This window comes from Pseudomonas sp. GW821-FHT09C10 (genome assembly GCF_059418085.1).
Map to the genome: position 1 here is coordinate 115,343 of NZ_JBWKPE010000013.1, position 55,931 is coordinate 171,273.

The window sequence follows — 55,931 nt, forward strand, 5'->3', positions numbered from 1 at the left end:
CCGCACCGCCGAGCAACGCCGTGACCAGCAGCGCCGACGCCTGGCCCATCAGCCAGCGTGCCAGGCACGCCAGCAGGATCATCATCAGGCCCAGGGCGATGCCACGCCGCTCACCCAGGCGGGCTTCCACGCGCACGCCCACCAGCGCCACCAGCCCCATGCATACCACCGGCAGGCTGGTCAGCAGGGCGCTGCTCTGGAAACTCAGGCCGGTGGCCTGGCGAATCTCGCCAAGCAACGGGCTGATGGAGCTGAGGATCGGCCGCAGGTTCAGGCCGAGCACCACCAGCAGGCCCCAGCCGGCGAGGGATTTATTCAGGGTCATGCAACGCTCTTGCAGTCGGCAAATGAGGCGTGAGTATGGCCAGCACCCAAGGTATTCTGAAATTAAATATAACCATGCCAACCAGTGGCAAAGAGAATGGTGATGCTGATGTTCGATCCCGTGTTGTTGCGCAGCTTTGTCGCCGTGGTGGACTGCGGCAACTTCACCCGCGCCGCCGAGCGCCTGCACGTGACCCAGTCCACCGTGAGCCAGCAGATCCGCCGCCTGGAAGAGGCGGTGGCGTGCCAGTTGCTGGACCGCGACCAGCGCCGCGTGGTCGCCACCGCCGAGGGCGAACGCTTGCTGGCCTATGCGCGACGCATCCTCGCGCTGCATGAAGAAGCCACCGATGTGTTGATCAACCAACAGAGCGACGGCGTACTGCGCCTGGGGGTGCCGGAAGACTTTGCCGCCGAGCGCCTGATGCCGTTGCTGTCGGCATTTGTGCTGGCCTATCCACGGGTGCGCCTGGAGGTCACCAGCGGCCTGGGCCCCGAGTTGCAGCGTCAGTACCGCAGTGGTGAATTCGACGTGTTGCTGGTCAAGCAGATGGGCAGCAGCGATGACTGCCTGGCCTCGTGGCCCGAGCCGCTGTGTTGGGTCGACAGCCGCAGCACCCCGTGCCTGGGGCGCGACCCTCTGCCGTTGGTGGCATTCCCGGTGGGCGGCCTGTACCGAAATGAAATGCTGCACCACCTGGAAGTGGGCGGCTGGCGCTGGCGTATCGGTTATTCCAGCGCCAGCCTGGCCAGCGTGTGTTCGGCGGTGGCGGCGGGGTTGGGGGTGAGTCTGTTGCCGCGACGGGTCGTGCAGCCAGGGCATGTGGAACTGGGACCGGACAGCGCTTTGCCCGTGGTGCAAGGCGTGCGCCTGGCGTTGTATGCCCGTCATGGCCTCAGTGCTGCGGGGCAGTGCTTGCAGGCTGAACTGTTCGATTTGTGTGCAAACAGCCCCGTTGAGCCATGCCTTAACTGAATATTTTGTATGCCTGAAAAGCATCAAAAAAAACCACCTCGGCGCCAGGCCACGCCGGCCGGGGCTTTGGTGTTTTCAGAACATTCGTTTATTCAGATTTGATCTATCTATAACTTAAAAGATTACTTTAAGAGATAAGCGTCTGGCCCCGATGATTCAGCCCTCGACGGCCTTCCACGCAGGCCCGTCGGTTTTTTGGTTTCGAAACCGTAGGGAGTGAATCAATGGGCAATGTCCAGACCGCCGCCAGTGCACCCGAGGCGCAATGGCGCCAGGCACCGAGTGGTGAGTTGGTCGACCTTGGCCGGCCGCACCGCGCGCCGTTGGGGCAATTGCGGACGCAGCAAACCCCGAAGCGCTTCTCCAGCCGCCGCGAAGGGATCCTGCTCGGTTTGTTGGTACTGGCCCTGCACGGTGCAGTGATTTATTGGGTCAGCCAGAAACCCACGCCGGTGCTGCCGATTGTGCCGCCGGAAATTCCGCCGATGACCATCGAATTTTCCCAGCCGGCACCGCCCGTGGTGGAACCGCCACCGCCTGTGCCGCCACCACCGCCACCGCCTGTTGTCGAGCCACCGCCGCCGGTGGTGGATGAGCTGGCCGCCAAGCCGGCGCCGCCCAAGCCGATTCCAAAACCCAAGCCGAAGCCGGTGCCAAAGCCTGAGCCCAAGCCCGCACCGAAACCGGTCGAGCAGGCGCCCACGCCACCGCAACCCGCGCCACCGGCACCCGCGCCCGCTCCGCCCGCGCCAGCCCCGGTGACACCGGCTTCGGCCAACGCCGCGTACCTCAAGAACCCGGCGCCGGAGTACCCGTCACTGGCGCAGCGTCGCGGTTGGGAAGGCACGGTGTTGTTGCGGGTGCATGTATTGGCCAGCGGTAAGCCGGGGGAGATCCAGATCCAGAAAAGCAGCGGTCGCCAGCAACTCGACGACGCCGCACTGACCGCCGTGAAGCGGTGGAGCTTCGTGCCGGCCAAGCAGGGCGATGTGGCCCAGGACGGCTGGGTCAGCGTACCGATCGACTTCAAGATTCACTAACTATTGCGCTGCGGTGTGCAGCACACACCGCGACTTGTACAGAGGGAAAACATCATGGCATTAGCATCTCCACTTGAATCCATCGAAAGCGCGGTGATCTGGCTGCTGGTAGTCTTTTCGGTCGCCACCTGGGGCCTGGCCCTGCTCAAGGGCGTGCAGTTCGGTCGCCTTAAAGCGCAGGATCGCAAGTTCCACAAACAGTTCTGGGCGGCGTCGAGCCTCGACTCGGCCGCCGAGCTGGCCGAAACCCAGCCCGGCGCCGCTGCGCGTGTGGCCCAGGCCGGTTACGCCGCGATCCAGATCGGGGAAGCGCCGCATGCGGCCGACCTGAGCCAGGCGATCAACCACCAGGACCGCCTCGAGCGTGCCCTGCGCCAGCAGATCGTACGTGAGCGCCGCTCCCTGGAAACCGGCCTGGCCGTGGTCGCCAGTATCGGTAGCACCTCGCCGTTTATCGGCCTGTTCGGCACCGTGTGGGGGATCATGGAAGCGCTCAAGGGCATCAGCGCCGCCGGCTCCGCCAGCCTTGAAACCGTGGCCGGCCCCATCGGTGCCGCCCTGGTTGCCACTGGCGTGGGGATCGCCGTCGCGGTGCCGGCGGTGCTGGTCTACAACTACTTCCTGCGTCGCCTGAAGCTCACGGCGGCGGACCTGGATGACTTTGCCCACGACTTCTACAGCCTGGCGCAGAAAAACGCCTTCCGTGTGCTGCTGCATCCTGCCCTGACTAAACATGCGCCGGGCAACCCGCAAAAAGTGAAGGAGGCATCCTGATATGGCCTTCTCCACGCAAGACAGTGATGAGGTACTGAGCGAGATCAACGTCACGCCGCTGGTGGACGTGATGCTGGTGCTGCTGGTGGTGTTTATCGTCACCGCGCCGCTGTTGACCAACGCGATCCCGATCAACCTGCCCAAGACCGAGGCCGTAGCCCCGGTGGAGCAGAAGGACCCGCTGGTGGTGAGCATTGATGGCGCCGGCAAACTGTTTATCAACAAGGACGAAATCCAGCCGGACCTGCTGGAATTCAACCTGCAGGCGGCCAAGGCCAAGGACCCCGATGTGCGGGTGCAACTGCAGGCTGACGATGGTGTGAACTACGGCGAAGTGGCGCGAGCCATGGCGTCTATCGAGCGCGCGGGGATTACCAAGCTGTCGGTGATTACCGCACGTTAGTTGCAAAAGCCTCGACAATTTTTTGGCCGTTTCCTTGGCAGGGTGCGGCCTTTTTTTTGCATTCGTTTCAGTAACATCACTCGATCAAAGTGCGCCAACCCCAGCGATTTGCGGATACCGGATTTCAACTTCTTGCTGAAACTTTCTAGCGCTCTCTTTAAGCCAGTCAATCAACCGAGCGATATCAGGTTCCGACTGCCGCCCATTCCTACAAATAACGTAGTACGCCGCCGGCGACATCATCAGCGGGCCGCCTAGTGTGACTAATGCACCCTCTTCCAACTGGTCATACACCAACGCTGTCCTGGCCAGCGCAATCCCGCCACCCTTCACCGCCAGACTGATTGCCAGGCTTGAGTCCGGAAAGCGCGGCCCATGGTGATAAGGCGCAGCTGCCAGGCCCTGGAACGCAAACCAGCTCTCCCACCCTGGACACACTTGATCGTCCACACGGTGAATGAGTGGATACCGCGCGATATCCGTCAGCGAAATATCGCCATTCATGCGTTGAAACTCCGGTGAGCAAACCGGGAACACGGCATCGCGCATCAGAAGCTCGGCATGATGATCCGGGTAGTCGCCGTACCCCATCACAATCGCAACATCGAATTGATGGGCACCGAGATTGGCGCTATTCATATCCGCACTGGTCAATACCAGGTCGAGATTGAATGAAGTGTCGGTGTGGGAACCATGCATTCTGGGGATTAGCCAGGTCGAACACAGGGACGAAGTGCACGAAAGATAAAGGGGCTGAGATTTGCGCGGATTCAGCGAGTGCAACACCGTCTCAAGGGTTTTGAAAAAATCATCGGTCACCGGCAACAAAGCCTGCCCGGCGGTTGTGAGGTTGACGCCCCGCGAATGGCGCTCGAACAACTGAACGCCCCACCACTCTTCCAGACCTGCGATCTGATGACTGATGGCACTGGCGGTGAGGCTCAACTCTGATGCTGCGCGGGCGAAACTGCCTGTTCGTGCAGCACTGACAAAGGCTTGCAGCATGGGTGTAGGTGGCGGACGTTGGCCCATCAGGTGCTCACTTTGATCAGGATGATCCCGCAAACAATGACGAACGCCGAAAGCATCCGCCGCCAGCCGAACCGCTCGTGAAAAAACAGCGCGGCAATAATGGCGCCGATAATAACACTGGTTTCCCGCAACGCTGAGACCTTGGCCACCGCATCCAGCGACAGCGCGAACAGCACCAGGCCGTAGGAAGCGAGGTAAAAAACGCCGCCCATTACGCCGACTTTCCAATGGTTGCGAATGGCCTCTGCGAATTCCAGACGTTTCTTGAAAAACGCCAGCGCCGGAATCGGAATGCTCTGGAATACCGTCAGATAGATGATGTATTGCAGCACCGTCTCACTGGCTCTGACACCTTTGGCATCCACCACTGTGTAGGACGCGATGAAAGCACCTGCGCACACCGCCATCAGAATTGGTTTGAACATACGCGCGGACATCCTGCGCACGAATGTCAGGCTGATAATGCCTACGCAAATCAGCAACACCCCCGCCATGGCATGAAACGATAGCTGCTCGTGCAGCAGGAAATAGGAAAACAGCGCGACTAAAACCGGTGGCACCCCGCGCATGACCGGGTAGACCTGCCCAAAGTCGCCGGTTTCATACGCTTTGATCAGAAACAATCGATAGGCCGTGTTGAGCACCACGGAAACCAGCACGTAGCCCCACACCTGCAGGCTTGGCGTATTCACCAGCGGCAGCGCCGCCAGGCAGATCAGCAACGCCGTACCATCGACCATGGCCAAGGTCATGAAGCGACTGCTCCCCGCCCGGACGACCGCGTTCCAGGTGGCGTGCATGAAGGCGGAGATCAAAACAAGGGTGATTGCGATGTTGGAGTTGTCCATGGGGCTCGGCTTGTGATGGGAATATGAAGTTGTGCCTTATGGCCAGCGAGGGATCATCGTTTGCGCAACCACATTCGTAACATGTATCGATTGAGATCTTTCAAAGAGACTGCGTCATCAATCTCTAACTCTAAGCGCGGAGCGCTCTTATCGATGAAATGCGTTCGGGTATGGAGAAACTTGTTGTCAGCTGAAATAAGAACCTGCCCTGGTTCAAGCAGCACTCGATGTTGAACTGAAGATTGATCAAGGACTGTATATAGAAAATCCAATGCATGTATTTGCGCCAGGGTTAATGGCGCTCCCGCTTTGATGTGGGCCGATTCGATATAGACGCGGAAGTACCTACACCTCAATAACCCTATGGCCAAGATGGTTCTGCACCATTGGCGCTCCCAGCAAAGAGCCGAACGTCCATATCAAAGATTTGAAACCTGCAAGATCATCGACTTTAAATCCATCTAGGATAAGGACGTGTTTTTCGTGATCAACGATTTTTCGTATATTGCGCAGTTCTGCGCTGAGGGTCTGCGAGTGATGGGGGGCGATGTAAGCAGGCTTTGCATCGAATCGATTAGTTTGATCATCCGGTTCGGAGCTGGCTTTTGCGCTCAGTAGTTCGTTGAATGCGGTTTTAGAAAGCCTGACTCTAGAGATTTCGTGGTGGAAAGTACTTACATTTATATTCATTGCGATTCTTTACGGGGGTGGTTGGAGTCAATATTTAACTAACCTCACCACTCTCCGGAAAAGCGAAAAGTCGTCAGCGGAGCCATAAAAAACCGTCATGGAAGATATTTCCTACAAGAAAGTTCATCAGGTGATCGATGCTGGCATTTCGTCGTGATTTGTAAAGGGCCAGCAAGCCGTGTCCCTTTAAATTGCAGGACGTTTCCGAGACAATCCCCGCCGCCTTGTGACTGTTGGAATGGATGGCTAGTCTTCGGCCCGTCGCTGGTTTTCAGCGATCGGGTTTAGCAGCCTGAGTTCAATAGGCACACGGTTCACATCCGCGTTTATGGTGGCTGTGCGTGGGGCACCCTCGGGTGCGCTGGTGTTCCTATTGGCCAGTCTGCTAACCCGCGTACAGCTGCCACCTATCGTTTAGCAGCGTTAGTGGTCGCTCCCGTGTTCAATAGGAGTTACACCATGACCAAAGCACTTCCCGACCCACCCGTTGACTGCCTTGTCGCCAACGAAAACCTCAGTTTCGAAGACGCTCAACTTTATATCGCTCACCTGATCCACAGCGCATCGGCCACCGTATGGGACTGTTGTGAGCACCTGCAGCCGCACGACCGCGCGAAAGTCCATGCGGTGTGGCATTTGCTGGAAATGGCCAAGACCGTGGTGGATCGCACCATCGACTGCATGCCTCGTACCAATCACGTCATCTAAAACCACTGCAAATTGAATGTGAAATCGAGTCAATGTGGGAGGGGGCTTGCCCCCGATAGCGGTCCGTCAGCTAAAAATAGGTGGCTGACCCATCGCCATCGGGGGCAAGCCCCTCCCACATTTTGATCTCATGTGGGTTTGAGTTTTTGGTTATTAATAAATAGCTTCTTATTCCTTAACGAATATAACCCTCGTCCCTATACTGTCCTACAACGTTAAACGCTGCAGGAGGGCACACCCATGCACAGCGAGTTGATTCGTTATCTGATCGTGCCGGGCTGGCAAGGATCGCCAGAAGATCATTGGCAAAGTCACTGGCAGAACAGCCTGCCCAACAGCGCACGCGTGGAGCAGGCCGATTGGCTCACACCGCGCCGTGAAGATTGGGTCGCCGCGCTGGCCGAGGCGATCGCCGCCGACAGCACGCCGGTGATCCTGATCGCCCATAGCCTGGGCTGCATCACCGTGGCCCATTGGGCGGCCACTGCCCCGGTGCAGTTCCTGCGGCAGGTGCGCGGTGCCTTGCTGGTGGCTCCGGCGGACGTCGAACGTCCGGCGTGCTCGCCTGCCCTGCGCAACTTTGCGCCGATCCCGACCGACCTGCTGCCGTTTCCCAGCCAGGTGGTCAGTTCCGATAACGACAGCGCCGTCAGCGCCCCCCGGGCCCTGGAGCTGGCGCGTAATTGGGGGGCCGAAGCCGGCATCCTGTCGGGGGCCGGGCATATCAATGTGAAGTCCGGTCACCAGCGCTGGGAGCAGGGGTTCGCCTACCTGTATCGCCTGCAAAGCCGCCTGGAGCATCACGCCCGGCGCACCGCCTGATATTTTTTCAACGCCCCGTCCCTGAGTGGATTTGGGGCGGGAGCCTGCCATGAGTTTGCATGAAACCTTCGGTCAGCCACTGCTGACCTTCCCCGACGCCGAAAAAAGCCCGCTGAGCATCCGCGCCAAGGCGCTGGTGTTTGTCGACCCGCGCTCGCGCAAGCTGCGCGAAGACCTTGAAAATCTTGCCCCGCGCGCCTTGCCCGTATTGATTCGAGGCGAGACCGGCAGCGGTAAAGAATTGCTGGCGCGGCATATTCACCGGGGCAGCGACCGCTCCGGTTTGTTTGTCTCGGTCAATTGCGGCGCCATCAGCCCAACCTACGCCGACGCCGAGTTGTTTGGCTATGCCGCCGGCGCCCACAGCGGCGCGGCCAGCAGCCGGGCCGGGTGGTTTGGCTCGGCCAATGGCGGCACGTTGTATCTGGATGAGATCGGCGACTTGCCGCTGCCGATCCAGGTGAAACTGCTGGCGGCCCTGGAAAACCATGAAGTCACCCGCGTGGGCGCCCACCAGCCGAGTCCGGTGGACGTGCGCCTGGTAGCCGCCACCAGCATCGACCTGGCCCAGGCCGTGGCCGCCGGCAAGTTTCATGAGCGGCTGTTCCATTACCTGAGCGAAGGCCAGTTGGATCTGCCGGCATTGCGTGAGCGGGTGGGGGACATCCTGTCGTTGGCCGAATACTTCCTCGGCATCTACAGCCAGCGCCTGGACCTGCCGGTGCCGCTGATCAGCGATGCGGCCCAGCGCGTCCTCGAACACCACAGCTGGCCGGGTAATACCCGCGAGCTGGAGAACGTCATCCACTTCGCCTTGCTGGTGAGCAGCGGCGACGAAATTCTGCCCGAACACCTGAACCTGCCGGTGGCGGGGTCGCCCTTGGAGCAAGTGCAGCGCATCTTCGCCAATGCCAGCCTGGCTGAGCGGGAAACCTTGCGCAGCTTTTTACAGGAACAAGCCGCTACATGAGCAAAATGGAATATCAACGTGAATAAAAGATATTGTTCGGGAATAAAAAATCTAGGTATTGTCCATTCCACGCCGCGATAGCACTTCGCTGGCACACCACCAAAAAAACGGTCGTCAGAGACGCCCCGGATTTCCGATAAGGACACTGCATGAAAAAGGTTCTGTTGTTTACCGCACTGGCGGCTGCCCTGACTGCAAGCTTCGCCCAGGCCAACGAGAAACTGGTGGTGGCCGCCACCCCGATCCCGCACGCCGAGATCCTCGAACTGGTCAAGCCAACCCTCGCCAAAGAAGGCGTGGACCTGGAAATCAAAGTCTTCACCGACTACGTACAGCCAAACGTACAGGTTGCCGAGAAGCGCCTGGACGCCAACTACTTCCAGACCCTGCCGTACCTGGAAAACTTCAACAAGGGCAAGGGCACCAACCTGGTCACCGTGGTTGGCGTGCACGTTGAACCCTTCGGCGGTTATTCGAAAAAGATCAAGAACATTTCCGAGCTCAAGGATGGCGCCACCGTGGCCATCCCGAACGAAGGCTCCAACAGCGGCCGCGCCCTGTTGCTGCTGCAGAAAGCCGGTGTGATCACCCTGAAAGACCCGACCAACGCCCTGGCCACGCCGAAAGACATCGCCAGCAACCCGAAGAACCTGAAGTTCAAAGAGCTGGAATCGGCCCTGCTGCCACGGGTGCTGGACCAGGTTGACCTGGACTTGATCAACACCAACTACGCCCTGGAAGCTGGCTTGAACCCAGCCAAGGACGCGCTGATCATCGAAGATGCCAAGTCGCCGTACGTGAACTTCCTGGTGGCGCGCCCGGACAACAAGGACAGCGACGCTATCCAGAAACTGTCCAAGGCCCTGACCAGCCCGGAAGTCAAAGCCTTCATCGAGAAGAAGTACAACGGCGCAGTCGTGCCCGCGTTCTGATGTAAGCCAAAACCCCCTTCAAGGTTTCAACGCCGGCGGCTACTACAGCGTCGGCGTTTTTTATGCCTGGAATTTGGAAGGCAATAAAAATGTGGGAGGGGGCAAGCCCCCTCCCACATTTGATCTTCATCTCACAGTGGATCTTCAGCGTTTCAGAGCGCGCGGCTATTGATCGCCCTGCGCAACGCCACCAACCATTTCACCAGCTCCTGCGGATCAATCGGTTTCGCTTTGTTCATTGTTCATTCCCTCGAAACACAGACCCCTCAACCATAGCTGCCACCCGCCAACCCCGCGAATCCCGAGGTTATCTTTTTGGGTGATATCAATATGCTATTTCGGTATTTAAATTTTACTTTTTATACCTTTAAAGTTCGCGCTACCCGGCGTTACCCACGCCGGATCGGACGGCGCTCGCCGCATTACCCCTGCGGCGTCATGGACTCACAATGACCTTCGATTTCGCTTTTATCCTCAGCACCCTGCCGGCGTTTTTGAACGCCGTGGGCGTCACGCTGCAAGTGGGCCTGATCGCCATTGCCACCTCGTTGCTGGTGGCGCTGATCAACGCCGCACTGCTGGTGTTTCGTACGCCGTACCTGTCGCGCCTGGTGGCGCTCTATGTGGAACTGGCGCGCAATACACCGCTGCTGATCCAGCTGTTCTTCGTGTACTTCGCCTTGCCGGCGCTGGGTTTGAATATCTCCGGGTTCTGGGCGGCGATCATCACCATGACGTTCCTCGGCGGTGCCTACCTCACCGAAGTGCTGCGCGCCGGTGTGGAAGCGGTGCCCCTGGCGCAGATCGAGTCGGGCAAGTCCATCGGCCTGTCGGACTGGCAACTGCTGCGCCATGTGATCCTGCCCCAGGCCGGCATCCTCAGCCTGCCGGCGTTGTTCGCCAATTTCATCTTCCTGCTCAAGGAAACCACCGTGGTCTCTGCCGTGGCGGTGCCGGAGATTCTCTACACCACCAAGAGCTACATCGCCCTCTACTACAAGACCTACGAAATGCTCGCCGTGCTGACGCTGATTTGCGTGCTGCTGTTCTTGCCGCTGTCGCTGCTGCTCAGCCGCCTGGAAAGGAGGCTCCAGCATGGCCAGTTCGGGTCTTGAGTTGTTGTGGGTGTCGTTGCCGCAACTGGGCAAGGGCGCTGCGCAAACCCTGTCGATTTCGTTGTTGAGCATCGCCTTCAGTACGGTCGGCGGCGTGTTGTATGGCGTGCTGCGCACCTTGAACAACAGGCTGGTCAACGCGGTGCTGCGGGTTTACCTGGAGCTGTTCCGGGCGATTCCGGTGCTGGTGTGGTTGTACCTGCTGTTCTTTGGCCTGCCGATTTTCTTTGGCCTGAGCATCCCCAGCTTCTGGTGCGCGGTGCTGGTGTTGTCGCTGTGGGGCGCCAGCGAAGTGGGCGAAGTGGTACGCGGCGCGTTGCATTCGCTGCCCCGCGGCCAGCGCGAAGCCGGCCTGTCGATTGGCTTGTCCGACCCGCAGTTGTACGGCTACGTGTTGCTGCCCCAGGCCCTCAAGCGCATGACCCCGCCGACCATCAACGTCTACACGCGCATCATCAAGACCAGTTCCCTGGCGGTGCTGATCGGTGTGGTGGACGTGATCAAGGTCGGCCAGCAAATCATCGAGCGCACCTATGAGTCGGTGTTGATCTACGGCGCGCTGTTCCTGTTTTTCTTCTTTATCTGCTACCCGTTGTCGGCCGCCTCCAAGGTGCTGGAACGGCGCTGGGCCCAAGCATGAGCGCATTGATCGAGTTCCAGGGTTTCAACAAATTCTTCGGCGACCAGCAGGTGCTCAAGGGCATCGACCTGAGTGTGCAAAGCGGCGAAGTGGTGGTGATCCTCGGCCCCAGCGGCTGCGGCAAAAGCACCTTGCTGCGCTGCCTCAACGGCCTGGAAGTGGCCCATAGCGGCAGCCTGCGGTTTGCCGGCAAGGAGTTGTTGGATAAAACCACCGACTGGCGCCAGGTGCGCCAGGACGTGGGCATGGTGTTCCAGAGCTACCACCTGTTCCCGCATATGAGTGTGCTCGACAACATCCTGCTCGGCCCGCTGAAAGTGCAAAAGCGCGAGCCGCGCGAAGCCCGCGCGCAGGCCGAGCAACTGCTGGCGCGCGTCGGCCTGGCGGACAAGCGCGACGCCTTCCCGCGCCAGCTCTCCGGCGGCCAGCAGCAACGCATCGCCATCGTCCGCTCGCTGTGCATGAACCCCCAGGTCATGCTGTTCGATGAGGTCACCGCCGCCCTCGACCCGGAGATGGTCAAGGAAGTGCTGGAGGTGATCCAGGGCCTGGCCCGCGATGGCATGACCCTGCTGATCGTCACCCACGAAATGGCCTTCGCCCGCGCCGTCGCCGACCGCGTGGTGTTTATGGAGGCCGGGCGCATCCTCGAACACAACACCCCCGAAGAATTCTTTACGAACCCGCAAACCGCACGCGCGCAGCAGTTCCTGGAGAAGTTCTCCTTTGTCTCAACACTGCCCAAGAAAACCAAGGAACTGGAGCTGCTATGAAAAAGTTACTGCTACCACTGTTGGCCGTCGCCTTACTGGCCGGCTGCGATAAAAAGGCCGAAGAGCCTGCTAAACCTGCTGCCGCCGTGAGCTACCTCGACAAGATCAAGGCGCGCGACAAGCTGATCGTCGGCGTATTCACCGACAAGCCACCGTTTGGTTTCGTCAACGAAGCGGGCCGCTATGTCGGCTTCGATACCGACATCGGCCGCCAATTCGCCAAGGACCTGTTGGGCGATGAGAACAAAGTCGAATTCGTCGCCGTCGAGCCGGCCAGCCGTATTCCGTTCCTGCAAAGCGACAAGGTCGACCTGATCCTCGCCAACATGACCGTGACGCCCGAGCGCAAGGAAGCGGTGGACTTCACCAACCCCAACCTGAAAGTCGCGGTGCAGGCGTTGGTGCCCCAGGACAGCGCGGTGAAAAGCCTGAATGACCTGGCCACCCGCACCACCATCGTCACCACCGGCACCACTGCCGATATCTGGCTGACCAAGAACCACCCGGACTGGAAACTGCTCAAGTTCGAGAAAAACTCCGAATCGCTGCAAGCGCTGTCGGCCGGGCGTGGTGATGCCTACGCGCAAGACAACCTGGTGCTGTTCAGCTGGGCCAAGCAGAACCCGGGCTACCGCGTGCTGGAAGAGAAACTCGGTGACGAAGCGCCGATCGCCCCGGCGGTGAAGAAGGGCAATATCGAACTGCGCGACTGGGTGAATGCCGAGTTGGCGAAGCTGGGTGAGGAGAAATTCCTGCTCAAGCTCTACGACCAATATGTGCGCAAGGAGCTGAGCGATGACACCAAGCCTGAGAGCGTGATCGTTGAAGGCGGGAAGTGGCAGGGCTAGTTCTGCGCTGACTGTTATGCCGCTATCGGGAGCAAGCTCCCTCCCACATTTGAATGTATTCACACGTCACATGTGCGAGAGGACTTGCCCCCGATGAGGCCGATGAACTCACCTCAATACGCCTTCCCCATGCAGATAAGGAACCCTGAACTAAGCTCACAGTCGCATACACACTGGCACATCGCATCGCGCACAAGGAGTCTGCATGGGCGGTCGTATTTCCATCTGTATCGTCGGTCTGGGTTTAGTGGTGTTGCTGAGCGCGTGTGGCCAGGAAAAAGCTGAGCCCAAGGCCCATTCGCGGGTCTTTGTTCAAACCGTACAACCCGCCGATTTCGCCGCGGCCGTCACGCTGACCGGAGATATCCAGGCCCGCGTGCAAACCGATTTGTCCTTCCGCGTCGGCGGCAAGATCATCCAGCGCATGGTGGATGTGGGTGACCGCGTGACCGCCAGGCAAGTGCTGGCCAGGCTCGATCCCAAAGATTTGCAGACCAACGTCGATTCCGCCCAGGCCCAGGTCGTGGCCGAGCAGGCGCGGGTCAAGCAAACCGCCGCTGCGTTTGTGCGCCAGGAAAAGCTCCTGCCCAAGGGCTACACCAGCCGCAGCGAATACGATTCCGCCCAGGCCGCGCTGCGCAGCAGCCAAAGTGCCCTGGCCGCCGCGCAGGCGCAGCTGGCCAACGCCCGTGAACAACTCGGCTATACCGCGCTGATCGCGGATGCGCCGGGGGTGATCACCGCGCGCCAGGCCGAAGTCGGTCAGGTGGTGCAGGCCACCGTGCCGATTTTCAGCTTGGCCAGCGATGGCGAGCGCGACGCGGTGTTCAACGTCTATGAGTCACTGCTGGTTGAGCCGCCGCCCGATGCGCCGATCACCGTCAGCCTGCTGGATAACCCCAGCATCAAGGCCGTGGGTAAAGTGCGTGAAGTCACACCTGCCGTGGCCGCCAATACCGGCACGGTGCAAGTGAAGATCGCCCTGCAATCGTTACCCGAAGGCATGCGGCTTGGTTCGGTGGTCAGTGCCACCGCCAATGGCCCGGCCAAAGCGAGTATCGAGCTGCCCTGGTCGGCGTTGACCAAAGACCTCAGCGAGCCCGCCGTATGGCTGGTGGACGGCGAGGGCAAGGCGCAACTGCACAAGGTCACGGTGGCGCGTTACCTCACCGGCAAAGTGATTATTGGCGACGGCCTCAAGGGTGGCGAAAAAGTCGTGGTGGCCGGTGGGCAATTGCTGCACCCCGGCATGCTGGTCGAGATTGCCCAGCCAGGAGCCCAGCCATGAAGCGCCTGACGGTTGTACTCGCCGCCAGCCTGTTGCTGATGGCCTGCTCCAAGGAAGAACCGGCGCCCGAGCCCGTGCGCCCGGTGCTGTCCATGGAGGTGAAGTCCGAGGACCAGGAAACCCTCGGCCGTTTCGCCGGTACCATCCAGGCGCGCTATGAAAGCAATCTGGGCTTTCGCGTCCCCGGTCGCATCGCCCGGCGTGCCGTGGATGTGGGCGCCGAAGTGGACAAGGGTGCCTTGCTCGCGGTGCTCGACCCTACCGACCAACAGAACCAGTTGCGCGCCGCCCAAGGCGATTTGGCACGGGTGCAGGCCCAGTTCATCAACGCCCAGGCCAATGCCCGTCGCCAGCAGGAGCTGTTCAACCGTGGCGTTGGCGCCCAGGCCCAACTGGACGTGGCCCAGACCGACCTGAAAACCACCCAGGCCTCCCTCGACCAGGCCCAGGCTTCGGTCAACCAGGCCAGGGACCAGCTCAACTACGCCGAGCTGCGCACCGACCACGCCGGCATCGTCACCGCCTGGAATGCCGAGGCCGGCCAAGTGGTCAGCGCCGGTCAGCAAGTGGTGACCCTGGCGCGCCCGGACATCAAGGAGGCGGTGATCGACCTGCCCGCCGGTCTTGCAGAGCGCCTGCCGCCGGACGTGGTGTTCCTCGTCGCCGGGCAACTCGACCCCAGCGTCAACACCACCGCCACCGTGCGCGAGATCGAACCCCAGGCCCAAAGCGCCACGCGCACCCGTCGCGCGCGCCTGACCCTGGCCGAAACGCCGCCCGCATTCCGCCTTGGTACGGCGATCAGCGTGACCTTGAGTTCGGCCATCGCCCCACGCATCGAGTTGCCCCTGAGCGCCTTGCAGGAAGTCGACGGCAAGACCCGCATCTGGATCCTCGACACCCAAAGCCAGACCGTGCAACCGCGCGACATCACGGTGCTGAGTCGTGATGCTGACAGCGCCTTGCTCAACGGCGGCGTCAAACCCGGCGAGCGTATCGTTACCGCCGGCGTGAACAGCCTGAAGCCCGGGCAGAAAGTCAAAATCGACGAGGACAGCCCGCGATGAAAGGCAGCTTCAACTTATCCGACTGGGCCCTCAAGCATCAGTCCTTCGTCTGGTACCTGATGTTCGTCGCGCTGCTGATGGGCGTGTTCTCCTACATGAACCTGGGCCGCGAGGAAGACCCCTCGTTCACCATCAAGACCATGGTGATCCAGACCCGCTGGCCGGGCGCGACCCAGGAAGAAACCCTCAAGCAGGTCACCGACCGCATCGAGAAAAAGCTCGAGGAACTCGACTCCCTCGACTATGTGAAAAGCTACACGCGACCGGGTGAATCCACGGTGTTCGTGTTCCTCAAGGACACCACCAGCGCCAAGGCGATTCCGGAGATCTGGTACCAGGTCCGCAAGAAGATCGACGACATTCGCGGCACCTTCCCCCAGGGCTTGCAGGGGCCGTCGTTCAACGACGAATTCGGCGATGTGTTCGGCTCGGTGTACGCCTTTACCGGCGACGGCCTGTCGATGCGCCAGCTGCGCGACTACGTGGAGCAGGTGCGCGCCGAAATCCGTTCGGTGCCGGGGCTGGGTAAGGTCGAGATGATCGGCCAGCAGGACGAAGTGATTTACCTGAACTTCTCCACGCGCAAACTGGCGGCCCTAGGCATCGATCAGCGCCAGGTGGTGCAAAGCCTGCAATCGCAGAACGCGGTGACCCCCGCCGGGGTGATCGAGGCCGGGCCGGAGCGCATCTCGGTGCGTACCTCGGGGCAGTTCGCCTCGGAGAAAGACCTGGCCAACGTCAACCTGCGCCTCAATGACCGCTTCTATCGCCTGGCGGATATCGCCGAGATCAGCCGTGGCTACGTCGACCCGGCGCGGCCGATGTTCCGCTTCAACGGCAAGCCGGCGATTGGCCTGGCCATCGCCATGCAGAAGGGCGGCAATATCCAGTCGTTTGGCAAGGCGCTGCACACGCGCATGGACGAACTGACCGCCGACCTGCCGGTGGGCGTCGGTGTGCATAAGGTCTCCGACCAGGCCGAAGTGGTGGAAGAGGCCGTCGGCGGCTTTACCAGCGCGCTGTTCGAAGCGGTGATCATCGTGCTGGTGGTGAGCTTTATCAGCCTGGGCATGCGCGCCGGGCTGGTGGTGGCGTGCTCGATTCCACTGGTGCTGGCGCTGGTATTCGTGTTCATGGAATACAGCGGTATCACCATGCAGCGTGTGTCGCTGGGTGCGTTGATCATCGCCCTCGGCCTGCTGGTGGACGATGCGATGATCACCGTGGAGATGATGATCACGCGCCTGGAAAAAGGCGAAACCAAGGAGCAGGCGGCGACCTACGCCTACACCTCCACGGCATTCCCGATGCTCACCGGTACGTTGGTGACCGTCGCCGGCTTCGTGCCGATTGGCCTCAACGCCAGTTCGGCGGGCGAGTACACCTTTACCCTGTTCGCGGTGATTGCCGTGGCGATGCTGGTGTCGTGGGTGGTGGCGGTGCTGTTTGCGCCGGTGATTGGCGTGCATATCCTCAGCGCCAAGGTGAAACCCCATAGCGCCGAGCCGGGGCGCATCGGCCGCGCGTTCAATGGCGGCATGCTCTGGGCCATGCGCAACCGTTGGTGGGCCATCGGCATCACCGTGGGCCTGTTCGTGGCGTCGGTGTTCTCCATGCAGTTTGTGCAGAACCAGTTCTTCCCGTCGTCGGACCGCCCGGAAATCCTCGTCGACCTCAACCTGCCGCAAAACGCCTCGATCAACGAGACGCGCAAGGCCGTCGACCGCCTCGAGGCGATCATCAAGGACGACCCGGACATTGCACGCTGGAGCACGTATATCGGCCAGGGCGCGATCCGTTTCTACCTGCCCCTCGACCAGCAACTGGAAAACCCCTACTACGCGCAACTGGTGATCGTCAGCAAAGGCCTGGAAGAGCGCGGAGCCTTGATTGCGCGCCTGCAAAAGCGCCTGCGCGACGACTTCGTGGGCATCGGCAGTTTCGTGCAGCCGCTGGAAATGGGCCCGCCGGTGGGCCGTCCGATCCAGTATCGCGTGTCCGGCAAAGACACCGACCAGGTGCGTAAACACGCCATCGAACTGGCGACCCTGTTGGATAAAAACACCCACCTGGGCGAGATCATCTACGACTGGAACGAGCCGGGCAAAGTGCTGCGCATCGACATTGCCCAGGACAAGGCGCGCCAGCTTGGGCTGTCCTCCGAAGACGTGGCGCAACTGATGAACAGCGTGGTCAGCGGCGCCTCGGTGACCCAGGTGCACGACGATATCTACCTGATCAGCGTGGTCGGCCGTGCCGAAGACGCCGAACGTGGCACGCCGGAAACCTTGCAGAACCTGCAGATCGTCACGCCCAACGGCACCTCGATTCCGCTGCTGGCCTTCGCCACTGTGCGATATGAGCTGGAGCAGCCGCTGGTGTGGCGCCGCGACCGCAAGCCGACCATCACGATTAAAGCGTCGGTGCGCGATGAAATGCAGCCGACCGACCTGGTCAAGCAGCTCAAGCCGGAGATCGACCAATTCAGCGCCGGCCTGCCGGTGGGCTACAAGGTCGCCACCGGCGGTACCGTGGAAGAAAGCGGCAAGGCCCAGGGCCCGATTGCCAGCGTGGTGCCGTTGATGCTGTTCCTGATGGCGACGTTCCTGATGATCCAGCTGCACAGCGTGCAGAAGATGTTCCTGGTGGCCAGTGTCGCGCCGCTGGGGCTGATCGGCGTGGTGCTGGCGTTGATCCCCACGGGCACGCCCATGGGCTTTGTGGCGATCCTCGGCATCCTGGCGCTGATCGGCATCATCATCCGCAACTCGGTGATCCTGGTGACGCAGATCCACGAATATGAAGTGGCCGGCTACACGCCGTGGGACGCGGTGGTGGAAGCCACCGAGCATCGGCGCCGGCCGATCCTGCTCACGGCGGCTGCGGCGAGCCTGGGCATGATCCCGATTGCCCGCGAAGTGTTCTGGGGGCCGATGGCCTACGCGATGATCGGCGGGATCATCATCGCCACCTTGCTGACGCTGTTGTTCCTGCCGGCGCTGTATGTGGCCTGGTACAAGATCCGCGAGCCAAAGCAGGAACAACAGGAACAACACGGTTAAAAATGTGGGAGGGGGCTTGCTCCCGATGGCGGTGGGTCAGCAAAAAATATTTGTCTGACCCACCGCCATCGGGAGCAAGTCGAATCGTCGCACCGCCCCTCCCACAATTGATCTCAGCTGGGCATGTGAGACGTGGGAAATTTCCGGAAGTGACGCCTGTTGCCTTAGCCAACCGTTGAGTGCTTTACCCTCCGGTCTCCACCTCTCAACGATCGCCTGCCATGAACCGTCTGCGTCATACCTTGCTGATCTGCTGCTTGTTCCTGTCGCCCCTGGCCTTTGCCGGCACCGTATTGGAAAACCCGTTGTGGCGAGTCGAACTCGACCCGGCCACCCTCGCCATCCGTGTGACACCCGGCGGCCAGCCCCAGGTGCAGGCCTCCAACGGCGTAGCGGCGCGTGCCGTCAGCCAACTTGCACAAAGCGCGCAACAGGTCAGTTGGCAATGGGACGACGGTGCCTATCGCGTGACTGCCAGCCTTGAGCAGCGCGACCTGATGCTGTCGATCACGGCGCGGGAAGCCGGTGAGCTGCCGATTCTTCTGCAACCGCCGAGCGCCATGGGCCGAGGGTTGATATGGCCGTTGGCCGAAGGGCATTACGTGCCGGCCGGCAATGCCATGTGGAACGCTTTCCTGGTGGCGCAGGGTGACATCAACACCACCCAGGACCTCAGCCTGCCGCTGTGGGGCGTCGATCACGGCGCCTTCACCCTCAACTGGCTGCTGACCAATCCCTATAACAACCGCCTGCGCTGGCGGGGCCAGGCGTTGTCGCTGGCCCATGAGTTCACTTCGCTCGGGCCTGCCGCCCCCATGACCCTGCTGTTGCACCTGGGCGAAAGCGATCCGCTGGCCGGGGCCAAGCGCTATCGCCGATGGTTGGTCGCGCAGGGTCGCTATGAGCCCCTGGCAGACAAGCTGCGGCAAACCCCTGGGGCTGAAAAGCTGCTGGGCGCCAGCCATGTCTACCTGTGGGGCAATGACCTGCTGGCACCGGAGGATGTGCGTGATTGGCCGCTGTTGCTCCAGCGCTTGCGCGCTCATGAACTCAAAGGCCTGTTGGACAAGGACTCCGCAGCGGTGCTGGCGCAGCCCCGCGCCTTGAATCGCTACGAACAAAGCGTGCTGTTGCGCGGCCTCAACGCCGCGATCAACAGGAAGGCCCGGCAGAGTTGGCAGGTGGACGAGCCCGATATGACCCGTCTTGCCGCGCGCTACGGCGAGTTGCGTCGCGAATTGGCCGTGGACTTTGCCGGTGCCCTGCGCGATAGCCCCGGCACCTGGGGCAGCCAGGTGGTACAGACGCTGCGCGACGCCGAGCTGCCACGCTTGATGCTGACCCTGGGCGAAGGCTGGGAAGGCGGCCTCTGGCACCCCGAGACCATCCGCGTTGGTGTCGACGCCGGCTACCTGATGGCGCCCTACGACTCCTACCAAACCGCGTTGTCCGCCACCGAGAACCCCGACTGGACCACCGCCCACCTGGGTAGCCAGGCTTACCGCGACTGCGCCATCGTATTGAAGGACGGCACGCTCAAGACCGGCTTCCAGCAGTCCGGCCACTACACCGACCCGCGCTGCGTGCGGCCTCTGCTGGAGGCGCGGGTGAAAGCCGTGCAGGCCAAGGCCGGCTTCAACGCCTGGTTTCTCGATGCGTACGCCACCAGCATGCTGTTCGACAGCTACCGCACCAACGCACCGATGACCCAGGCGCAAAACGCCGAAGGCAATATCGATGCGTCCCGCTGGCTGAACACCACGCTGCAATTGCCGACCGGCTCCGAAGACGGCAACGCCATTACCGCCCGGGGCATCCTGTTCGCCCATGGCATGCAAACCCCGGTGCTGGGCTGGGGGGATCGCGACATGACCCAGGACAAACAGTCGCCCTACTACGTGGGCAACTGGTACCCGCCGGAGCAACCGGCAGTGTTCTTCAAGTCGGTGCCGCTGAACGAGCCGTTTCGCACCCTCTACTTCGACCCGACGCTGCGCCTGCCGCTGTATCAGGCGGTGTTCCATGGCTCGGTGATCACCACCCATCACTGGCTGTTCGACAGCCTCAAGCTGAGCACTGTGCGGGCTGAAAATGAGCTGACCCAACTGCTCTACAACGTGCCGCCGCTGTATCACCTGAGTGCTGCGACGCTCAAGGCGCGGCTGCCGCTGATCCAGCGCCAGGATCGATTTTTCCGACCGCTGCATGAGCGCCTGGCCACCCAGGCGATGACCGGGTTTCGCTGGCTGACGGCGGATCGGCAGGTGCAGGAAACCACGTTTGCCGATGGCACGCGGTTGGTGGCGAATTTTTCCACGGGGTCCAGAGAGGGGTTTGCGGCAAGGAGTGTGACAGCGGTGGTGGATGGGACATCGGTGGTGTATCAGGTGCAGTAGGGGTGTCCATCAGTCCGTCATCGGGGGCAAGCCCCCTCCCACAGGGGAATGCATTTCAAATGTGGGAATGGGCTTGCCCAGACTTAAGCCTTGCGCCAAACGCTGGCCAACCAAGGCTGCTGATCCCGAGGCAATCCCGCCGGCCGGTAGTAATGCTCCAACTCTTCAAACCCCGCCGTCGTCAGCAATGCCTGCCACGCGTTCAAGTCGTGATAGGAACCATAGCGCGGCCCGTTCCAGCCTTCCTGGTTCTCACCCCGTGGATTGGAACTGAACAGCACACCGCCGGGCTTCAGCGCCCCATGCAGTTGCTTGAGCACACGGGGCAATTCCTGCTTGGGGATATGAAACAGCACCGCATTGGCAAAGATCCCGTCAAAGCGTTCGGCGGGCAGATCCAGCTTGAGGAAGTCCTGCTGCAACACCTCACAGCCGCTGTCTTCGCGCGCCATTTGCGCAAACCGCTCGGAGCCATCCAGGCCGACGGCGATATGCCCCAGGAGCGTAAAGGTCTGCAAATCCCGCCCCGGCCCGCAGCCGAAATCCAGCACGGTAAAGGGCGGCGTGCTCTGGATATGCCGCAGCAGCGCGTCGATGTTCTGGCTCACATCGTGATCGCGGGTGCCTTCACGGAAGTCCTCGGCCACCTTGTTGTAGTGGCCGAGGGTGGTGGACGTGATCTGGTCGAGGTCGTCGGGCTTGAGGGGCATGGTGATGAATACCGGGCACTGAGAGGGCCCGACTATACCTCACCTCTTGTTCAGCACTCGCGCCAGGCGATCGCCGCCGAGTTGAATCACCGCCACCAGGATCACCAGCAGCACAATCACCGTAAGCATGATCTGCGTATCGAAACGCTGGTAGCCGTAGCGATAGGCAATGTCGCCCAAGCCACCGGCCCCGATCGCCCCGGCCATGGCCGACGAGTTGATCATGGTCACCAGGGTGATGGTGAACCCGCCGACGATCCCCGGCAGCGCTTCGGGCAGCAGCACATGCCAGATGATGTGCCAGCGCCGGCAACCCATGGCCTGGGCGGCTTCGATCAGGCCGTGGTCGACCTCGCGCAGACTCACTTCGGCGATCCGCGCAAAAAACGGTGTGGCGGCGATGGTCAGCGGGACGACCGCCGCCCACACCCCATAGGTGGTGCCGACGATCAGCCGCGTGAACGGGATCAACGCCACCATCAGGATCAAAAACGGAATCGAGCGGAACAGATTGACGAACGCCCCCAGCACCCGGTTCAGCGTCGGCGCCTGGTAGATGCCGCCCTTGTCACTGGTCACCAGAAACACCGCCAGCGGAATCCCCACCAGCAAGGCGATCAACGACGACACGCCGACCATCAACAAGGTGTCGATGGCGCCTTGCACTAAACGATCAAACCACATAGCCCAGCACCTCCACCTGTTGTGCCCAGTTCGCGGCGCGGTTGCGCAGTTCTTCGCTGTTATGGGGTGAGCCATTCACCGCCAGCAGCAGTTGCCCCAAGGCATGCCCCTGGATCCGTTCGACACCGCCCTGCAGCAGACGCACCCGCCCGCCGAGGGCGCTGAACAGCGCGGCCAGGTCCGGTTCATCGCTGGCACTGCCGGTGAACTGCAAGCGCAGCACCACGGCGGCGTCCGGCGACTCAGGCTGGGGGTGCAAACGGCTTTGCAGTTCTTCCGGCAGCCCATGTTGCAGCGGCGCCAGCAGGGTCTGGCTGACCTCATGTTGCGGGTTGCCGAACACTTGCCACACCGGGCCTTGCTCGACGATGCGCCCGTGTTCCAGCACCACCACGCGGTCGCAGATGTCGCGGATCACCGCCATCTCGTGGGTGATCAAGACGATGGTCAGGCCCAGGCGCCGGTTGATCTCGCGCAACAGGCCGAGGATCGATTGGGTGGTCTCCGGGTCGAGGGCCGAGGTGGCTTCGTCGCACAGCAGGATCTGCGGGTCGTGCACCAGCGAACGGGCGATGCCCACGCGCTGTTTCTGCCCGCCGGACAGCTGCGCCGGGTAGGCCTTGTGCTTGTCCTGCAAGCCGACTAATTCCAGCAGCTCGCGCACTTTTTGCTCACGCTGGGGCTTGGGCACGCCGGCGACTTTCAGCGGCAATTCGACGTTCTGCCACACGGTCTTGGCCGACATCAGGTTGAAGTGCTGGAAGATCATGCCGATACGCCGGCGCAGCGCCACCAGGTGGTCTTCGTCGAAGTCGCCGATGTCCACCTGATCGATCAGCACGCGCCCGCTGCTGGGGTGTTCCAGACGGTTGATGGTGCGGATCAGCGAGGATTTGCCGGCGCCGCTGCGGCCGATAATGCCGAACACTTCACCGCGCTGGATCGCCAGGTCGATGCCTTGCAAGGCATGCACGCCGCCGTCGTAGGTCTTGCCCAGGTTGATAAAGCGCACGTGCGCGCGGTTCAGGTCCGGATGCAGTTCTGTCTGTTCGGCGTCCCTGGGCGGTGAGCCCAGGTCGCGCAGTCGAGCGTGGGCGGCGGTCATTTTTTATCTTCCCAACCGACTTGGTAGAGCTTGCCGAGGGATTTATCCAGGGCGGCACGCACCACCGGCGAGTGCTGGTAGATGTCGACGAACTTGATCACGCGCGGGTCGGTTTTGCTTTTTGGCTGGATCACGAACTGGATCACGTATTCCGGGTGGTCGAGGCCGTCGAACAGCAGCGCCGACTCGGCATCGAAGGTCTTGGACAGGCGGATGTAGGCCGGGTAGCCCTGCACCAGGTCCGCGTCGTCATAGGCGCGCACCAGTTGCACGGCCTCGACTTGCAGGATCTTGATCTTCTTCGGGTTGCTGACGATGTCTTCTTCGGTAGCCTTGTAGCCCACGCCCGGCTTGAGGGTGATCAAGCCGGCCTTGGCCAGCAGTTGCAGGCCGCGACCGCTGTTGATCGGGTCGTTAGCAATCGCCACGCTGGCGCCCTGGGGCAGGTCGTTGATGCTTTTGTATTTCTTCGAGTACAGCCCGACGTTGTTGATGATGCCCGGCGCGTACGGCACCAGGTCAAAACCGGCGGCGGCCTTGGCGTTTTCCAGGAACGGGATGTGCTGGAAGTAGTTCACGTCAATATCGCCGGCGGCCAGGCTGACATTGGGCGCGATCCAGTCTGTGAACTCCACCAGCTCGACCTTCAAGCCTTGCTTGCCGGCTTCGGCGACGGCGGCTTCCAGGGGAATCGCGAAGGCGGCGGTGGTGCCGATTTTCAACGGTGCATCGGCAGCGAACACCGCCGAGCTGAACAACCCGAAGGCCAGGGCCAGTGCTTTGACTGGGTTATTGAGGAATGTCTTTTTCATAGTGGATTTCCAGTCATAAGGTATTAGGGCAAACAATGCAGATCCAATGTGGGAGGGGGCTTGCCCCCGATAGCAGTGGTTCAGTTGGCAAATGTGGTGACTGATACACCGCTATCGGGAGCAAGCCCCCTCCCACCTTTTTTGTTCAGTGGCGGTAGGTCGAGCCGGTGTGTTGTTCGGGTAAGCGAGCACTGGCGTGGAAGACTTTTTCGCGCAGCGTGCCGGTCTCATAAGCGGTCTTGTACGAGCCCCGTCGTTGCAACTCCGGCACCACCAGATCGATAAAGTCCACATAGCTTTCCGGCGTGACAATGCGCGTGAGGTTGAAGCCATCCAGCCCGGTTTCGCTGATCCAGGATTCCAGCTCGTCAGCGACCTGTTCGGGGGAGCCGACCAGGGTGATATAGCGCCCGCCGAGGGCGTGCTGTTCGAGCAGCTTGCGTCGGGTCCAGTCGTTGTTCTGCAGGTTCTTGGTGGCCGACTGGATCGCGTTGCTCTTCACGTACTGGATCGGTTCGTCGATTTCGTATTGGGAAAAATCAATCGCGGTGGACGCCGAAAAGTGCGCGACGCCGGCCTCCGCGCTGGCATAGCTCAGGTACTCGGCATGCTTGGCCCAGGCCAGTTCTTCGGTGGCGCCGACGATCACGTTCAACCCCATGAACACCTTGATGTCATCCGGGTTGCGCCCGGCCTCGACCGCGCTGGCGCGCACCTTGTCCACCTGCACCTTGGTCGCGGCCTTGTTCTGCCCGCTGATGAATACGCACTCGGCATGGCGCCCGGCAAACAGCAATCCACGGTCCGAACTGCCGGCCTGGAACAGGACCGGCGTACGCTGCGGCGACGGCTCGCACAGGTGATAACCCTCCACCTGGTAGAACTCGCCATGGTGCTCGACCTTGTGCACCTTGCCCGGCTGCGCATAGACCCGCGCCTGCGGATCGTTGAGCACCGCGTCGTCTTCCCAGCTGCCTTCCCAGAGTTTGTAGAGCACTTCCAGGTATTCATCGGCCTGGTCGTAGCGCCGGTCATGCTCGACCTGTTCGGTGAGGCCCATGGCCTTGGCGGCGCTGTCGAGGTAGCCGGTGACGATGTTCCAGCCCACCCGGCCACGGCTCAGGTGGTCGAGCGTGGACATGCGCCGGGCGAACAGATACGGCGGCTCATAGGTGAGGTTGGCGGTGAGGCCGAAGCCGAGGTTTTTGGTCACGGCGGCCATCGCCGAAACCAGCAGCAGCGGGTCATTGACCGGCAGCTGGATCGACTCCTTGAGCGGTACATCGATGGAGTTCTGGTACACGTCATACACGCCGACGATATCGGCGATGAACAAACCGTCGAACAGCCCGCGCTCCAGGGTTTGTGCGAGGTCGGTCCAGTACTCGATGCTTTTGTACTGGGTGGACGTGTCCCGTGGATGGGTCCACATGCCGTGGTTGATATGCCCGATGCAGTTCATGTTGAAGGCATTGAGCAGGATCTTTTTCTTTGCCATCAAATGGTCCCCCGCAGTGGCGGGTTTTCAGCGTTGAGGTAGTAATTGCCCACCGCGTGGTACTTCCAGCGCACCGGGTCGTGCAGGGTGTGCACGCGGGCGTTGCGCCAGTGGCGGTCGAGGCCGTGCTCGGCGAGGGTGGCCTGGCTGCCGGCCAGCTCGAACAGGGTGCTGCCGGCGGCCAGGGAAATCTCGGTGCTCAAGGCGCGGACTTCAGCGACGGCGATGGACGCCGCCGCCACGGTCTCTGCATTGCTGTCGGCCTGGGCGCGGTCGAGGTATTCACCCGAACGCTCCAGCAAGGCTTCAGCGGCGTGCAGGCGAATGCTCAGGTGGCCGAAGCTCTTCAGGGTCAGCGGGTCTTCGGTGGCCTTGTCGTTGCCGGAGTCGATCCACGGGCGGGTCTTGGTGCGCACAAAGTGCAGCGCATCTTCAAAGGCGGCGCGGGCGATGCCGGTGTCGATGGCGGCGTGAAGAATCTGCGCCAGCGGGCCGACCGTGGTCGGGCGCTCGAAAGCGCTCTGGAACGGGATCACGTCGTGGGCAGCGACCCACACGTTATCGAACACCACCGAGCCGCTGCCGGTGGTGCGCTGGCCGAAGCCGCTCCAGTCGTCGATGACCGTCAGGCCTTCGCTGTCGTGGGGCACGAAGGCCAGTTGCTGGATGCCGTGTTCATCCACCACCGAGGTAGGAATGCGCTGGGCATAGATCGCGCCGGTGGCGTAGAACTTGCGGCCGGTGATGCGGAAGCCGTCGCCGTCGCGGGTGATCTTGGTGACGCGATCATGGGCGGTCCTTGTGCCCAGTTCCGCCAGGGCGTTGCCGAAACGCTGGCCGGCGAGTACTTCGGCGTACAGGCGTTGTTGCTGTTCAGGGCTGCCATTCACGCGCAGCACTTCGAGGGCATAGAAATGGTTTTGCGGAATCTGGCCCAGGGAGGCATCCGCCTGGGCGATCAGGGCAATGACCTTGGCCAGGGTGACGTTGGACACCCCGGCGCCGCCAAATGCCTTGGGCACACTGATGCCCCACAGGCCGGAGCGCGAGAACACGTCCAGTTCGGGCAGCGGCAGGCGGCGTTCGCGGTCGCGCTGGGCGCTGTCGCGGCGCAAGTCTTCGGCCAGGTCGCTGGCGACAATAAGGGCCTGTTCGTCGCTGGTGATAACCGCGACACGGTGAGAAAAGGTCATGAGTTTCTCCAGAGGTCTGGTCGGTTAAATCCAGGAATGGCGAGCCGGCAACGTGCCGTTCAAGCGATAGGCGCCGACGGCGTGATACTTCCAGCGCACCGGGTCGTGCAGGGTGTGCACCCGGGCGTTGCGCCAGTGACGGTCGAGGTTGAATTCGGCGAGGGTGGCGCGGCTGCCGGCCAGTTCGAAGAGCTTTTCGCTGACCAGCAACGACACTTCTGTGGTGAGCACCTTCGCTTCGGCCACGGCAATCGACGCACGCGCGGCGGACTGTGCGGTGATCGGCGCGGCGCTGACCTGGTCCAGCACTTGCCCGGCCTTGCGCAACAGCGCCTCGGCGGCGTGCAGTTCGATCTTCAGCTTGCCGATATCGGCGATCACGTAGAGGTCATCGCTGGCACGCTCGACCTTGGCGTCGATCCACGGGCGCGAACGCTCACGCACAAAGGCGATGGTGTCATCCAGCGCGCCACGGGCGATGCCGGCGTCGATGGCGGCCTGGATCAGTTGCGAAACGGCGCCCTGGATAGTCGGGCTTTCGCCGATGCGCCAGTTCTCTACGACCAGTTCGGCGTCCACGGGCACGCGGTCCAGCAGCACGGTGCCGCTGGCGGTGGTGCGTTGGCCGAAGCCCGACCAGTCATCCACGATGCGCAGCCCTGCGGTGCCACGGCGTACAAACGCCATGACCTGCCTGCCATCGTCGTTCAGCGCCTTCACCGCCACCCAATGGGCAAACAGTGCGCCGGTTGAATAGAACTTCTGGCCGCTGATCACGTAACCGTCGCCTTGGGCGGTGATGCGCGCCTTGAGCTCCAGGGTGTTCCTGGTGCCGCGTTCCGGGCCGCCATTGCCGATGCGCCAGCCGTCGAGGACGCTCTGGAACAGCTGCTCTTTCTGGCGCTCTGTGGCGGCGCCCTGCAACACCTGCAGGATGCCGAAATGATTCTGCGGGATCTGCCCGAGGGCGGGGTCTGCCGCGCTGATGATCGCGAAGACTTCGGCCAGGGTCACGAATGAGACTTGTGGGCCGCCGTATTCGCGGGGGATGGAAATACTGCCCAGCCCACTGCGGGTGAATTGTTCGATCTGCGCCCACGGCAGCTTGCGTTGCTGGTCACGCTGGGCGGCGTGCAGGCGCGCGGCCTGGGCCAGCTCGTGGGCAGCCTTAAGCGCCTCTGCATCGTTGCGCAGCACGGTGGCCGGCAACAGCAGGGGAGCAACGTCCAGATCACTCTGGGGGGGTGTTAGAGCCAAGTTAGACATCAGCGCCGCTCCTTGGCTGCACGTAATGCCCTGGCGTTATGCACCGGGGTAATTCTGACCATACCGACCTCGCATTCAATGAAATAAAAACAGAAAAATCAGAGATGTCCGGTGGTCCGGTGCATATACCCTAAGCGTGTTAAATATTTAAATAAACTAACTTTTGGGAATATGCATAGAAGGTCTGTCACCCCGGTTCACAGGGTGAGCCGAGGGGCCGTGGTTGGTAGGCCCGCGCGGTCCCGGCCGGCTGGCTCGGCGCGCAGGCGGCAATGCGCAACGTACGCGTGGGCGCCCAGCGCGAATTGTTGCCGACACGATCGAGAATGCAGTACGTCACCTCCAGGCGGCTGTCGTCACCTGCCTCGACAATCACCGTCGAAGGCACCCACACCTGCACGACCACCCCGACGGCTTTGGCCTGGATCCTGGGCAGGTCCATGCGTACATCTCCCCAGCGCAGGGTGATGGCATCGCCCGTGGCCATGTTCAGGTAAGGCGCGATGGTCAGCGGAATACCCCGTCGTACCTGGCGACCGTTGACGCCGTAGCGACGGATGGTCTCGGGCAAACCGACGGGGGCGAGGTTGTGGTTTTCGTCGCTGTACAGGGGGGAGGGCTGGCCGCCGGGGTATCGGGTCTTTACACACACACCTTTCACGGCCGAGCGGGCAGGTGCACGACCGACTTGCATGACCTGGTAATGCACCTGGGCCGGGCCGTCCAGCACAAAACTTTCCGGCACCCGCAGATGGGTCGGCGAGCCGACCTTGCACGCGCTCACCCTGCGTGAGGCGGCGAAGCAGTTGTTCCAGAACAGTTCGATCAGGTCGCCCTCATCCATGCCGGGGTAAGGCGCGATGTCCACCTGCAGTTGACTGGCCGCCAGTGCGTTGATGCCGTGCCGGTTAGCCTGGGGCAAGGTGGGGGCCGTGAGCAGGGCCGGGGTTGCAGTGCGCGTCATAAGTAATCTCCTTGATGCAGCCAGCAGCAATCGTTCCAGCCCCGCGGCGCGGGTGCGCAGGTGGGCTGAAAGGAACGATTCAGTGAGTAGCCGGGATAGGATCCAATCCTCTGGACGCTAGATAAGAGGGTTGGCCAAGGAGCGTCAATGGCGGCAAAAGGCTAAACGGCGGGTTGGAGCAGATTCAGAAAGGTCTGACTGGACAGGGGATTTTTGGATCGGGGAGACGGCGGGTTTACGCGTGGATGGCGAGGATTTCCTGTAGGAGCCGATTGTGTGGTGAGGGAGCAAGCTCCCTCGCCACATCAGTGGGCGAGGAACTTGCTCAGGAACTGCCGGGTGCGTTCTTCCTTGGGGTTGGCGAACAACGCCTTGGCTTCGCCTTGCTCCACGATCACGCCCTTGTCGAAGAAGATCACCCGGTTGGCCACATCGCGGGCAAAGCTCATTTCGTGGGTAACGATGACCATGGTGCGGTTTTCTTCGGCGAGGCTGCGGATGGTCGCCAGCACTTCGCCCACCAGCTCCGGGTCCAGCGCCGAGGTGGGTTCGTCGAACAGGATCACCTCCGGTTCCATGGCCAGCGCGCGGGCAATTGCCACGCGCTGTTGCTGGCCGCCGGACAGGCGCCGTGGGTAGGCGTCTTCCTTGCCCGCCAGGCCGACCCTCGCCAGCAACTTGCGCCCCAAGGCGATAGCTTCTTCACGCGGCATCTTCTTGACCACGGTCGGCCCTTCGATGACGTTTTCCAGTGCTGTGCGGTGGGGGAACAGGTTGAAGTTCTGGAACACAAAACCCACGTGCTGGCGCAGGCGCCGCACCAGGCCTTGTTGCTGGTTGAGCGGTTTGCTGCCGTCGATCTGGATGTCGCCCACCTTGATCCGGCCGCTGGTGGGTTCTTCGAGGAAATTCAGGCAGCGCAGGAAGGTGGTTTTGCCGGAACCGCTGGGGCCGATGATGGCGACGACTTCGCCTTCCTTGACCTCCAGGTCGATGCCGTTGAGTACCACCTGACCGTTGAATTGTTTGGTCAGTTTTTCAACCACGATCATGCTTCAAGACTCCAGGTCATGCCGGTTGACCCGGTCTTCCAGGCGGTTTTGGAAATGCGCCAGGATGCTGGCCAGCACCCAGTAGATCAGGGCGGCGGACAGGTACATGGTGAAAATTTCGAAGGTACGCGCAGACACCAGTTGAGCCTGGCGGAACAGTTCTGGCACCTGGATGGTGGCGGCCAGCGCGGTGTCCTTGACCAGCGAAATAAAGCTGTTGCCCAACGGTGGCAGGGCGGTGCGCATTGCCTGCGGCAGGATGGCCCGGCGCAGGGTCTGCGCACGGGTCATGCCGATACTGGCGGCGGCTTCCCATTGGCCACGCTCGATGGAGGCGATGGCGGCCCGCAGGATTTCACAGGCGTAGGCGGCCATGTTCAGCGAAAAGCCGATCATGGCGGCCGGGATCGGATCCAGCTCGATGCCCACTTGCGGCAAGCCGTAGTAGATCAAAAACAGCTGTACCAGCAAGGGCGTGCCGCGAAAGAACGACACGTAGACGCGGGCTGTCCAGCTCAGCAGCTTGAAGCGCGACAGCCGCATCAAGGCCAGGCCGAAGCCCAGCAGCAAGCCGAAAAACATCCCGCCAAGGCTGAGAATCACCGTGTAATACGCGCCCTTGAGCAGAAAGGGCGCGGAGTCCAGCGCGAGTTGGAAACCTGCTTCCATTATTGAGTGACGTCAGCGTTGAAGTACTTCTCGGACAGCTTCTTCAAGGTGCCGTCGGCGCGCAGCTTGTCGAGGGCCTTGTTCACCGCTTCCAGCAGCTCGGGCTCGCCTTTGCGCAGGGCGATACCGGCTTCCTGGCGGGAGAAGGCGTCGCCGGCAGCGGCGGTGTCCGGGGCCTTCTTGGCGTATTCCAGGGCGGCCAGGCGGTCGATCAGGATGGCGTCGATACGGCCGATGCGCAGGTCCTGGAACTTGGTCGGGTCATCGTTATAGGTCTTGATAATGGCTTTGGGTTGGTTGTCCTTGAGCCATTGTTCGTAGTTGGTGCCCAGGCCTACCCCGACTTTCTTGCCGGCCAGGTCGTCGGCGGTCTTGATGGTGTCGACGTTCTTTTTCAGCACCAGCGCCTGGATACCGGACACGGTGTAAGGCGTGGAGAAATCGTACTTCTTCTTGCGCTCTTCGGAGATGGTGACTTGGTTGACCACCGCATCCAGGCGCTTGGATTCCAGGGCGGCGAGGATGCCGTCCCATGGCGTGGCTTGCAGCTTGACCTTCACGCCCAGCTCTTTGGCCAGGGCCTCGGACAGCTCGACTTCGAAGCCGCTGAGCTTGCCGCTTTCATCGACGAAGCTGAACGGCGGGTAGGTGCCTTCCAGGCCGATTTTGATCTCGCCGGCCTTTTTGATGTTGCCCAGTTGCTCGCCGGCAACCGCCTGGCCCAGCCAACCGGCGCCGAGAGCCAGACCCAAAGTGCCAACCAGCAACGTGCGACGCAATACAGAAATAGTCATGAAGAGCCCCTGTGTTTTTTATGTTGAGCGAAGCAGGTGACGCGGTAGTCGTATCCTGCCTTAAAGCGCGTAGCGCGTCTTCGCCTGCGGCGCGATGATAAAGCCGGGTTTTAAGACTTGAAAATAATATAAATCTTATTTAATATTCTATTTAGGAATACTTGGCGAGTCTAATGTGGGAGGGACAAGCCCCCTCCCACATTTAGCCCGCATTTATTCAGTTGAAAATCGAGTCATAGGCAAACAACGCCGGTGCCCCGCCGGTATGCAGGAAAATAATCGGCCCGTCTTCAAAACGCTGACGCCCGATACCGTCCAGCAAGCCGGCCATGGCCTTGCCAGTGTAGACCGGGTCCAGCAGCAGGCCTTCCTGGCTCGCCAATAGCTTGACCGCCGACAGGGTGCCGGCGTTCGGTTCACCATAACGGGGGCCGAAATATTCGTCCCACAGGATCACCTTGAACGCGTCGGGGATGCCCACGCCGAGCAACTCGGCCGTGCGTTCGGCCAGGCTCTGGACTTTCGGGAACTGCGCTTCTTCGGTGCGCGATACGGTGATGCCGATCACAGGCAACTGCGGCAGCACTTCACTCAAGGCCAGGGCCAGGCCGCTGTGGGTACCGGCGCTGCCGGAGGCCAGCACCACGGCGGCGAATTCGATCCCGCTGTCTTCGATCTGTGCGGCCAGCTCCAGGCCGGCGCGCACATAACCGAGGGCGCCGAGGGCATTGGAGCCGCCGATGGGCACCAGGTACGGCTTCTTGCCGTTGCTGCGCAGGCGATCGGCAAGGGCGTTGAGTTGGTCGTCGACGTTGTCGAGGTTTTCCACCAACTCTACCTTGGCGTCGAACAACTCCAGCAGCAGGCGGTTGCCGTTGCCCAGGTAGTTGGGGTCTTCGGTGCCGGTGGGGTTTTCCAGCAGGGCGACGCAGCCCAGGCCGAGCCTGGCGGCGAGGGCGGCGGTCTGGCGTACGTGGTTGGATTGGATCGCGCCGGCGGTCACCAGGGTGTCGGCGCCCTGGGAGATGGCATCGGCTGCCAGGTATTCGAGTTTGCGCAGCTTGTTGCCGCCCATGGCCAGCGGCGTGGTGTCGTCGCGCTTGACGTAGATGTCGCGTCCCAACCAGGTCGACAGCCGTTCGAGTTTTTCCAGGGCGGTGGCGCCGCCGAGCAGTTCCAGGCGGTTAAAACGGTCGAGCTGTTGCTTAATCATGGCTACGCACGGTGGTTAAGGGATGGAGCGACTATAGGCAGGCACTTTTCATCGGGCAACCGCCAATCGCTTATGCCTGATGGTTCTTAGCATCACACCATTGGTTCTTAAGGGCGGCCAGGGTGGATACCGTAAAGTGATGGCCATTACGTCAGGAGTGAATACCGTGAGTGAGCGTTCCAGCCATTGGCAATTACAGACCATCGTCAGCCAACTGCGCAGCGCCCGTGACCAGTGGCGAACACGCAATGGCCGCTTGAGCGGCGAGCATGGCGGCCGCGAATTGCCGTCCCGTGAAGCCGTTGCCCAGATTCTCGAGTCCCTCTGCGGTGCGCTGTTTCCGATGCGCCTGGGGCCTGCGGACTTGCGTGAAGAAAGTGAAGATTTCTACGTCGGCCATACCCTCGATGTCGCCCTGAATGCCTTGCTGGCCCAGGCGCGCCTGGAATTGCGCTATGCCGCGCGCCAGGGCGGCGAGGATGACAGCCAGATCGACGCCCATGCCATCCGGCTGATCCAGGATTTCGCCCTGGCCTTGCCGTCCTTGCGCAGCCTGTTGGACACCGACGTGCTCGCCGCCTACCACGGCGACCCGGCCGCACGCAGCGTGGATGAAGTGCTGCTGTGCTACCCGGGGATCCTCGCGGTGATTCACCATCGCCTGGCCCACCATCTGTACCGCGCCGGCTTGCCGCTGCTGGCACGGATCAGCGCGGAAATCGCCCACTCGGCCACCGGCATCGATATCCACCCCGGCGCGCAGATCGGCCCGAGCTTCTTCATCGACCACGGCACGGGCGTGGTGATCGGCGAAACCGCAATCATCGGCGAGCGGGTGCGCATCTATCAGGCCGTCACCTTGGGGGCCAAGCGCTTCCCGGCGGATGAAGATGGGCAACTGCAGAAGGGCCATGCGCGCCACCCGATTGTCGAGGACGACGTGGTGATCTATGCCGGGGCGACGATCCTCGGGCGCATCACCATCGGCAAGGGTTCGACCATTGGCGGCAATGTGTGGCTGACCCGCAGTGTGCCGGCGGGGGCGAATATTACGCAGGCGAATCTGCAGCATGATGATGGGGCGCAAAAATAGCGCCGGTCTTAAAAATCACACAAAACCCTGTGGGAGGGGGCTTGCTCCCGATAGCGGAGTGTCAGTCAAAAATGAATTGGCTGAACCACCGCCATCGGGGGCAAGCCCCCTCCCACATTTTGACGGCATTCCACATGGAGGCCGTATTTCAGTCAGCAGTCGCTGAACGATTTCCTTTGCTCACCCGTCATACCACTCAGCCCTGCGATTAGCCCCAAACCGCCTATTCATGTTTAACTTGAACGTTCGTTCAAGTTAAACCCGGTGGTTCGCTGCCCGCTCACAACAGGAGGCTTACCTTTGCTGAGTCCGTTTTATACAGCCACATTCCTCACTCTCGGGGTGCATCGTTCATGAGTGCATCGTCCACCCCATCCAGCGGCCTGGTGCGCATGAATGCGCCGGTCTTCTACTTTGCCGCCACCTTCATCTTGCTGTTCGGCATCACTGTCATCGCTATCCCGCAACAGGCCGGTGCCTGGTTGCTGGCGGCGCAAAACTGGGCGGCCAACACGGTCGGCTGGTACTACATGCTGGCGATGACCCTGTATCTGGTCTTCGTGGTGGTCACCGCGCTATCGGGCTACGGCAAGATAAAACTCGGTGCCGACCACGACGAGCCCGAATTCAGTTACCTGTCCTGGGCCGGCATGCTGTTCGCCGCCGGGATCAGCATCACGTTGTTCTTCTTCTGCGTGTCCGAGCCGCTGACGCACCTGGTGCAACCGCCCCAGGGCGAGGCCATGAATGCCGACGCCGCGCGCCAGGCCATGCAGGTGCTGTTCCTGCACTGGGGCCTGCACGGCTGGGGCGTGTTTGCGTTTGTCGGCATGGCGCTGGCGTATTTCGCCTACCGGCATAACCTGCCGCTGGCGTTGCGTTCGGCGCTGTACCCGCTGATCGGCAAGCGCATCAATGGCCCTATCGGCTATGCGGTGGATGGCTTCGGCATCATTGCCACGGTGTTCGGCCTGGGGGCCGACATGGGCTTTGGCGTGCTGCACCTCAATTCCGGCCTCGACTACCTGTTCGGCGTTGCCCACACCCAGTGGATCCAGGTCGGCTTGATTACCCTGATGATGGGCGCGGCGATCCTGGTCGCCGTGGCCGGCGTCGATAAGGGCGTGCGGGTGATGTCCGACATCAACATGCTGCTGGCCTGCGCGCTGCTGCTGTTCGTGTTGTTCGCCGGGCCGACCCAACACTTGCTCAACACCCTGATCCAGAACATCGGTGACTACCTGGGCGCGTTGCCGACCAAGAGTTTCGATGTGTACGCCTACGACAAACCGAGCGACTGGCTGGGCGGCTGGACGGTGTTCTACTGGGCCTGGTGGATCGCATGGTCGCCGTTCGTAGGCCTGTTTATCGCGCGCATTTCCCGTGGCCGGACCATCCGCGAATTCGTGTTCGGCGTGCTGCTGATCCCGCTGGGCTTCACCTTGGCGTGGATGTCGATTTTCGGCAACAGCGCCATCGACCAGGTGCTCAACCACGGCATGGCCGCCCTCGGTCAGTCGGCCATCGATGATCCGTCGATGAGCCTCTACCTGCTGCTGGAAACCTACCCGTGGAGCAAAACCGTCATCGCGGTCACGGTGTTTATCAGCTTCGTGTTCTTCGTCACGTCGGCCGACTCCGGCACCGTGGTGCTCTCGACCCTGTCGTCCAAAGGCGGCAACGCCGACGAAGACGGGCCGAAATGGCTGCGGGTGTTCTGGGGCGCGATGACCGCGCTGGTCACCAGTGCGTTGCTGTTTGCCGGCAGCATCGATTCGCTGAAATCTGCGGTGGTGCTGACCTCGCTGCCGTTCTCGCTGATCCTGTTGCTGATGATGTGGGGGCTGCACAAGGCCTTCTACCTCGAGTCGCAAAAGCAGATTGCGCAGTTGCATTCGCTGGCACCGGTGTCGGGCTCCCGCAAGGGCACCGGCGGTTGGCGCCAGCGTTTGAGCCAGGCCGTGCATTTCCCGTCGCGGGACGAGGTGTACCGCTTCCTTGAAACCACGGTGCGTCCGGCGATCGAAGAAGTGACGGCGGTGTTTGTCGAAAAAGGCCTCAATGTCGTCACCCAGCCCGACCCGTCCAACGACAGCGTCAGCCTGGAAATTGGTCACGGCGAAGAGCATCCGTTCGTGTACCAGGTGCAGATGCGCGGCTATTTCACGCCGTCATTTGCACGCGGCGGCATGGGTTCCAAGCAGCTCAACAATCGTCGCTACTACCGGGCGGAAGTGCACTTGAGCGAGGGCAGCCAGGACTACGACCTGGTGGGCTACACCAAGGAGCAGATCATCAACGACATCCTCGACCAGTACGAGCGGCATCTGCAGTTCCTGCACTTGGTGCGCTGACGTTAAACTCCCCGCAAAGCCCCGTTCTACGGGGCTTTCTTAAACTTAATTTCATCCGTCAAGACGCTGTTTTGACGCGTAACTGTCATCTGGCCACTGCGTAATTGTGTGAAGCGTTTGACGCTTTCATTTCAGAACAGTGACGGAGACCGTACCCATGAAGATGTTTTTAAGCCCTGTGGTGGGAGCCGCCATGGCGAGCTTTATGCTGTCCGCCCATGCGGATTTTATCGATGACAGCCACGCCGACGTGACCCTGCTCAACCGCTATCTCAACCAGCAGGGACGCGACGTGGTGGGCAGCAATGCCAAGGCCCATAGCATTCGGGATTGGGGCCAGGGGTTCGAGTTCAACTTCAAGTCCGGCTACACCGAGGGGCCGGTGGGCTTCGGCCTCGATCTGCAGGCGTTCTACGGCTTGAAACTGGATTCCGGTGGCGACCTCAACGACAAGGATCACCAGGGCCGCTACCCCGGCAGCATGTTCCCGCTGGACAACGGCAAATCCGCCGATCAGTTCGGCGTGCTCAGCCCGACGTTCAAGATGCGCTTTGCCAAGGATGAGTTGCGCGTCGGTACGCTGTACGGTAACAACCCGATACTCGCCAACACGGACGGGCGTCTTTACCAGCAGACCAATACCGGTGTGCAACTGGTGTCCAAGGATCTCAGCGACTTCACCTTCACCGGCGGCGATATCTTCAAGACCAAGATCCGCAACGAAACCGGCGACCAGGGCATGATCACCGCCGGTGGGACCAAAGAGAGCGACCGCTTCCTGTTCGGCGGTGCGGACTACACCGGCATACAGAACACCACCGTCAGCCTGTGGTACTCCAACCTTGAGGATTACTACCAGCAGTTCTTCCTCGGCGCCAAGCGCCATGACGCCTTGTCGGTCGGTGCGATCGATACCGACGTGCGCGTGTTCCGCAGCCTGGGTGTGGGCGGCAACGCCGACGGCGACAAGGACTTTGCCGCAGCGGGCCTGTACGGCGACGGCGTGAACAAGGGCCGCATCAACCAGTCCACCGTCAGCCTGCTGGAAAGCTATAGCCTGGACGGCCATACCGTCGGCCTGGGCATCCAGAAAAACAGCGGCGACAGCGACTTCCCGTACCTCGATTCCGGCCTTAACAGCGGTGACGCGCGCCAAGGCCCAGGCTCGGGTGCCGATACCCCGGCGCTGACCAACATGCAGTTGAACAAATTCCAGCATGCCGGCGAACGCACCTGGCTGGCGCAGTACAAATATGATTTCGGCAAACTCGGCCTCAACGGCGTGACCTTCTCCGCCGCCTACGCCCATGGCGATGACATCCGCACCGCCCAGGGCACTACCAGCGAATGGGAGCGAAACGTGGCGGTGGCGTATCAAGTGCCGACCGGCACCCTCAAAGGCCTCGGCGTCACGTGGAAAAACGCCCATGCCAGTCCGGACATTACCGGTGCCACCGTGCAGGATGAAAACCGCTTCTATGTCAGCTATGTCGTTCCACTCTGGTAGGAAATTGCTGTAAAACGGAAGGGCAGACTTAAGCGATTCAGCTGGTTAAAAGGCCTGGGAATATCGTTATTCCCAGGCCTTATTTGCCTACGTCCAAGAGAGGATTCGATGACTTACATTGCTGCCGAAAACCGCTATGAATCTATCCCGTATCGCCGCGTAGGCCGCAGTGGGCTGGTGCTGCCGGCACTGTCCCTGGGGCTGTGGCACAACTTTGGCGACAGCACCCCGATCGACACCCAGCGCGCCCTGCTGCGCACCGCGTTCGACCTGGGCATCAACCACTTCGACCTGGCCAACAACTACGGCCCACCCTACGGCAGCGCCGAGATCAACTTCGGTCGTTTGCTGCGCGAAGACTTCAAGCACTACCGCGACGAATTGATCATCTCCAGCAAGGCCGGCTGGGACATGTGGCCTGGCCCCTACGGCCAGGGCGGCGGCTCGCGCAAATACGTGCTGGCCAGCCTGGACCAGAGCCTGCAACGCCTGGGCGTCGACTACGTGGATATTTTCTACTCCCACCGGTTTGATGCCGACACGCCCCTGGAAGAAACCGCCAGCGCCCTCGCCACCGCCGTGCAACAGGGCAAGGCGTTGTACATCGGTATCTCGTCTTACTCCGGGGTGAAAACCCGCGAAATCGCCGCGCTGCTCAAAGAGTGGAAAGTCCCGCTGCTGATCCACCAACCGGCCTACAACCTGCTTAACCGCTGGGTGGAAAAAGACCTGCTGGACACCACCGAAGAGCTCGGCGCAGGGGTGATTGCCTTCACGCCGCTGGCCCAGGGTTTGCTCACCGACAAGTACCTCAATGGCGTACCGGCCGACGCCCGGGTCAACCGTCCGGGTGGTGGTTCGTTGCAGGCCAAGCACCTGTCTGAAACCAATATCGCCCACGTGCGTGCGTTGAATGAAATCGCCCAGCGCCGCGGCCAGAGCCTGGCGCAATTGGCGCTGGCCTGGACCCTGCGCGATCCACGGGTGACCAGCGCGTTGATTGGCGCGAGCCGGCCGGAGCAGATCATCGAGAACGTCGGCGCGTTGAAGAACTTGAGCTTCAGTGCGGAGGAACTGGCGGAGATCGATCGGTTTGCGCAGGAAGGTGGGATTAACCTGTGGGAAAAGCCATCCAGCGCGGAATAACCTGATAGCACCGGGTCAATGTGGGAGGGGCAAATCCCTGCCACATTTGATTTCTGCGATGGCCGCTATCTCAGCACAGGGTTAACCAGCCATGGCCGCCGTCCAGGGATTGATGACATCCACCTCGGTGCCCTCAAAGTCCTTGACGTTCCTTGTTGCGAGTTTTGCCTGCTGGGCACGACAGATTGCGGCTATCTGAGCGTCAGCGAGTCCAATGGGCTTTCCAGACTGTTCGCGAGCGGTCACCAGCTTTGAGTAGTGGACGGCTGCGTAGGCATCGAACGCAAGGATGCGATCGGCGAACTCGTCTTGAAACATGGCCACTGCATGAGTGTGCAGGCTGTGCTTACGCTTCCCATCGGGCAGCCGCTCAATGCCATGAAGAATCTCCGCCATGGTCATTGAACTGGTGAACAGCTCTTCGGCGGTATGGCTGTCAATCCAATCAAGCACCGCTGATGCAGGCTCGGGTCGCATCAACTCAGAGAGAACATTGGTGTCGAGTACGATCATTCATCGAACTCCACCGTCCTGATGGGCGCATTACGCTCCGGCACGTCTGCATCCAGCCCTCCTGCCTGCGCAAAGCGTGCGTGAATCCTGCTGCCCAGCCCCCGCCCCTTGCCGACGCTCATGAGTGATTTGCGCAGGATAAGACGCGCCTCTTCTTCCATGGAATGCCCATTGTGGGCTGCTTCAATGCGCAGAAGCTCTTTGATGCTGTCATCTAAATTACGGATGGTAAGGCTCGCCATGTGAATGCTCCCGTGCAATCAATGAAATCATTGCTAGCATAGCGGCTTGCTTTCGAGTGCGGCGAGCCCGCTCATCAGATCGTCAGAACGGCACATCCCCAAGAATCGTCGCCCGATGCATCACCCGCCGTTGCGGCCGGTAGTCATCCACCGCGTAATGTTGGGTCACGCGGTTATCCCAGAACGCCACGTCGTTTTCCTGCCAGCGCCAGCGGAGGGTGAATTCCGGGCGTGTCGCGTGGGCGAACAGCAGCTTGAGGATCGCCTCGCTTTCCGCCGGTTCCAGTTCATTGATCCTGGTGGTAAACCCATCACTGACAAACAGCGACTTACGCCCGCTCACCGGATGCGTGCGCACGACCGGGTGCGACAGCGGTGGGTTTTTCCTGCGGGTTTCTTCCCAGTGCGCCAGGTCTTCGGCACTGTTGCCAAAGCGTTCCAGCGGAAAGGATTTGGTGAAGTCGTGGGTAGCCGTCAGCCCATCGAGCAACCGCTTCAACGGCTCGGACAGCGCCTCGTACGCCGCGATGCCACTGGCCCACAGCGTATCGCCGCCGTACGCCGGCAGCAGCTTGGCGCTGAGCACCGCGCCGAGGGCCGGGGTGGGCAGGAAGGTTACATCGGTGTGCCATACGGCGTTGTCGCGCACGTCGGTGACGGCGGTGTCGAGGATCAGCACTTCGGGCTGTTCCGGCACGTTGGGGTAGATCGGATGGATGTGCAGGTCGCCGAAGTTCGCCGCGAACCGCGCCTGTTGCTGCGGGGTGATCGGCTGGCCACGGAAGAACAGCACCGAATGGCTGAGCAACGCCTGTTCGATGGCATCGCGATGTTCGGTGCTCAGCGGCCGGGTAATATCGACGCCACTGATCTGGGCGCCCAGGGCGATACTCAAGGGGGTAACGGTCAGGCTGCTCATGCTGTTCTCACTCAATGTGCCTGGCCATGCCAAGGCACTAACTTACGCTGCAGGGCGCGCAGGCCCATTTCCATCGCGAAGGCGATCAGGGCGATCACCAGGATCCCCAGCACCACCACATCGGTCACCAGGAACTGCGCCGCCGACTGCACCATGAAACCCAGGCCGCTGGTGGCCGCGATCAGTTCGGCGGCGACCAGGGTCGACCAGCCCACACCCAGGCCGATGCGCACCCCGGTGAGGATGTCGGGCAGGGCGCTCGGCAGGATCACATGGCGAATCAGCTGCGCACGGGTGGCGCCCAGCGACTGCGCCGCCCGCAGCTTGGCCGGGTCGACGGTGCGTACGCCGGTCGCGGTGGCGATGGCGATCGGCGCAAAGATCGCCAGGTAAATCAGCAGCACCTTGGACAGCTCGCCGATACCGCACCAGATCACGATCAACGGCAGGTAAGCCAGGGGCGGAATCGGCCGGTAAAACTCGATCAGCGGGTCGAGAATGCCGCGGGCGATGCGGTTGGCGCCGATGGCAATGCCTACCGGCACGGCGGTCAGCACCGCGAAGCCCAGGCCCAGGCCGATCCGGCTGAGGCTCGCGCCCAGGTGCTGCCACAAGGTGGAATCCATATAGCCCGTGGTCGCCAGCAGCCAGCCTTTTTGCAGCACGGCCGAGGGCGGTGGCAGGAACAACGGTTCGATCAGGCCGGTGGCGGTGACGGCCCACCAGAGGGCCAGCAAGGCCACCAGGGTCAACAGGCTGATCCAGCGTGTGCTCAGGCTGCGACGCACCGGGATAACGGTGTGGGCCACCGGCTTGGCAGCGGTGGCGGGGAGTTCGTAGCTGCTCATGCGGACACCTGCCGTTGCGAGAACACTTTGCCCAGCACGTGTTCGCGGGTTTCGATAAAGCGCGGGTCGGACTTGATCGCCCGCGCCGACTCACCGGCGGCGTAGCGCTGGCCGAAGTCCAGGTGCAGGCGTTCGACGATCTGGCCCGGATTGGGCGCCAACAGGATCAGGTCGGTGGCGAGGAACACCGCTTCTTCGATGTCATGGGTAATCAGGAACACCGGCTTGGCCGTGCGTCGCCAGACTTGCAGCAACAGTTCCTGCATTTGTTCGCGGGTGAAGGCATCGAGGGCGCCGAAGGGTTCGTCCATCAGCAGCACGCGCGGGTCGGCGGCCAGGGCGCGGGCCAGGCCGACGCGTTGCTTCTGGCCGCCGGAGAGTTGCCAGATGCGGCGATTGTCGAAGCCGGCGAGGTCCACCAGCGCGAGCATTTCCCGGGCGCGCACTTCGCGCTGCGCCTTGGGCACGCCGGCCAGTTCCAGGCCGAAACCGACATTGGCCAGCACGTCCTGCCAGGGCAGCAGGGCGTCGTCCTGGAACACCACGCCGCGTTCGGCACTGGGGCCTTTGACCGGCATGCCATCGAGGGTGATGCGCCCGGCGGACGGTTCGACAAAGCCGGCAATCAGGTTCAACAGCGAAGTCTTGCCACTGCCGGACGGGCCGAGGGCCACCAGCAATTGCTGGGGCCCCAGGTCGAGTGAAATGTCAGACAGTACCGGTTCTGTGGCGCCTGGGTACTGTGCGCTGATGCGCTCCAGTTGTAGCAAGGCCATCGCGATGAACTCCTTGAGTCAGTTAGTGATGAACTTGGCGCTGACGTAAGGGGCATAGTCCGGCAGCACGGCGTCGACCTTGCCTTGTTCCTTGAGGAACGCAGCGGTATCGGTCACGGCCTTGGTGGTCGGTGCGCCCAGCAGGGTCACCTGGTCAGCGGCCAGCGGGTAGACGTTGCCTTGCAGCAGCAGCGGGATGTCGCTGGCCTTGGCGCCGGAGAGTTTCACCAGTTTGTCGACGTTGGCTGTGTCGGCGAGCCAGGCTTGTGGGTCTTTGCGGTAGGCGGCGTAGGCATCCAGGGTGACTTTGGCGAAGGCGGTGACGATTTCCGGGTGCTTCTGCGCGAAGTCCTTGCGCACGATCCAGGCATCGAAGGTCGGCGCGCCGAACTTGGCCAGCTCGCCGGAGGTGATCAGCACCTTGCCGTTTTCCTTGGCCACGCCCAGGGCCGGGTCCCATACGTAGGTAGCGTCGATGTCACCGCGCTTCCAGGCCGCGATGATCGCTGGCGGTGCGAGGTTGAGGATGGTCACTTTCGATGGGTCGATGTTCCAGTGCTTCAGCGCGGCCAACAGGCTGTAGTGGCCGGTGGAAACGAAGGGTACGGCGACTTTCTTGCCGATCAGGTCCTGGGGACTGTTGATCCCGGAACCATTGCGCGCCACCAGGGCTTCGGCACCGCCGATCTGGGTGGCAACCAGGAAGGTTTCCACCGGCACCTTGCGGGTGATCGCAGCGGTCAGTGGGCTGGAACCGAGGTAGCCGATCTGCACGTCGCCGGAGGCGATGGCGGCGATGATGTCGGCACCATTGTCGAATTTGCGCCAGTCGATCTTGGCGTTAGTGGCTTTTTCGTACGCGCCGTCGGCCTGGGCAACTTTGGCCGGGTCTACGGTGGTCTGGTAAGCGATGGTTACATCCGCCGCCTGGGCAAACAGGCTGGCACCGGCCAGGGACAACGCGGCCAGGAGGCGTAGAGGGGTTAACAGTTTCAAGGGGAAGCTCCTCAATCAGGCGGCCGAGGGTCGGCGTGTGAGGAGACTAAATGATCTAAGAATACGAAAATAAATAACATTTTCGAATTAGCTTATGGGCGAAAGGTTGAAGCGAATCTTGAGCTTGATGAGGGCAAATGTGGGAGGGGGCTTGCCCCCTCCCACCATGGACCGAGTTCGGTCTTAGTTACTGATCGCCAGAATGCTCGCCTGGTACGAGCCGACAAACACATCAAAGTCGCCCACTTCGTTCTGCTCCAGCTCCGCCTGCTGCGCCAGCGACGTGCGCGCCAGCTCTTCAAAGCGTGCCTGCTCTTCTGCGGGCAACGGCTCGCGGCGGAAGTACTCGGCGTGCACCTCGCTCTGATGCAGGGAGAACTGCGCGAAACTCTCTTTGCGCTCGGCCATCGCTGCCAATACCTGCGCCGAGGGGGTCAGGGACGGGTCCTTGACCTTGGCCAGTTGGGCGTCCAGCGCCTGGCTGTGTTCGGTGATGCCGTGGCTTTCATCCAGCAGCGCAGCCAACGGGGCAATCTTCTCCAGCAGCTCGGTGGCCCATTCCTTCATGTCCACCGCCTGGCCCTTGCGCTGCAATTGCAGGCCCGGGCGCCGGCCTTCCTTGACCACGCTGAGGAAGTTGGACGTGGCGTTGCCGCACTCGTTGTCGGCGAACAGTGGGCTGTCGTTCAGCGCGCAGTACAACAGGAAGGCGTCGAGGAAACGCGACTCCGGCAGGTCGATGCCCATCGGCAGGAACGGGTTGATGTCCAGGCAGCGCACTTCGATGTACTGGATGCCGCGGGCCATCAGCGCCTGGATCGGCCGCTCGCCAGTGTAGGTCACGCGCTTGGGGCGGATGTTGGAGTAGTACTCGTTTTCGATCTGCAGGATGTTGGTGTTGAGCTGTACCCACTCACCGTCCTTGTGGGTGCCGACTTCGACATAGGGCGCGTAGGGCGTTGCCACCGCTTCGCGCAGGCTGTCGGTGTAGCTGGCCAGGTCGTTGTAGCACGGCGTCAGGCCGGCCTGGGCGTTACTCTGGTAACCCAGGTCGCTCATGCGCAGGCTGGTGGCGTACGGCAGGTACAGGGTGTCGGCGTCGAGCACTTCCAATTGGTGCGAGCGACCACGCAAGAAACCCGCATCCAGGGCCGGCGAGGCGCCGAACAGGTACATCAGCAGCCAGCTGTAGCGGCGGAAGTTGCGGATCAGCGCGATATAGGCCGTGGACTGATAGTCGCGGTCGGTGCCGACGAAGCCTTCAGTCTCCTTGAGCAGCGGCCACAGCTGTTCCGGCAGGGAAAAGTTGTAGTGGATGCCCGCGATGCACTGCATGGTCTTGCCGTAACGCAGGGCCAGGCCCTTGCGGTACACGTACTTGAGCTGTCCGATATTGGAGGTGCCGTAGTAGGCAATCGGAATGTCTTCCTCCGCCGGCAACGGGCACGGCATCGAGGGGCTCCACAAGTATTCGCTGCCGAGCTTGGTGTAGGCAAAGCGATGGATCTTGTCCAGGCTGCTCAGGGTGTCGGCCGGGTTGGGCAGCGCCGGAGTGATGAACTCCAGCAGCGATTCCGAGTAGTCGGTGGTGATCTGTTCATGGGTCAACGCGGCGCCCAGGGCTTCGGGGTGCGGCGTTTGCGCCAGGCGACCCTCACCGGTGACACGTAGGCATTCACGCTCGATGCCGTGCAAGCACTGCTCTAGCAGGGAGAGGTGTTCGCGCTTGCCGAGCAGGGCCAGGCGGCGGTTGAGAAGTTCGCTCAAGTTGGATTCCTTCACGCGTCAGTCGCCCCAATATGGGGGTGGGCAGGACGGTCTACAAGGGTGAAGTTAAAACTGGCGTGATCGCCTGGTTTTGAGTCGATTTGACCCGCGTTAAAAAAGCCTACTTCACTCCATGAATTGGGCTATAGCGCAGCAAGAAAATTCCGACGCTGTTATCGCAGCGCCGAAATTAACTCAAATCGGGGGCGGGGAGCTATAGGACAGCGAACGTGCCCTGTGCTTTTGCGACAAGTCTTTCGTCCTGATACACATCGGCCTCGACCACCAGCGTGCGCCGGCCGGCGTGAATCACGCGGCTGGTACACAGCACGTCACCGTCTTCCACGGCGCGGATGTAGTTGATCTTGCATTCGATGGTCGCGCTCTGCTGGTCAAACCCATGGGCGCTGGAACAGGCCAGCCCCATGGTGATGTCCACCAGACTGAAAATCGCCCCGCCATGGAGCTTGCCCGCGCGGTTGCGCAGGTGCGGCTCCAGGGTCAGGGCCACCTCGGCAACGCCTTCTTCGAGGCGTTGCAGGCGGCAGCCGATCAGTTCGCTGAACGCGCTCTGGGTCAAACCGGCGGGGATTTCCATCAGCGTTTCTTCAACTGCTTGGCGTTGGCGAACAGCGAGGCCATGGCGTTGTTGCTTGGCGCTGCGGTGGCGGTTTCCTTGCGCGGTTGACTGTTTTCGGAGCGGTTCTGCGACTGGCGCGGTGCCGAGCCAGGACGTGCACCACGGGCGCCGTCGATTTTTTCGCCGGGGGTGTCGCCCATGCGCATCGACAGGCCAACGCGTTTGCGCGGGATGTCGACTTCCATGACCTTGACCTTGACCACATCACCGGCTTTCACCGCTTCGCGCGGATCCTTGATGAACTTCTCCGAAAGCGCAGAGATGTGCACCAAACCGTCCTGATGCACGCCGATGTCCACAAACGCGCCGAAGTTGGTCACGTTGGTGACCACGCCTTCGAGGATCATGCCCAGTTGCAGGTCCTTGAGGTCTTCGACGCCGTCCTGGAACTCGGCGGTCTTGAACTCGGGACGCGGGTCGCGGCCAGGTTTTTCCAGCTCTTGCAGGATGTCGGTGATGGTCGGCACGCCGAAGGTTTCGTCGGTGTACTTCTTTGGATCCAGGCGCTTGAGGAACGCGGCGTCGCCGATCAGCGAGCGGATATCGCGGTCGGTCTCGGCGGCGATACGTTGCACCAATGGATAGGCTTCCGGGTGAACGGCGGACGAGTCCAGCGGGTTGTCGCCGTTCATCACGCGCAGGAAGCCGGCGGCTTGCTCGAAGGTTTTTTCACCCAGGCGCGCGACTTTTTTCAGCGCGGCGCGGGTTTTGAACGCACCGTTTTCGTCGCGATGCGTGACGATGTTCTGCGCCAGGGTGGCATTGAGGCCGGAGATACGCGCCAGCAACGCTACCGAGGCCGTGTTCACGTCCACGCCCACGGCGTTTACGCAGTCTTCCACCACCGCATCCAGGCCGCGTGCCAGTTTCAGCTGTGACACGTCGTGCTGGTACTGGCCGACACCGATGGATTTAGGATCGATTTTCACCAGCTCTGCCAGCGGATCCTGCAAGCGACGGGCAATGGACACCGCGCCACGGATCGACACGTCGAGGTCCGGGAATTCCTTGGAGGCCAGTTCCGATGCCGAGTACACCGAAGCACCGGCTTCGGAGACCATCACCTTGGTCATCTTCATGGCTGGGTATTTCTTGATCAGTTCGGCGGCCAGCTTGTCGGTTTCACGGCTGGCGGTGCCGTTGCCGATGGCGATCAGGTCCACCGAATGTTTGGCGCACAGGGCGGCCAGGATGGCGAGGGTCTGGTCCCACTTGTTGTGCGGCACGTGCGGGTACACGGTGGCATGGTCCAGCAGCTTGCCGGTGGCATCGACCACGGCGACCTTGCAGCCGGTACGCAGGCCCGGGTCGAGGCCCAGGGTGGCGCGTGGCCCGGCCGGGGCGGCCAGCAGCAAGTCGTGCAGGTTGCGGGCGAATACGTTGATCGCCTCGGTTTCGGCGCCGTCGCGCAACTCGCCGAGCAGGTCGGTTTCCAGGTGGGTGTAGAGCTTGACCTTCCAGGTCCAGCGCACGACTTCACCGAGCCACTTGTCCGCAGGACGATTCTGATTCTGGATGCCGAATTGTTGGCCGATCATGCCTTCGCACGGGTGCATGGTGCCCGGCAGTTCGTCGCCGACTTTCAGCGCGGAGCTGAGAATGCCTTCGTTGCGGCCGCGGAAAATCGCCAGTGCACGGTGGGACGGCATGCTTTTCAGCGGTTCGTCGTGTTCGAAGTAGTCGCGGAACTTGGCGCCTTCTTCCTCTTTGCCGGCGATGACGCGGGCGCTGAGGGTGGCTTCCTGTTTCAGGTAGTTGCGCAGTTTTTCCAGCAGGTTGGCGTCTTCGGCGAAGCGCTCCATCAGGATGTACTTGGCGCCTTCGAGGGCGGCCTTGACGTCGGTGACGCCTTTTTCTGCGTTGACGAAGCGCGCGGCTTCGGTCTCCGGGGTCAGCGACGGGTCGTTGAACAGACCGTCGGCCAGCTCTCCCAGGCCGGCTTCCAGGGCGATCTGGCCCTTGGTGCGGCGTTTCTGTTTGTATGGCAGGTAAAGGTCTTCGAGGCGGGTCTTGGTGTCGGCGAGCTTGATGTCGCGTTCCAGCTGCGGGGTCAGCTTGCCCTGTTCCTCGATGCTGGCGAGGATGCTGATACGCCGTTCGTCGAGTTCTCGCAGGTAGCGCAGGCGTTCTTCCAGGTGCCGCAGCTGGATGTCGTCGAGACTGCCGGTCACTTCTTTCCGGTAACGGGCGATGAAGGGCACCGTGGAGCCTTCATCCAGTAGAGCGACGGCCGCTTCGACCTGTTGTGGGCGTACGCCGAGTTCTTCGGCGATGCGGCTGTTGATGCTGTCCATAAAACCACCTGAAATTCTGAAAAGCAGCCCGCAGGCCCGGAAAACAAGGCCTTGCGCGGCTGGTTGAGCGGCCCGACCGGCGCCGCTACCTGGGTCAAGAGGCAGCCTATTGACCCTCGAAATCGAAAAAATCACGACAAGCGGGTGAAAAAAAACGGCATTAAACGGCAACGATCTGACGTTGCCCTGCACGAAGGCGCCGCATTATAACCAGCGTTCTGCTCTTGGGGGGTACTGCGCCAGTGGTTGGAAGGCGCGGGTTCGCTGGCAGTAGAGGAAAAATCTGCTAACAATGCACACGGTGCGTATAACGGCAGCTACGCCATAATGCGCGCCGAGATAAGAGGAGCATCCAATGAGCAGCACTGCACAAACTGCTGAAGGCGAAAAAATTCTCATCGTTGATGACGATCCGGGGCTGAGCAGCCTGCTGGAGCGTTTCTTCAACTCCAAGGGCTATCGTGCCCGCGCGGTGCCGAACACCGAGCAGATGGACCGTCTCCTGGGGCGTGAGGTATTCAACCTGGTCGTACTCGACCTGATGCTGCCCGGCGAAGACGGCCTCACCGCCTGCAAGCGCCTGCGCGGCGCGAACAACCAGATTCCAATCATCATGCTGACCGCCAAGGGCGATGAGCTGAGCCGCATCAAGGGCCTCGAGCTGGGCGCCGATGACTACCTGGCCAAACCCTTCAACCCAGACGAGTTGATGGCGCGGGTCAAAGCCGTGTTGCGTCGTCAGGCACCGCCGGTACCGGGCGCGCCGGGCAGCGAAGACGAAAGCGTTACCTTTGGCGACTACGAACTGTCGCTGGCAACCCGCGAGCTCAAGCGTGGCGACGAAGTGCACATGCTCACCACCGGTGAATTCGCCGTGCTCAAGGCCCTGGTGATGAACGCGCGTCAGCCGCTGACCCGCGACAAACTGATGAACCTGGCACGCGGTCGCGAATGGGACGCCCTGGAGCGCTCCATCGACGTGCAGATTTCCCGTCTGCGCCGGATGATCGAGCCGGACCCGTCCAAACCTCGGTATATCCAGACGGTATGGGGTGTGGGCTATGTGTTTGTGCCGGATGGCACCGCAACCAAGTGACCGATGATTTGCAGGGCGGGCATCCTGGCGCTTGACTCCATGAGGGTCGACGGGATGCCCGGCGTCTGCAATTCTGCGAGCGCCGCTCGTTCCTGCAAGGTGTCCAGCTGTCTTCTATGAAAACCCCTCTGTGGTTCCCGCAAAGTTTCTTCTCCCGCACCCTTTGGCTGGTGCTGATCGTCGTGCTGTTTTCCAAGGCGCTGACACTGGTTTATCTGCTGATGAACGAAGACGTGCTGGTGGACCGGCAGTACAGCCACGGTGTCGCCTTGACGCTGCGTGGTTACTGGGCCGTAGACCCTGAGAACCGCGAAAAGGTAGCCAAGGCCTCGACCTTGACCCGCGTTGACGGGGCTGGTGTACCCGAGGGTGAGCAGCATTGGCCCTACAGCGAGATCTACCAGCGCCAGATGCAGGCCGAACTGGGCGAGGACACCGAGGTGCGCTTGCGCATGCATGTTTCACCTGCGCTGTGGGTAAGGGCGCCGAGCCTTGGCGATGCCTGGATCAAGGTTCCGCTGTATCCGCACCCTTTGCGGGGGCAGAAGATCTGGAACGTGTTGGGTTGGTTCCTGGCCATCGGCTTGCTTTCCACAGCGTCCGCGTGGATTTTCGTTCGCCAGCTTAACCAACCGCTTAAGCGCCTGGTGTTTGCCGCCCGCCAATTGGGCCAGGGGCGCAGCGTGCGCCTGCCGGTCAGCGATACGCCCAGTGAAATGACCGAGGTGTATGGCGCCTTCAACCAGATGGCGGAGGATGTCGAACAGGCCGGGCGGGAGCGCGAACTGATGCTGGCGGGGGTGTCCCATGACTTGCGCACACCCTTGACGCGATTGCGCCTGTCCCTGGAGCTGATGGGCAACCATAGCGACCTCACCGACGACATGGTTCGCGACATCGAAGACATGGACGCGATTCTCGACCAGTTCCTGGCGTTTATCCGCGATGGTCGTGACGAGGTGGTGGAGGAGGTCGATCTCACGGACCTGGTGCGTGAGGTTGTCGCGCCCTACAACCAGAATGGCGAGCAAGTGCGCATGCGCCTTGAGCCGATCCAGCCGTTTGCGTTGCGTCGGGTGTCGATGAAGCGCCTGCTGAACAACCTGATCGGCAACGCTTTGCACCATGCCGGTTCGGATGTTGAAGTGGCTGCATATGTGTCTGGCGACAGTGCTGCGCCGTACGTGGTGCTGAGTGTGATGGACCGGGGGGCGGGCATCGATCCGGACGAGTTGGAGGGTATCTTCAACCCCTTCACCCGTGGCGACCGTGCCCGGGGTGGCAAGGGGACCGGCTTGGGGCTGGCGATCGTGCGGCGGATTGCGTCGATGCACGGCGGCAATGTCGAGTTGCGTAACCGCGAAAGCGGTGGCCTTGAGGCGCGGGTACGTTTGCCGCTTGGGCTGATGCTGCCCAGAGATGCGGTATAGAAACAGCTGTAAGTTTCAAGCTTGAAACCGCAAGAGAAAGGCAGACAGCTTTTGCCCTTTCTTGCAGCTTATAGCTTGAAGCTGGCAGCCGCGCGTTTAGCCCTTACCCTTGGTCCTGGTCATATTCGGCCCACCATTTTTCTCCAGATGCTGGATGATGATCCCCGCTACATCCTTCCCGGTGGTGGTCTCGATCCCTTCCAGGCCCGGCGACGAGTTCACCTCCATCACCAGTGGCCCATGGTTGGAGCGCAGGATATCCACACCCGCCACTGCCAGCCCCATGACCTTGGCCGCTCGCAACGCGGTCATGCGTTCTTCCGGGGTGATCTTGATCAGGCTGGCGCTGCCGCCGCGATGCAGGTTGGAGCGGAACTCTCCGGGCTTGGCCTGGCGCTTCATGGCCGCAATCACCTTGTCGCCCACCACGAAGCAGCGGATATCCGCGCCACCGGCTTCCTTGATGTACTCCTGGACCATGATGTTCTGCTTGAGGCCCATGAATGCCTCGATCACGGATTCCGCTGCGGTCGCGGTTTCACACAGCACCACACCGATGCCCTGGGTGCCTTCCAGCACCTTGATCACCAGCGGCGCGCCGTTGACCATTTCGATCAGGTCGGGAATGTCGTCGGGGGAGTGGGCAAAGCCGGTGACCGGCAGGCCGATGCCCCGCCGCGAGAGCAGTTGCAACGAGCGTAATTTGTCCCGCGAGCGTGCAATGGCCACGGATTCATTGAGGGGGAAGACCCCCATCATTTCGAACTGGCGCAACACGGCGCAGCCATAGAACGTCACCGAGGCGCCAATCCGCGGGATCACCGCATCAAACCCCTCCAGCGGTTTGCCGCGGTAATGGATCTGCGGCTTGTGGCTGGCAATGTTCATATAGGCACGCAACGTGTCGATCACCACCATTTCGTGGCCACGTTCGGTGCCGGCCTCGACCAGGCGGCGGGTGGAATACAGACGCGGGTTTCGCGACAGCACAGCAATCTTCATGCAGCACCTGGGGCAGAAATAGTAGAGACCGGGAACACCGGCTTGTCTTGAACGTACTTGACGCCGGGATTGACCACCAGATGGCCGTCAATCAGCGCCTTGGAGCCCAGCAACAGGCGGTAACGCATGGCTTTGCGGCAGGCCAGGGTGAACTCCACCCGCCATACCCGATCACCCAGTGCCAGGGTGGTGCTGATCACGTAGCGCACCTGCGCATGGCCATTGGAGCTCTTGATGGTTTTCATCGTCACCAGGGGCGCTTCGCAGCGGCGGTGACGCAGTTGCACAACGCTGCCCAGGTGCGCGGTAAAGCGCACCCACTTCTCACCGTCGCGCTCAAAAGGCTCGATGTCGGTGGCATGCAGGCTGGAGGTGCTGGCACCGGTGTCGATCTTGGCACGCAGGCCTGCCACTCCCAAGTCGGGAAGTGCCACCCACTCACGCAGACCTACAACGGTCAAATGGTCAAATGTCTTCAATATGGGTAACCGGTCAATTCGCCCAGGCCTGAGGAGAAACCTCGGCCAGGGCTTTGAATGCGGGCCTGGCGAACCAGTAGCCTTGCATCAGAAATATTCCACAGTCAGACAGAAAGTCGCGCTCGCCGGCACTTTCGATGCCTTCGGCGATGACAGTAACGTTCAACTGCTCACAGATTGTGACAATCCCCTGAACGATCACCTGGCGGACACGATCCTGGTCGACATCGCGGATCAGCGCCATGTCGAGTTTGATCAAGTCAGGTTGGAAATCGGCCAGCAGATTCAGCCCCGAATAGCCCGCGCCGAAGTCGTCGATGGCGGTCTTGAAGCCGAACTCGCGGTATTCACGCAGAATATTCGTCAAATGGCGATAGTTATCTACATGCTCGCTTTCCAGTGTCTCGAAAATCAGTTGGTTCAGCGGGAAGTTGTGCGCGCGAGCCGCCTCGAGGGTACTGCGGATGCACAGCTCCGGACGGTATACGGCGTTGGGCATGAAGTTGATGGAAAGGTGGGTTTGCATCCCCAGGGCCGCAGCACCGGCGATCGCCTGGGTGCGGCAGCGCTGGTCGAAGCGGTAGCGGTTGCTTTCGTCGACCTGGTCCAGCACCGACAACGCCCCTTCGCCCTGTGTACCGCGCACCAAGGCTTCGTGGGCGAAAATCGAATGGTCCCGAAGGTCTACGATAGGCTGGTAGGCGAAAGCAAACTCGAAACCCAAGGGTTCGCTTTGCTGGCAGCCTGCGCAACGCTGTTCAGGCGAGGTGAGTGAAGTGGGAAAGTCGGTCACGGCGTATCCTCGCGAAAACAGGGTGCTACCTGGCGTATCTTAGGTGAGCCTTGAGGTTTATGCGTCGAAGGGTTTCAACGTTACAGTTGCGACATTTGTCAGAGCGAGGAATTCAAGTGGCTCAAAAGCAGGAAGAGGAAGAAAAGGTCCGTCTGGACAAGTGGCTTTGGGCGGCGCGTTTCTTTAAGACACGTGCCTTGGCCAAGGCCGCGATTGAGAGCGGCAAGGTGCATCATCGAGGCGAGCGCTGTAAACCGGGCAAGGAGCCACGTGTCGGTGATGAGCTGCAGATTCGGATAGGTTTTGACGAAAAGACCGTGGTGGTTCAGGCACTTTCCACTGTGCGCCGTGGCGCCCCCGAAGCGCAGGCGCTGTACACCGAAACCGAAGCCAGCATTGCCAGGCGCGAAAATGCGGCTGCCCTGCGCAAGGCGGGCGCCACGGGGATGACCACCGATGGCAAGCCGAGCAAGAAGCAGCGCCGCGACCTGTTCAAGTTTCGCGGCAGTGGCAATGATGACTGATTGCGCAGCGGCCCATTCAAGCGTGGGAGGGGGCTTGCAGCGTTAAGGGGATGTACGCACGACGCTCAATCCACTGATCACTGGCAGCTTGCCAAGTAACCTGAAGATCGGCGTCGTCACGTGTAACAAAGCGGCCGACACCTTCGCTGCAAACGGCGTGTAATAACCCCAGCCCAACGCCAACAGTGCCAGCAGCACCCCGCCGATGTAATCGTCCTGCCCCCAATGCGCGCCCGCTACCAGCCGCGGCATCATGAACAACAGCGCCAGGCCCCAGATCACCAGCACCTGGCCGATACGCTTGGCGAACACGGTCATGAACATTGCCCAGATCAGCAACACCGAGGCGTGATCCCCCGGAAAGCTTTGGCTTGAGCGGTCCTTCAGCTCCCAGGTCTTCTCCAGCCCCGGGAAATAGTCACTCATCTGGATCGCCCCGGCGATGACCATCGACGGGCTGCTGTGTTGCCAGCCCATCTGCGCCGCGAGTTTGGAAAACAGCATGCGGATAAACAGCAAGAGCAACAAAATACCGACAAAACCTAACAGGGCCTGGCGTGCCTGCGCGGCTTTGAACACCCAGTCGCCGCGAATCAGCAGCATCAGCAGGATCACCCCGACCACCGCATCAAACGGCCGCAGACTGGCCACGGCCCACACGTGCAGCCATGTCGCGCTGCTCGCCAGGGGATCGTTGAGAAGGTGAAACAGCCACTCGTCGAAAATCACACACAGCATCTGCCCCGTGGGCCACAGCCAAAAACACAGCAGCCCGATAGCGAGTAGATTGCACAGAGCCCATCGCCGGAGGTTCCACTTGGCTTGGAACAAACCCGGATTGTTCATAAACTGTCCCTCTTCGCTCTATATAAGCTCTCTGTTTCCAGGAGAAAGCCGCACCAAGATGGTGCTAAAGCGTTTAATTTTATAAACCTTGTAACCAATTTGTCATCAATTCAGATACCCAGACCTATGACTGATCTACCGGATACCGACTTCACCCAACGCTTCATCTTCGACGAGAGCGACGCCCGCGGCGAAATGGTTTCGTTGGAGCGCAGCTACGCCGAAGTCCTCGCCAAGCACCCCTATCCGGAGCCGGTCGCACAACTGCTCGGTGAGCTGATGGCCGCTGCTGCGTTGCTGGTGGGCACCATGAAGTTCGACGGTTTGCTGATCCTGCAAGCCCGTTCCGAAGGGCCGATTCCGCTGTTGATGATCGAGTGCTCCAGCGAGCGCGAAATCCGTGGCCTGGCCCGTTATGAAACCGACCAGATTGCCCCGGACGCCAGCCTGGCCGAGCTGATGCCCAACGGCGTCCTGGCGCTTACCGTCGACCCGACCTCAGGCCAGCGTTACCAGGGCATCGTCGACCTCGACGGCAAAACGCTGTCGGAATGCTTCACCAACTATTTCGTGATGTCCCAGCAAGTGGGCACCAAGTTCTGGCTTAACGCCGACGGCAAGCGCGCCCGTGGCATGTTGCTGCAACAACTGCCGGCCGACCGTATCAAGGACGACGAAGATCGCGCTGAAAGCTGGCGGCACTGCATTGCCTTGGCCGATACCCTGAAAGCCGAAGAACTGCTGGGCCTGGACAACGAAACCATCCTGCACCGCCTGTACCACGAAGACCCCGTGCGCCTGTTCGACGCGCAGACCTTGCACTTTCACTGCAGCTGCTCCCGCGAGCGTTCGGGTAACGCCCTGGTCAGCCTGGGCCTGGAAGATGCGCAGAACCTGGTGGTGGAACACGGTGGCAATATCGAGATCGACTGCCAGTTCTGCAACGAGCGCTACCTGTTCGACGCTGCCGATGTAGCGCAATTGTTCGCCGGCGCAGGTATCGACACGCCTTCCGACACCCGCCACTAAAACGTTTAAGCACAGGTAAATCACCTGTCAAATGCCGGATTAGAGGCGTTCTGACGGGAGGGCCCTACTCTTTTTGGGCTTTTCTGGCATAATCCGGCCCACTTTTTTCGCGGTAGTAGTGCGCAACTTTCTACTACAAAACGTTTGGAGCACTCGGCCACAGGCCGACGGGGAACCTCATGACGCAAGCCAATAACGCCGTATACACCGATCTGAGTGTTGACGATCTGGTCAAAGAAGCCCTGCAGCGCGGTGAAGGCGTGCTTGCCGATACCGGCGCGCTGGTCGTGGAAACCGGTCACCGTACCGGCCGTTCGCCAGTCGACCGTTTCATCGTTGAAGAGCCTTCCACCCAGGATTCCATCGCCTGGGGCCCGATCAACCGCAAGTTCCCGGCCGACAAGTTCGATGCCCTGTGGGCCCGCGTCGAGGCGTTCAACAACGCGCAAGAGCATTTCGTTTCCCACGTTCACGTAGGGGCGGCCGAAGACCACTACCTGGCCGTGAAAATGACCACCCAGACTGCCTGGCAGAACCTGTTCGGTCGTTGCCTGTTCATCAACCCGGCCCAGTACAATCCGGCCGGTCGTGACGAGTGGCAAGTGCTCAACGTGGCCAACTTCGAGTGCGTGCCAGAGCGTGACGGCACCAACTCCGATGGTTGCGTGATCCTCAACTTCGCCCAGAAAAAAGTGCTGATCGCCGGCATGCGCTACGCCGGTGAAATGAAGAAAGCCATGTTCTCGGTGCAGAACTACCTGCTGCCGGCTTCCGACGTACTGCCGATGCACTGCGCCGCCAACATTGGCGAAGCAGGCGACGTGACCCTGTTCTTCGGTCTGTCGGGCACCGGCAAGACCACCCTGTCCGCCGACGAAAGCCGTTACCTGATCGGTGACGACGAACACGGCTGGGGCGAAGGCGTGGTGTTCAACATCGAAGGCGGTTGCTATGCCAAGTGCATCGACC

At 61.4% G+C, this 55,931-nt stretch carries 54 protein-coding genes (2 of these 54 running past the window's edge); 25 read left to right on the top strand and 29 right to left on the bottom strand.

Features of this window, described 5'->3' with window-relative positions:
- A protein-coding gene (locus AC07OT_RS23070; protein WP_495109122.1) for a CynX/NimT family MFS transporter crosses the window boundary here: on the bottom strand, window positions 1–325 show its start. The gene continues 863 nt to the left of window position 1, outside the view; only the first 325 of its 1,188 coding nucleotides appear in the window; the start codon lies at window positions 323–325; its stop codon lies off the left edge, out of view.
- Window positions 326–433: 108 nt separating this feature from the next.
- On the opposite strand from AC07OT_RS23070, the gene AC07OT_RS23075 reads away from it, so the two are divergent.
- The 4 genes from AC07OT_RS23075 to AC07OT_RS23090 all read left to right on the top strand — a co-directional run bounded on the left by AC07OT_RS23075 (window position 434) and on the right by AC07OT_RS23090 (window position 3,517).
- The gene (locus AC07OT_RS23075) at window positions 434–1,300 is read left to right on the top strand and encodes a LysR family transcriptional regulator (RefSeq protein ID WP_495109165.1); all 867 of its coding nucleotides are present in this window, start codon (window positions 434–436) and stop codon (window positions 1,298–1,300) included.
- A gap of 224 nt (window positions 1,301–1,524) precedes the next feature.
- On the top strand, window positions 1,525–2,340 hold the full coding sequence (locus AC07OT_RS23080; protein ID WP_495109123.1) for an energy transducer TonB: 816 nt from the start codon (window positions 1,525–1,527) through the stop codon (window positions 2,338–2,340).
- A gap of 54 nt (window positions 2,341–2,394) precedes the next feature.
- Window positions 2,395–3,114 carry a MotA/TolQ/ExbB proton channel family protein gene (locus AC07OT_RS23085; protein WP_495109124.1) on the top strand — a complete coding sequence of 240 codons (720 nt, stop codon included), beginning with the start codon at window positions 2,395–2,397 and terminating at the stop codon, window positions 3,112–3,114.
- Between the two features lies 1 nt (window position 3,115).
- Entirely contained in the window at window positions 3,116–3,517 is a 402-nt protein-coding gene (locus AC07OT_RS23090) for an ExbD/TolR family protein (protein ID WP_010565408.1), read from the top strand.
- Window positions 3,518–3,601: 84 nt separating this feature from the next.
- Here AC07OT_RS23090 and AC07OT_RS23095 read toward each other — a convergent pair whose 3' ends face one another.
- The 3 genes from AC07OT_RS23095 to AC07OT_RS23105 form a co-directional block, all read right to left on the bottom strand.
- Window positions 3,602–4,549 carry a LysR substrate-binding domain-containing protein gene (locus tag AC07OT_RS23095; protein ID WP_092489314.1) on the bottom strand — a complete coding sequence of 316 codons (948 nt, stop codon included), beginning with the start codon at window positions 4,547–4,549 and terminating at the stop codon, window positions 3,602–3,604.
- Window positions 4,549–5,397: an EamA family transporter gene (locus AC07OT_RS23100; protein ID WP_065941070.1), complete on the bottom strand. Its 849-nt coding sequence runs from the start codon at window positions 5,395–5,397 to the stop codon at window positions 4,549–4,551. Before AC07OT_RS23100 ends, AC07OT_RS23095 begins: the two co-directional genes overlap by 1 nt.
- A gap of 345 nt (window positions 5,398–5,742) precedes the next feature.
- Window positions 5,743–6,087: a hypothetical protein gene (locus AC07OT_RS23105; protein ID WP_495109125.1), complete on the bottom strand. Its 345-nt coding sequence runs from the start codon at window positions 6,085–6,087 to the stop codon at window positions 5,743–5,745.
- Window positions 6,088–6,546: 459 nt separating this feature from the next.
- Between AC07OT_RS23105 and AC07OT_RS23110 the strand changes: the two genes are divergently transcribed.
- The 12 genes from AC07OT_RS23110 (at window position 6,547) to AC07OT_RS23165 (ending at window position 20,708) form a co-directional block, all read left to right on the top strand.
- A complete protein-coding gene (locus AC07OT_RS23110; RefSeq protein WP_090401127.1) occupies window positions 6,547–6,795 on the top strand; it encodes a hypothetical protein in 249 nt (82 codons plus the stop codon).
- 240 nt (window positions 6,796–7,035) lie between these two features.
- Entirely contained in the window at window positions 7,036–7,617 is a 582-nt protein-coding gene (locus tag AC07OT_RS23115; protein ID WP_024072766.1) for an alpha/beta hydrolase, read from the top strand.
- Window positions 7,618–7,666: 49 nt separating this feature from the next.
- A complete protein-coding gene (locus AC07OT_RS23120; RefSeq protein WP_065925842.1) occupies window positions 7,667–8,587 on the top strand; it encodes a sigma 54-interacting transcriptional regulator in 921 nt (306 codons plus the stop codon).
- A gap of 149 nt (window positions 8,588–8,736) precedes the next feature.
- A complete protein-coding gene (locus AC07OT_RS23125) occupies window positions 8,737–9,519 on the top strand; it encodes a MetQ/NlpA family ABC transporter substrate-binding protein (protein WP_027607851.1) in 783 nt (260 codons plus the stop codon).
- A 449-nt stretch (window positions 9,520–9,968) separates the two neighbouring features.
- Complete coding sequence (locus tag AC07OT_RS23130) at window positions 9,969–10,634, top strand: amino acid ABC transporter permease (protein WP_065941074.1); 666 nt, start codon at window positions 9,969–9,971, stop codon at window positions 10,632–10,634.
- Window positions 10,615–11,274 carry an amino acid ABC transporter permease gene (locus AC07OT_RS23135; protein ID WP_027607849.1) on the top strand — a complete coding sequence of 220 codons (660 nt, stop codon included), beginning with the start codon at window positions 10,615–10,617 and terminating at the stop codon, window positions 11,272–11,274. Before AC07OT_RS23130 ends, AC07OT_RS23135 begins: the two co-directional genes overlap by 20 nt.
- A complete protein-coding gene (locus AC07OT_RS23140; RefSeq protein ID WP_092489313.1) occupies window positions 11,271–12,047 on the top strand; it encodes an amino acid ABC transporter ATP-binding protein in 777 nt (258 codons plus the stop codon). Before AC07OT_RS23135 ends, AC07OT_RS23140 begins: the two co-directional genes overlap by 4 nt.
- Window positions 12,044–12,895 (top strand): transporter substrate-binding domain-containing protein, encoded by an 852-nt coding sequence (locus AC07OT_RS23145; RefSeq protein WP_115487849.1) that lies wholly within the window; start codon window positions 12,044–12,046, stop codon window positions 12,893–12,895. The genes AC07OT_RS23140 and AC07OT_RS23145 overlap by 4 nt, the downstream gene beginning before the upstream one ends.
- A 205-nt stretch (window positions 12,896–13,100) precedes the next feature.
- Window positions 13,101–14,183, top strand: coding sequence for an efflux RND transporter periplasmic adaptor subunit (locus AC07OT_RS23150; RefSeq protein ID WP_141156464.1), 1,083 nt, complete (start codon window positions 13,101–13,103; stop codon window positions 14,181–14,183).
- Window positions 14,180–15,250, top strand: a complete 1,071-nt coding sequence (locus AC07OT_RS23155; protein ID WP_495109126.1) for an efflux RND transporter periplasmic adaptor subunit — start codon at window positions 14,180–14,182, stop codon at window positions 15,248–15,250. The genes AC07OT_RS23150 and AC07OT_RS23155 overlap by 4 nt, the downstream gene beginning before the upstream one ends.
- Complete coding sequence (locus tag AC07OT_RS23160) at window positions 15,247–18,312, top strand: efflux RND transporter permease subunit (RefSeq protein ID WP_495109127.1); 3,066 nt, start codon at window positions 15,247–15,249, stop codon at window positions 18,310–18,312. Before AC07OT_RS23155 ends, AC07OT_RS23160 begins: the two co-directional genes overlap by 4 nt.
- Window positions 18,313–18,533: 221 nt before the next feature.
- Window positions 18,534–20,708 carry a glycoside hydrolase gene (locus AC07OT_RS23165; RefSeq protein WP_495109128.1) on the top strand — a complete coding sequence of 725 codons (2,175 nt, stop codon included), beginning with the start codon at window positions 18,534–18,536 and terminating at the stop codon, window positions 20,706–20,708.
- A gap of 83 nt (window positions 20,709–20,791) precedes the next feature.
- Here AC07OT_RS23165 and AC07OT_RS23170 read toward each other — a convergent pair whose 3' ends face one another.
- The 12 genes from AC07OT_RS23170 to AC07OT_RS23225 form a co-directional block, all read right to left on the bottom strand.
- Window positions 20,792–21,418: a class I SAM-dependent methyltransferase gene (locus AC07OT_RS23170; RefSeq protein WP_495109129.1), complete on the bottom strand. Its 627-nt coding sequence runs from the start codon at window positions 21,416–21,418 to the stop codon at window positions 20,792–20,794.
- Window positions 21,419–21,457: 39 nt separating this feature from the next.
- Window positions 21,458–22,102, bottom strand: coding sequence for a methionine ABC transporter permease (locus tag AC07OT_RS23175; protein ID WP_027607841.1), 645 nt, complete (start codon window positions 22,100–22,102; stop codon window positions 21,458–21,460).
- On the bottom strand, window positions 22,092–23,207 hold the full coding sequence (locus AC07OT_RS23180; RefSeq protein ID WP_495109130.1) for a methionine ABC transporter ATP-binding protein: 1,116 nt from the start codon (window positions 23,205–23,207) through the stop codon (window positions 22,092–22,094). Before AC07OT_RS23180 ends, AC07OT_RS23175 begins: the two co-directional genes overlap by 11 nt.
- A complete protein-coding gene (locus AC07OT_RS23185; protein WP_092489306.1) occupies window positions 23,204–24,019 on the bottom strand; it encodes a MetQ/NlpA family ABC transporter substrate-binding protein in 816 nt (271 codons plus the stop codon). The genes AC07OT_RS23180 and AC07OT_RS23185 overlap by 4 nt, the downstream gene beginning before the upstream one ends.
- A 145-nt stretch (window positions 24,020–24,164) precedes the next feature.
- Window positions 24,165–25,517 carry an LLM class flavin-dependent oxidoreductase gene (locus tag AC07OT_RS23190; RefSeq protein WP_141156470.1) on the bottom strand — a complete coding sequence of 451 codons (1,353 nt, stop codon included), beginning with the start codon at window positions 25,515–25,517 and terminating at the stop codon, window positions 24,165–24,167.
- Complete coding sequence (locus AC07OT_RS23195) at window positions 25,517–26,710, bottom strand: SfnB family sulfur acquisition oxidoreductase (protein ID WP_495109131.1); 1,194 nt, start codon at window positions 26,708–26,710, stop codon at window positions 25,517–25,519. Before AC07OT_RS23195 ends, AC07OT_RS23190 begins: the two co-directional genes overlap by 1 nt.
- A gap of 24 nt (window positions 26,711–26,734) precedes the next feature.
- Window positions 26,735–27,976 carry an SfnB family sulfur acquisition oxidoreductase gene (locus AC07OT_RS23200; protein WP_115487856.1) on the bottom strand — a complete coding sequence of 414 codons (1,242 nt, stop codon included), beginning with the start codon at window positions 27,974–27,976 and terminating at the stop codon, window positions 26,735–26,737.
- Between the two features lie 187 nt (window positions 27,977–28,163).
- Window positions 28,164–28,940, bottom strand: coding sequence for a hypothetical protein (locus AC07OT_RS23205; RefSeq protein WP_495109132.1), 777 nt, complete (start codon window positions 28,938–28,940; stop codon window positions 28,164–28,166).
- A gap of 305 nt (window positions 28,941–29,245) precedes the next feature.
- On the bottom strand, window positions 29,246–29,992 hold the full coding sequence (tcyN, locus tag AC07OT_RS23210; RefSeq protein WP_053140245.1) for an L-cystine ABC transporter ATP-binding protein TcyN: 747 nt from the start codon (window positions 29,990–29,992) through the stop codon (window positions 29,246–29,248).
- Window positions 29,993–29,995: 3 nt separating this feature from the next.
- Window positions 29,996–30,661, bottom strand: coding sequence for a cystine ABC transporter permease (tcyL, locus tag AC07OT_RS23215; protein WP_032884921.1), 666 nt, complete (start codon window positions 30,659–30,661; stop codon window positions 29,996–29,998).
- Window positions 30,661–31,455, bottom strand: coding sequence for a cystine ABC transporter substrate-binding protein (gene tcyJ / locus AC07OT_RS23220; protein ID WP_027607832.1), 795 nt, complete (start codon window positions 31,453–31,455; stop codon window positions 30,661–30,663). Before tcyJ ends, tcyL begins: the two co-directional genes overlap by 1 nt.
- Before the next feature lie 217 nt (window positions 31,456–31,672).
- Window positions 31,673–32,668 carry a D-cysteine desulfhydrase gene (locus AC07OT_RS23225; protein WP_495109133.1) on the bottom strand — a complete coding sequence of 332 codons (996 nt, stop codon included), beginning with the start codon at window positions 32,666–32,668 and terminating at the stop codon, window positions 31,673–31,675.
- A 166-nt stretch (window positions 32,669–32,834) separates the two neighbouring features.
- Here AC07OT_RS23225 and epsC point away from each other — a divergent pair, with 166 nt between their 5' ends.
- The 4 genes from epsC (at window position 32,835) to mgrA (ending at window position 38,768) form a co-directional block, all read left to right on the top strand.
- Window positions 32,835–33,761, top strand: a complete 927-nt coding sequence (epsC, locus tag AC07OT_RS23230; RefSeq protein WP_027607830.1) for a serine O-acetyltransferase EpsC — start codon at window positions 32,835–32,837, stop codon at window positions 33,759–33,761.
- Between the two features lie 392 nt (window positions 33,762–34,153).
- Window positions 34,154–36,115, top strand: coding sequence for a choline transporter BetT (gene betT / locus AC07OT_RS23235; RefSeq protein WP_168209042.1), 1,962 nt, complete (start codon window positions 34,154–34,156; stop codon window positions 36,113–36,115).
- Window positions 36,116–36,272: 157 nt separating this feature from the next.
- Window positions 36,273–37,622 (top strand): OprD family outer membrane porin, encoded by a 1,350-nt coding sequence (locus AC07OT_RS23240; RefSeq protein WP_495109134.1) that lies wholly within the window; start codon window positions 36,273–36,275, stop codon window positions 37,620–37,622.
- Between the two features lie 108 nt (window positions 37,623–37,730).
- Window positions 37,731–38,768 (top strand): L-glyceraldehyde 3-phosphate reductase, encoded by a 1,038-nt coding sequence (mgrA, locus tag AC07OT_RS23245; protein ID WP_027607827.1) that lies wholly within the window; start codon window positions 37,731–37,733, stop codon window positions 38,766–38,768.
- Between the two features lie 81 nt (window positions 38,769–38,849).
- Here mgrA and AC07OT_RS23250 read toward each other — a convergent pair whose 3' ends face one another.
- From AC07OT_RS23250 to AC07OT_RS23290, 9 genes are all read right to left on the bottom strand, one after another.
- Window positions 38,850–39,281, bottom strand: a complete 432-nt coding sequence (locus tag AC07OT_RS23250; RefSeq protein WP_495109135.1) for a type II toxin-antitoxin system VapC family toxin — start codon at window positions 39,279–39,281, stop codon at window positions 38,850–38,852.
- Window positions 39,278–39,523, bottom strand: a complete 246-nt coding sequence (locus AC07OT_RS23255; protein WP_065941098.1) for a FitA-like ribbon-helix-helix domain-containing protein — start codon at window positions 39,521–39,523, stop codon at window positions 39,278–39,280. Before AC07OT_RS23255 ends, AC07OT_RS23250 begins: the two co-directional genes overlap by 4 nt.
- 82 nt (window positions 39,524–39,605) lie before the next feature.
- Window positions 39,606–40,442: a taurine dioxygenase gene (gene tauD / locus AC07OT_RS23260; protein WP_495109136.1), complete on the bottom strand. Its 837-nt coding sequence runs from the start codon at window positions 40,440–40,442 to the stop codon at window positions 39,606–39,608.
- 11 nt (window positions 40,443–40,453) lie between these two features.
- Complete coding sequence (tauC, locus tag AC07OT_RS23265) at window positions 40,454–41,290, bottom strand: taurine ABC transporter permease TauC (protein WP_495109137.1); 837 nt, start codon at window positions 41,288–41,290, stop codon at window positions 40,454–40,456.
- The gene (gene tauB / locus AC07OT_RS23270) at window positions 41,287–42,066 is read right to left on the bottom strand and encodes a taurine ABC transporter ATP-binding subunit (protein WP_495109138.1); all 780 of its coding nucleotides are present in this window, start codon (window positions 42,064–42,066) and stop codon (window positions 41,287–41,289) included. The genes tauC and tauB overlap by 4 nt, the downstream gene beginning before the upstream one ends.
- Before the next feature lie 18 nt (window positions 42,067–42,084).
- Window positions 42,085–43,062, bottom strand: coding sequence for a taurine ABC transporter substrate-binding protein (tauA, locus tag AC07OT_RS23275; RefSeq protein ID WP_495109139.1), 978 nt, complete (start codon window positions 43,060–43,062; stop codon window positions 42,085–42,087).
- Window positions 43,063–43,245: 183 nt separating this feature from the next.
- On the bottom strand, window positions 43,246–44,829 hold the full coding sequence (gene gshA, locus AC07OT_RS23280) for a glutamate--cysteine ligase (protein ID WP_027605153.1): 1,584 nt from the start codon (window positions 44,827–44,829) through the stop codon (window positions 43,246–43,248).
- A 214-nt stretch (window positions 44,830–45,043) separates the two neighbouring features.
- The gene (locus AC07OT_RS23285; protein ID WP_065925818.1) at window positions 45,044–45,427 is read right to left on the bottom strand and encodes a PaaI family thioesterase; all 384 of its coding nucleotides are present in this window, start codon (window positions 45,425–45,427) and stop codon (window positions 45,044–45,046) included.
- Entirely contained in the window at window positions 45,427–47,763 is a 2,337-nt protein-coding gene (locus tag AC07OT_RS23290; RefSeq protein ID WP_495109140.1) for a Tex family protein, read from the bottom strand. The genes AC07OT_RS23285 and AC07OT_RS23290 overlap by 1 nt, the downstream gene beginning before the upstream one ends.
- 355 nt (window positions 47,764–48,118) lie before the next feature.
- Between AC07OT_RS23290 and ompR the strand changes: the two genes are divergently transcribed.
- Together ompR and AC07OT_RS23300 are read left to right on the top strand one after the other, a co-directional pair.
- Window positions 48,119–48,859 (top strand): osmolarity response regulator transcription factor OmpR, encoded by a 741-nt coding sequence (ompR, locus tag AC07OT_RS23295; RefSeq protein ID WP_015373500.1) that lies wholly within the window; start codon window positions 48,119–48,121, stop codon window positions 48,857–48,859.
- A gap of 116 nt (window positions 48,860–48,975) precedes the next feature.
- Window positions 48,976–50,289, top strand: a complete 1,314-nt coding sequence (locus AC07OT_RS23300) for an ATP-binding protein (RefSeq protein ID WP_495109141.1) — start codon at window positions 48,976–48,978, stop codon at window positions 50,287–50,289.
- A gap of 96 nt (window positions 50,290–50,385) precedes the next feature.
- Here the strand turns inward: AC07OT_RS23300 and rimK are convergent, their stop codons facing one another.
- The 3 genes from rimK to rimA are packed head-to-tail and all read right to left on the bottom strand — an operon-like array spanning window position 50,386 to window position 52,563.
- Entirely contained in the window at window positions 50,386–51,291 is a 906-nt protein-coding gene (rimK, locus tag AC07OT_RS23305) for a 30S ribosomal protein S6--L-glutamate ligase (protein ID WP_003171022.1), read from the bottom strand.
- Complete coding sequence (rimB, locus tag AC07OT_RS23310; protein WP_017526050.1) at window positions 51,288–51,770, bottom strand: retropepsin-like aspartic endopeptidase RimB; 483 nt, start codon at window positions 51,768–51,770, stop codon at window positions 51,288–51,290. Before rimB ends, rimK begins: the two co-directional genes overlap by 4 nt.
- A 13-nt stretch (window positions 51,771–51,783) precedes the next feature.
- Window positions 51,784–52,563, bottom strand: a complete 780-nt coding sequence (gene rimA, locus AC07OT_RS23315; RefSeq protein WP_065941103.1) for a S6 modification regulatory phosphodiesterase RimA — start codon at window positions 52,561–52,563, stop codon at window positions 51,784–51,786.
- Between the two features lie 116 nt (window positions 52,564–52,679).
- Here rimA and AC07OT_RS23320 point away from each other — a divergent pair, with 116 nt between their 5' ends.
- Window positions 52,680–53,087, top strand: a complete 408-nt coding sequence (locus AC07OT_RS23320; protein WP_065941104.1) for an RNA-binding S4 domain-containing protein — start codon at window positions 52,680–52,682, stop codon at window positions 53,085–53,087.
- A 42-nt stretch (window positions 53,088–53,129) separates the two neighbouring features.
- On the opposite strand, the gene AC07OT_RS23325 is transcribed toward AC07OT_RS23320, so the two are convergent.
- The gene (locus AC07OT_RS23325) at window positions 53,130–53,933 is read right to left on the bottom strand and encodes a phosphatase PAP2 family protein (protein ID WP_495109142.1); all 804 of its coding nucleotides are present in this window, start codon (window positions 53,931–53,933) and stop codon (window positions 53,130–53,132) included.
- A gap of 126 nt (window positions 53,934–54,059) precedes the next feature.
- Here AC07OT_RS23325 and hslO point away from each other — a divergent pair, with 126 nt between their 5' ends.
- Entirely contained in the window at window positions 54,060–54,962 is a 903-nt protein-coding gene (gene hslO / locus AC07OT_RS23330) for an Hsp33 family molecular chaperone HslO (RefSeq protein ID WP_495109143.1), read from the top strand.
- Window positions 54,963–55,141: 179 nt separating this feature from the next.
- Window positions 55,142–55,931 carry the 5' portion of a phosphoenolpyruvate carboxykinase gene (locus tag AC07OT_RS23335; RefSeq protein WP_495109144.1) on the top strand. The gene runs 752 nt beyond the window's last position, so 790 of the gene's 1,542 nt are visible here — the first part of the coding sequence; it begins with the start codon at window positions 55,142–55,144; its stop codon lies beyond the right edge, outside the window.

What these genes read in the sequence shown, in the direction of transcription:
- AC07OT_RS23075 (WP_495109165.1), top strand. Translation starts at nt 434, where the DNA reads ATGTTCGATCCCGTGTTGTTGCGCAGCTTTGTCGCCGTGGTGGACTGC.
- AC07OT_RS23080 (WP_495109123.1), top strand. Translation starts at nt 1,525, where the DNA reads ATGGGCAATGTCCAGACCGCCGCCAGTGCACCCGAGGCGCAATGGCGC.
- AC07OT_RS23085 (WP_495109124.1), top strand. Translation starts at nt 2,395, where the DNA reads ATGGCATTAGCATCTCCACTTGAATCCATCGAAAGCGCGGTGATCTGG.
- AC07OT_RS23090 (WP_010565408.1), top strand. Translation starts at nt 3,116, where the DNA reads ATGGCCTTCTCCACGCAAGACAGTGATGAGGTACTGAGCGAGATCAAC.
- AC07OT_RS23095 (WP_092489314.1), bottom strand. Translation starts at nt 4,549, where the DNA reads ATGGGCCAACGTCCGCCACCTACACCCATGCTGCAAGCCTTTGTCAGT.
- AC07OT_RS23100 (WP_065941070.1), bottom strand. Translation starts at nt 5,397, where the DNA reads ATGGACAACTCCAACATCGCAATCACCCTTGTTTTGATCTCCGCCTTC.
- AC07OT_RS23105 (WP_495109125.1), bottom strand. Translation starts at nt 6,087, where the DNA reads ATGAATATAAATGTAAGTACTTTCCACCACGAAATCTCTAGAGTCAGG.
- AC07OT_RS23110 (WP_090401127.1), top strand. Translation starts at nt 6,547, where the DNA reads ATGACCAAAGCACTTCCCGACCCACCCGTTGACTGCCTTGTCGCCAAC.
- AC07OT_RS23115 (WP_024072766.1), top strand. Translation starts at nt 7,036, where the DNA reads ATGCACAGCGAGTTGATTCGTTATCTGATCGTGCCGGGCTGGCAAGGA.
- AC07OT_RS23120 (WP_065925842.1), top strand. Translation starts at nt 7,667, where the DNA reads ATGAGTTTGCATGAAACCTTCGGTCAGCCACTGCTGACCTTCCCCGAC.
- AC07OT_RS23125 (WP_027607851.1), top strand. Translation starts at nt 8,737, where the DNA reads ATGAAAAAGGTTCTGTTGTTTACCGCACTGGCGGCTGCCCTGACTGCA.
- AC07OT_RS23130 (WP_065941074.1), top strand. Translation starts at nt 9,969, where the DNA reads ATGACCTTCGATTTCGCTTTTATCCTCAGCACCCTGCCGGCGTTTTTG.
- AC07OT_RS23135 (WP_027607849.1), top strand. Translation starts at nt 10,615, where the DNA reads ATGGCCAGTTCGGGTCTTGAGTTGTTGTGGGTGTCGTTGCCGCAACTG.
- AC07OT_RS23140 (WP_092489313.1), top strand. Translation starts at nt 11,271, where the DNA reads ATGAGCGCATTGATCGAGTTCCAGGGTTTCAACAAATTCTTCGGCGAC.
- AC07OT_RS23145 (WP_115487849.1), top strand. Translation starts at nt 12,044, where the DNA reads ATGAAAAAGTTACTGCTACCACTGTTGGCCGTCGCCTTACTGGCCGGC.
- AC07OT_RS23150 (WP_141156464.1), top strand. Translation starts at nt 13,101, where the DNA reads ATGGGCGGTCGTATTTCCATCTGTATCGTCGGTCTGGGTTTAGTGGTG.
- AC07OT_RS23155 (WP_495109126.1), top strand. Translation starts at nt 14,180, where the DNA reads ATGAAGCGCCTGACGGTTGTACTCGCCGCCAGCCTGTTGCTGATGGCC.
- AC07OT_RS23160 (WP_495109127.1), top strand. Translation starts at nt 15,247, where the DNA reads ATGAAAGGCAGCTTCAACTTATCCGACTGGGCCCTCAAGCATCAGTCC.
- AC07OT_RS23165 (WP_495109128.1), top strand. Translation starts at nt 18,534, where the DNA reads ATGAACCGTCTGCGTCATACCTTGCTGATCTGCTGCTTGTTCCTGTCG.
- AC07OT_RS23170 (WP_495109129.1), bottom strand. Translation starts at nt 21,418, where the DNA reads ATGCCCCTCAAGCCCGACGACCTCGACCAGATCACGTCCACCACCCTC.
- AC07OT_RS23175 (WP_027607841.1), bottom strand. Translation starts at nt 22,102, where the DNA reads ATGTGGTTTGATCGTTTAGTGCAAGGCGCCATCGACACCTTGTTGATG.
- AC07OT_RS23180 (WP_495109130.1), bottom strand. Translation starts at nt 23,207, where the DNA reads ATGACCGCCGCCCACGCTCGACTGCGCGACCTGGGCTCACCGCCCAGG.
- AC07OT_RS23185 (WP_092489306.1), bottom strand. Translation starts at nt 24,019, where the DNA reads ATGAAAAAGACATTCCTCAATAACCCAGTCAAAGCACTGGCCCTGGCC.
- AC07OT_RS23190 (WP_141156470.1), bottom strand. Translation starts at nt 25,517, where the DNA reads ATGGCAAAGAAAAAGATCCTGCTCAATGCCTTCAACATGAACTGCATC.
- AC07OT_RS23195 (WP_495109131.1), bottom strand. Translation starts at nt 26,710, where the DNA reads ATGACCTTTTCTCACCGTGTCGCGGTTATCACCAGCGACGAACAGGCC.
- AC07OT_RS23200 (WP_115487856.1), bottom strand. Translation starts at nt 27,976, where the DNA reads ATGTCTAACTTGGCTCTAACACCCCCCCAGAGTGATCTGGACGTTGCT.
- AC07OT_RS23205 (WP_495109132.1), bottom strand. Translation starts at nt 28,940, where the DNA reads ATGACGCGCACTGCAACCCCGGCCCTGCTCACGGCCCCCACCTTGCCC.
- tcyN (WP_053140245.1), bottom strand. Translation starts at nt 29,992, where the DNA reads ATGATCGTGGTTGAAAAACTGACCAAACAATTCAACGGTCAGGTGGTA.
- tcyL (WP_032884921.1), bottom strand. Translation starts at nt 30,661, where the DNA reads ATGGAAGCAGGTTTCCAACTCGCGCTGGACTCCGCGCCCTTTCTGCTC.
- tcyJ (WP_027607832.1), bottom strand. Translation starts at nt 31,455, where the DNA reads ATGACTATTTCTGTATTGCGTCGCACGTTGCTGGTTGGCACTTTGGGT.
- AC07OT_RS23225 (WP_495109133.1), bottom strand. Translation starts at nt 32,668, where the DNA reads ATGATTAAGCAACAGCTCGACCGTTTTAACCGCCTGGAACTGCTCGGC.
- betT (WP_168209042.1), top strand. Translation starts at nt 34,154, where the DNA reads ATGAATGCGCCGGTCTTCTACTTTGCCGCCACCTTCATCTTGCTGTTC.
- AC07OT_RS23240 (WP_495109134.1), top strand. Translation starts at nt 36,273, where the DNA reads ATGAAGATGTTTTTAAGCCCTGTGGTGGGAGCCGCCATGGCGAGCTTT.
- mgrA (WP_027607827.1), top strand. Translation starts at nt 37,731, where the DNA reads ATGACTTACATTGCTGCCGAAAACCGCTATGAATCTATCCCGTATCGC.
- AC07OT_RS23250 (WP_495109135.1), bottom strand. Translation starts at nt 39,281, where the DNA reads ATGATCGTACTCGACACCAATGTTCTCTCTGAGTTGATGCGACCCGAG.
- AC07OT_RS23255 (WP_065941098.1), bottom strand. Translation starts at nt 39,523, where the DNA reads ATGGCGAGCCTTACCATCCGTAATTTAGATGACAGCATCAAAGAGCTT.
- tauD (WP_495109136.1), bottom strand. Translation starts at nt 40,442, where the DNA reads ATGAGCAGCCTGACCGTTACCCCCTTGAGTATCGCCCTGGGCGCCCAG.
- tauC (WP_495109137.1), bottom strand. Translation starts at nt 41,290, where the DNA reads ATGAGCAGCTACGAACTCCCCGCCACCGCTGCCAAGCCGGTGGCCCAC.
- tauB (WP_495109138.1), bottom strand. Translation starts at nt 42,066, where the DNA reads ATGGCCTTGCTACAACTGGAGCGCATCAGCGCACAGTACCCAGGCGCC.
- AC07OT_RS23285 (WP_065925818.1), bottom strand. Translation starts at nt 45,427, where the DNA reads ATGGAAATCCCCGCCGGTTTGACCCAGAGCGCGTTCAGCGAACTGATC.
- AC07OT_RS23290 (WP_495109140.1), bottom strand. Translation starts at nt 47,763, where the DNA reads ATGGACAGCATCAACAGCCGCATCGCCGAAGAACTCGGCGTACGCCCA.
- ompR (WP_015373500.1), top strand. Translation starts at nt 48,119, where the DNA reads ATGAGCAGCACTGCACAAACTGCTGAAGGCGAAAAAATTCTCATCGTT.
- AC07OT_RS23300 (WP_495109141.1), top strand. Translation starts at nt 48,976, where the DNA reads ATGAAAACCCCTCTGTGGTTCCCGCAAAGTTTCTTCTCCCGCACCCTT.
- rimK (WP_003171022.1), bottom strand. Translation starts at nt 51,291, where the DNA reads ATGAAGATTGCTGTGCTGTCGCGAAACCCGCGTCTGTATTCCACCCGC.
- AC07OT_RS23325 (WP_495109142.1), bottom strand. Translation starts at nt 53,933, where the DNA reads ATGAACAATCCGGGTTTGTTCCAAGCCAAGTGGAACCTCCGGCGATGG.
- hslO (WP_495109143.1), top strand. Translation starts at nt 54,060, where the DNA reads ATGACTGATCTACCGGATACCGACTTCACCCAACGCTTCATCTTCGAC.